Origin of the sequence: Wolbachia endosymbiont of Culex quinquefasciatus Pel, from assembly GCF_000073005.1 — a bacterium.
In the GTDB taxonomy this organism is placed as follows: domain Bacteria; phylum Pseudomonadota; class Alphaproteobacteria; order Rickettsiales; family Anaplasmataceae; genus Wolbachia.
Genome location: NC_010981.1, coordinates 230,686 through 288,356, shown reverse-complemented (window position 1 = coordinate 288,356; position 57,671 = coordinate 230,686). Strand labels below are relative to the sequence as shown.

56 protein-coding genes, 2 tRNA genes and 5 pseudogenes (2 of these 63 only partly in view) are annotated in these 57,671 nt (G+C 34.9%); 37 read left to right on the top strand and 26 right to left on the bottom strand.

Annotated elements, in window-relative coordinates; all coding sequences use genetic code 11:
• A protein-coding gene (locus WP_RS01410) for a hypothetical protein (RefSeq protein WP_012481787.1) crosses the window boundary here: on the bottom strand, positions 1–583 show its 5' end (the start). 893 nt of this gene lie to the left of the window's left edge; only the first 583 of its 1,476 coding nucleotides appear in the window; it begins with the start codon at positions 581–583; its stop codon lies beyond the left edge, outside the window.
• A gap of 107 nt (positions 584–690) precedes the next feature.
• Positions 691–1,596 (bottom strand): Rpn family recombination-promoting nuclease/putative transposase, encoded by a 906-nt coding sequence (locus WP_RS01405; RefSeq protein WP_044475431.1) that lies wholly within the window; start codon positions 1,594–1,596, stop codon positions 691–693.
• 456 nt (positions 1,597–2,052) lie between these two features.
• Between WP_RS01405 and ltrA the strand changes: the two genes are divergently transcribed.
• The 8 genes and pseudogenes from ltrA (at position 2,053) to wmk (WP_RS01365) (ending at position 11,372) form a co-directional block, all read left to right on the top strand.
• Positions 2,053–3,396, top strand: coding sequence for a group II intron reverse transcriptase/maturase (gene ltrA / locus WP_RS01400; protein WP_007302360.1), 1,344 nt, complete (start codon positions 2,053–2,055; stop codon positions 3,394–3,396).
• A 606-nt stretch (positions 3,397–4,002) separates the two neighbouring features.
• Positions 4,003–4,536, top strand: coding sequence for a ribonuclease HI (gene rnhA / locus WP_RS01395; RefSeq protein WP_012481786.1), 534 nt, complete (start codon positions 4,003–4,005; stop codon positions 4,534–4,536).
• Complete coding sequence (mutL, locus tag WP_RS01390; RefSeq protein WP_012481785.1) at positions 4,527–6,335, top strand: DNA mismatch repair endonuclease MutL; 1,809 nt, start codon at positions 4,527–4,529, stop codon at positions 6,333–6,335. Before rnhA ends, mutL begins: the two co-directional genes overlap by 10 nt.
• A gap of 67 nt (positions 6,336–6,402) precedes the next feature.
• Complete coding sequence (gene wmk / locus WP_RS01385; protein WP_007302964.1) at positions 6,403–7,323, top strand: WO male-killing family protein Wmk; 921 nt, start codon at positions 6,403–6,405, stop codon at positions 7,321–7,323.
• 170 nt (positions 7,324–7,493) lie between these two features.
• On the top strand, positions 7,494–8,150 hold the full coding sequence (locus WP_RS01380; RefSeq protein ID WP_007303032.1) for a JAB domain-containing protein: 657 nt from the start codon (positions 7,494–7,496) through the stop codon (positions 8,148–8,150).
• Positions 8,151–8,249: 99 nt separating this feature from the next.
• On the top strand, positions 8,250–9,443 hold the full coding sequence (locus WP_RS01375; protein WP_012481784.1) for a hypothetical protein: 1,194 nt from the start codon (positions 8,250–8,252) through the stop codon (positions 9,441–9,443).
• 78 nt (positions 9,444–9,521) lie between these two features.
• On the top strand, positions 9,522–10,436 hold the full coding sequence (gene wmk, locus WP_RS01370) for a WO male-killing family protein Wmk (RefSeq protein ID WP_012481783.1): 915 nt from the start codon (positions 9,522–9,524) through the stop codon (positions 10,434–10,436).
• A 25-nt stretch (positions 10,437–10,461) separates the two neighbouring features.
• Positions 10,462–11,372, top strand: a pseudogene (gene wmk / locus WP_RS01365) (WO male-killing family protein Wmk).
• An 80-nt stretch (positions 11,373–11,452) separates the two neighbouring features.
• Here the strand turns inward: wmk (WP_RS01365) and WP_RS01360 are convergent.
• Positions 11,453–12,376 carry a patatin-like phospholipase family protein gene (locus WP_RS01360; protein ID WP_012481781.1) on the bottom strand — a complete coding sequence of 308 codons (924 nt, stop codon included), beginning with the start codon at positions 12,374–12,376 and terminating at the stop codon, positions 11,453–11,455.
• On the opposite strand from WP_RS01360, the gene WP_RS01355 reads away from it, so the two are divergent.
• Positions 12,367–12,888 (top strand): phospholipase D family nuclease, encoded by a 522-nt coding sequence (locus WP_RS01355; protein WP_342742202.1) that lies wholly within the window; start codon positions 12,367–12,369, stop codon positions 12,886–12,888. The two genes, WP_RS01360 and WP_RS01355, sit on opposite strands and share 10 nt — an antisense overlap.
• Here WP_RS01355 and WP_RS07645 read toward each other — a convergent pair whose 3' ends face one another.
• The 6 genes from WP_RS07645 to WP_RS01320 form a co-directional block, all read right to left on the bottom strand.
• Positions 12,889–13,092 carry a hypothetical protein gene (locus tag WP_RS07645; RefSeq protein WP_012481779.1) on the bottom strand — a complete coding sequence of 68 codons (204 nt, stop codon included), beginning with the start codon at positions 13,090–13,092 and terminating at the stop codon, positions 12,889–12,891.
• Between the two features lie 15 nt (positions 13,093–13,107).
• Positions 13,108–13,967 (bottom strand): IS630-like element ISWpi11 family transposase gene (locus WP_RS07065; protein WP_076611713.1). Its coding sequence is split into 2 segments (ribosomal slippage): positions 13,108–13,643 and positions 13,643–13,967, totalling 861 coding nucleotides; the frame shifts between segments, so codons are not numbered across the junction.
• A 147-nt stretch (positions 13,968–14,114) separates the two neighbouring features.
• Positions 14,115–14,606 (bottom strand): hypothetical protein, encoded by a 492-nt coding sequence (locus WP_RS01335; RefSeq protein WP_012481778.1) that lies wholly within the window; start codon positions 14,604–14,606, stop codon positions 14,115–14,117.
• Between the two features lie 34 nt (positions 14,607–14,640).
• Positions 14,641–15,447 (bottom strand): AAA family ATPase, encoded by an 807-nt coding sequence (locus WP_RS01330; RefSeq protein WP_012481777.1) that lies wholly within the window; start codon positions 15,445–15,447, stop codon positions 14,641–14,643.
• Positions 15,448–15,481: 34 nt separating this feature from the next.
• Positions 15,482–16,291, bottom strand: coding sequence for an ATP-binding protein (locus tag WP_RS01325; RefSeq protein ID WP_007302861.1), 810 nt, complete (start codon positions 16,289–16,291; stop codon positions 15,482–15,484).
• 54 nt (positions 16,292–16,345) lie between these two features.
• Positions 16,346–16,840, bottom strand: coding sequence for an RNA polymerase sigma factor (locus WP_RS01320; protein WP_012481776.1), 495 nt, complete (start codon positions 16,838–16,840; stop codon positions 16,346–16,348).
• Between the two features lie 231 nt (positions 16,841–17,071).
• Between WP_RS01320 and WP_RS01315 the strand changes: the two are divergent.
• From WP_RS01315 to WP_RS01210, 23 genes and pseudogenes are all read left to right on the top strand, one after another.
• Positions 17,072–19,148 (top strand): annotated as a pseudogene (locus WP_RS01315) (AAA family ATPase).
• A 516-nt stretch (positions 19,149–19,664) separates the two neighbouring features.
• Positions 19,665–21,018, top strand: a pseudogene (gene tnpC, locus WP_RS01310) (IS66 family transposase).
• A 492-nt stretch (positions 21,019–21,510) separates the two neighbouring features.
• Complete coding sequence (locus tag WP_RS01305) at positions 21,511–22,929, top strand: AAA family ATPase (protein WP_012481774.1); 1,419 nt, start codon at positions 21,511–21,513, stop codon at positions 22,927–22,929.
• A gap of 69 nt (positions 22,930–22,998) precedes the next feature.
• Positions 22,999–23,850, top strand: coding sequence for a BRO-N domain-containing protein (locus WP_RS01300; protein WP_007302946.1), 852 nt, complete (start codon positions 22,999–23,001; stop codon positions 23,848–23,850).
• 655 nt (positions 23,851–24,505) lie between these two features.
• The gene (locus WP_RS01295) at positions 24,506–24,970 is read left to right on the top strand and encodes a crossover junction endodeoxyribonuclease RuvC (protein WP_012481773.1); all 465 of its coding nucleotides are present in this window, start codon (positions 24,506–24,508) and stop codon (positions 24,968–24,970) included.
• Positions 24,971–25,083: 113 nt separating this feature from the next.
• Complete coding sequence (locus WP_RS01290) at positions 25,084–26,316, top strand: DNA modification methylase (RefSeq protein WP_007302943.1); 1,233 nt, start codon at positions 25,084–25,086, stop codon at positions 26,314–26,316.
• Positions 26,313–26,789 (top strand): hypothetical protein, encoded by a 477-nt coding sequence (locus tag WP_RS01285; RefSeq protein WP_007302942.1) that lies wholly within the window; start codon positions 26,313–26,315, stop codon positions 26,787–26,789. Before WP_RS01290 ends, WP_RS01285 begins: the two co-directional genes overlap by 4 nt.
• Positions 26,790–26,796: 7 nt before the next feature.
• Positions 26,797–28,269: an ankyrin repeat domain-containing protein gene (locus WP_RS01280; RefSeq protein WP_012481772.1), complete on the top strand. Its 1,473-nt coding sequence runs from the start codon at positions 26,797–26,799 to the stop codon at positions 28,267–28,269.
• Positions 28,269–30,104, top strand: a complete 1,836-nt coding sequence (locus WP_RS01275; RefSeq protein ID WP_012481771.1) for a phage terminase large subunit family protein — start codon at positions 28,269–28,271, stop codon at positions 30,102–30,104. The genes WP_RS01280 and WP_RS01275 overlap by 1 nt, the downstream gene beginning before the upstream one ends.
• The gene (locus tag WP_RS01270) at positions 30,094–30,318 is read left to right on the top strand and encodes a gpW family head-tail joining protein (RefSeq protein ID WP_007302937.1); all 225 of its coding nucleotides are present in this window, start codon (positions 30,094–30,096) and stop codon (positions 30,316–30,318) included. The genes WP_RS01275 and WP_RS01270 overlap by 11 nt, the downstream gene beginning before the upstream one ends.
• The gene (locus WP_RS01265; RefSeq protein WP_007302936.1) at positions 30,319–31,737 is read left to right on the top strand and encodes a phage portal protein; all 1,419 of its coding nucleotides are present in this window, start codon (positions 30,319–30,321) and stop codon (positions 31,735–31,737) included. It abuts the gene before it with no gap.
• Positions 31,737–32,783, top strand: coding sequence for a S49 family peptidase (locus WP_RS01260; protein WP_012481770.1), 1,047 nt, complete (start codon positions 31,737–31,739; stop codon positions 32,781–32,783). The genes WP_RS01265 and WP_RS01260 overlap by 1 nt, the downstream gene beginning before the upstream one ends.
• Before the next feature lie 141 nt (positions 32,784–32,924).
• Positions 32,925–33,296 (top strand): head decoration protein, encoded by a 372-nt coding sequence (locus WP_RS01255; protein ID WP_007302934.1) that lies wholly within the window; start codon positions 32,925–32,927, stop codon positions 33,294–33,296.
• A 25-nt stretch (positions 33,297–33,321) separates the two neighbouring features.
• On the top strand, positions 33,322–34,326 hold the full coding sequence (locus WP_RS01250; protein WP_012481769.1) for a major capsid protein: 1,005 nt from the start codon (positions 33,322–33,324) through the stop codon (positions 34,324–34,326).
• Between the two features lie 97 nt (positions 34,327–34,423).
• A complete protein-coding gene (locus WP_RS01245; protein ID WP_012481768.1) occupies positions 34,424–34,729 on the top strand; it encodes a head-tail joining protein in 306 nt (101 codons plus the stop codon).
• A gap of 1 nt (position 34,730) precedes the next feature.
• Entirely contained in the window at positions 34,731–35,228 is a 498-nt protein-coding gene (locus WP_RS01240; protein ID WP_007302874.1) for a phage tail protein, read from the top strand.
• The gene (locus WP_RS01235) at positions 35,225–35,701 is read left to right on the top strand and encodes a hypothetical protein (RefSeq protein ID WP_007302875.1); all 477 of its coding nucleotides are present in this window, start codon (positions 35,225–35,227) and stop codon (positions 35,699–35,701) included. Before WP_RS01240 ends, WP_RS01235 begins: the two co-directional genes overlap by 4 nt.
• Positions 35,688–36,152, top strand: coding sequence for a phage baseplate assembly protein V (locus tag WP_RS01230; RefSeq protein ID WP_007302876.1), 465 nt, complete (start codon positions 35,688–35,690; stop codon positions 36,150–36,152). Before WP_RS01235 ends, WP_RS01230 begins: the two co-directional genes overlap by 14 nt.
• Positions 36,152–36,406, top strand: coding sequence for a PAAR domain-containing protein (locus WP_RS01225; protein WP_007302877.1), 255 nt, complete (start codon positions 36,152–36,154; stop codon positions 36,404–36,406). Before WP_RS01230 ends, WP_RS01225 begins: the two co-directional genes overlap by 1 nt.
• 2 nt (positions 36,407–36,408) lie before the next feature.
• Positions 36,409–36,744 (top strand): GPW/gp25 family protein, encoded by a 336-nt coding sequence (locus WP_RS01220; protein ID WP_007302878.1) that lies wholly within the window; start codon positions 36,409–36,411, stop codon positions 36,742–36,744.
• Between the two features lie 2 nt (positions 36,745–36,746).
• A complete protein-coding gene (locus WP_RS01215; RefSeq protein WP_012481767.1) occupies positions 36,747–37,538 on the top strand; it encodes a baseplate assembly protein in 792 nt (263 codons plus the stop codon).
• The gene (locus tag WP_RS07515; protein ID WP_007301819.1) at positions 37,538–37,705 is read left to right on the top strand and encodes a hypothetical protein; all 168 of its coding nucleotides are present in this window, start codon (positions 37,538–37,540) and stop codon (positions 37,703–37,705) included. The genes WP_RS01215 and WP_RS07515 overlap by 1 nt, the downstream gene beginning before the upstream one ends.
• Before the next feature lie 145 nt (positions 37,706–37,850).
• The gene (locus WP_RS01210; RefSeq protein ID WP_007301820.1) at positions 37,851–38,411 is read left to right on the top strand and encodes a hypothetical protein; all 561 of its coding nucleotides are present in this window, start codon (positions 37,851–37,853) and stop codon (positions 38,409–38,411) included.
• Positions 38,412–38,772: 361 nt separating this feature from the next.
• On the opposite strand, the gene WP_RS01205 is transcribed toward WP_RS01210, so the two are convergent.
• Positions 38,773–39,666, bottom strand: a complete 894-nt coding sequence (locus tag WP_RS01205; RefSeq protein ID WP_007301821.1) for an Rpn family recombination-promoting nuclease/putative transposase — start codon at positions 39,664–39,666, stop codon at positions 38,773–38,775.
• A 120-nt stretch (positions 39,667–39,786) separates the two neighbouring features.
• Here WP_RS01205 and wmk (WP_RS01200) point away from each other — a divergent pair, with 120 nt between their 5' ends.
• Together wmk (WP_RS01200) and WP_RS01195 are read left to right on the top strand one after the other, a co-directional pair.
• The gene (gene wmk, locus WP_RS01200) at positions 39,787–40,704 is read left to right on the top strand and encodes a WO male-killing family protein Wmk (protein WP_012481766.1); all 918 of its coding nucleotides are present in this window, start codon (positions 39,787–39,789) and stop codon (positions 40,702–40,704) included.
• Positions 40,705–40,868: 164 nt separating this feature from the next.
• A pseudogene (locus tag WP_RS01195) lies at positions 40,869–41,126 on the top strand (DNA repair protein RadC); the annotation flags it as partial.
• Between the two features lie 14 nt (positions 41,127–41,140).
• Here the strand turns inward: WP_RS01195 and WP_RS07060 are convergent.
• The 9 genes and pseudogenes from WP_RS07060 to rpsD all read right to left on the bottom strand — a co-directional run.
• A pseudogene (locus WP_RS07060) lies at positions 41,141–41,424 on the bottom strand (transposase); the annotation flags it as partial.
• Between the two features lie 15 nt (positions 41,425–41,439).
• Positions 41,440–42,312 (bottom strand): IS982-like element ISWpi16 family transposase, encoded by an 873-nt coding sequence (locus tag WP_RS01190; protein WP_007301954.1) that lies wholly within the window; start codon positions 42,310–42,312, stop codon positions 41,440–41,442.
• A gap of 294 nt (positions 42,313–42,606) precedes the next feature.
• Positions 42,607–43,479 carry a lipoyl synthase gene (gene lipA / locus WP_RS01185; RefSeq protein WP_007302639.1) on the bottom strand — a complete coding sequence of 291 codons (873 nt, stop codon included), beginning with the start codon at positions 43,477–43,479 and terminating at the stop codon, positions 42,607–42,609.
• Positions 43,472–43,786, bottom strand: coding sequence for a 50S ribosomal protein L28 (gene rpmB / locus WP_RS01180; RefSeq protein WP_007302640.1), 315 nt, complete (start codon positions 43,784–43,786; stop codon positions 43,472–43,474). The genes lipA and rpmB overlap by 8 nt, the downstream gene beginning before the upstream one ends.
• A 54-nt stretch (positions 43,787–43,840) precedes the next feature.
• Positions 43,841–44,164 (bottom strand): DUF721 domain-containing protein, encoded by a 324-nt coding sequence (locus WP_RS01175; RefSeq protein ID WP_007302641.1) that lies wholly within the window; start codon positions 44,162–44,164, stop codon positions 43,841–43,843.
• Between the two features lie 9 nt (positions 44,165–44,173).
• Positions 44,174–44,554 (bottom strand): hypothetical protein, encoded by a 381-nt coding sequence (locus tag WP_RS01170; RefSeq protein ID WP_019078566.1) that lies wholly within the window; start codon positions 44,552–44,554, stop codon positions 44,174–44,176.
• 340 nt (positions 44,555–44,894) lie between these two features.
• Positions 44,895–45,089, bottom strand: a complete 195-nt coding sequence (gene iscX / locus WP_RS01165) for a Fe-S cluster assembly protein IscX (RefSeq protein ID WP_007302643.1) — start codon at positions 45,087–45,089, stop codon at positions 44,895–44,897.
• A gap of 20 nt (positions 45,090–45,109) precedes the next feature.
• Positions 45,110–45,196 (bottom strand) — tRNA-Leu (locus tag WP_RS01160).
• Between the two features lie 10 nt (positions 45,197–45,206).
• Positions 45,207–45,821, bottom strand: a complete 615-nt coding sequence (rpsD, locus tag WP_RS01155; protein ID WP_006012690.1) for a 30S ribosomal protein S4 — start codon at positions 45,819–45,821, stop codon at positions 45,207–45,209.
• Between the two features lie 113 nt (positions 45,822–45,934).
• On the opposite strand from rpsD, the gene tkt reads away from it, so the two are divergent.
• Positions 45,935–47,899, top strand: a complete 1,965-nt coding sequence (gene tkt / locus WP_RS01150) for a transketolase (protein WP_007302644.1) — start codon at positions 45,935–45,937, stop codon at positions 47,897–47,899.
• 346 nt (positions 47,900–48,245) lie between these two features.
• Here the strand turns inward: tkt and WP_RS01145 are convergent, their stop codons facing one another.
• Positions 48,246–50,246: an AAA family ATPase gene (locus tag WP_RS01145; RefSeq protein ID WP_007302645.1), complete on the bottom strand. Its 2,001-nt coding sequence runs from the start codon at positions 50,244–50,246 to the stop codon at positions 48,246–48,248.
• 286 nt (positions 50,247–50,532) lie between these two features.
• Between WP_RS01145 and WP_RS01140 the strand changes: the two genes are divergently transcribed.
• Together WP_RS01140 and gatC are read left to right on the top strand one after the other, a co-directional pair.
• A complete protein-coding gene (locus WP_RS01140) occupies positions 50,533–51,453 on the top strand; it encodes a ribose-phosphate diphosphokinase (RefSeq protein WP_007302646.1) in 921 nt (306 codons plus the stop codon).
• Positions 51,443–51,796, top strand: coding sequence for an Asp-tRNA(Asn)/Glu-tRNA(Gln) amidotransferase subunit GatC (gene gatC / locus WP_RS01135; protein WP_007302647.1), 354 nt, complete (start codon positions 51,443–51,445; stop codon positions 51,794–51,796). Before WP_RS01140 ends, gatC begins: the two co-directional genes overlap by 11 nt.
• 38 nt (positions 51,797–51,834) lie before the next feature.
• On the opposite strand, the gene WP_RS01130 is transcribed toward gatC, so the two are convergent.
• From WP_RS01130 to WP_RS01100, 6 genes are all read right to left on the bottom strand, one after another.
• Positions 51,835–53,091 (bottom strand): Tol-Pal system protein TolB, encoded by a 1,257-nt coding sequence (locus WP_RS01130; RefSeq protein WP_012481764.1) that lies wholly within the window; start codon positions 53,089–53,091, stop codon positions 51,835–51,837.
• A gap of 446 nt (positions 53,092–53,537) precedes the next feature.
• Complete coding sequence (locus WP_RS01120; RefSeq protein WP_012481763.1) at positions 53,538–55,172, bottom strand: ribonuclease J; 1,635 nt, start codon at positions 55,170–55,172, stop codon at positions 53,538–53,540.
• 169 nt (positions 55,173–55,341) lie between these two features.
• Entirely contained in the window at positions 55,342–56,460 is a 1,119-nt protein-coding gene (gene dnaJ / locus WP_RS01115; RefSeq protein ID WP_012481762.1) for a molecular chaperone DnaJ, read from the bottom strand.
• Between the two features lie 82 nt (positions 56,461–56,542).
• Positions 56,543–56,620, bottom strand: a tRNA-Arg gene (locus WP_RS01110).
• A 262-nt stretch (positions 56,621–56,882) separates the two neighbouring features.
• Complete coding sequence (locus WP_RS07635) at positions 56,883–57,191, bottom strand: hypothetical protein (protein ID WP_230440371.1); 309 nt, start codon at positions 57,189–57,191, stop codon at positions 56,883–56,885.
• Between the two features lie 281 nt (positions 57,192–57,472).
• Positions 57,473–57,671: the final stretch of a phosphoribosylformylglycinamidine synthase subunit PurL gene (locus tag WP_RS01100; RefSeq protein ID WP_007302652.1), read on the bottom strand. It continues 2,861 nt past the right edge of the window; only the last 199 of its 3,060 coding nucleotides appear in the window; its start codon lies off the right edge, out of view; it ends in the stop codon at positions 57,473–57,475.

Sequence of the window (57,671 nt, the reverse complement as noted above, 5' to 3'; positions counted from 1 at the left end):
TATAAAAATACTCTACCCCTTCACTCCACTTAAATTTTACAGCACTGTCAAAACCTTCTACTGCATCATACTTCTTTAATTCCCCAGATTCTCTATCAATCCAGAAATCAAATACAGGACCTTTCCTCTTTATGCTATCTAGTAACGAGTTTCGTACGTATTTGCCAAATTCAGTTTCAGTTTTACCATCAAATGCACCAGGAGGAAACTTGTTCCTATAAGATTCAAATCTTTTTTGAAAGAGAGGATGAATTTTATCCACCACACAGTAACTACAAGCCATCTCATATTTGCGAAGTGGATTATCTATTCCACCTATTTTTTCTTCAGTAAACCTTTGACCTAAAGCAGCATTATCCAACCTTACACCTGACCAGCAACCTTCATCTTGAAATACATTGTGCAAAAACTTCAACTTATCACCCTTAAAGTATTTTATGTGCTCCATAAAGTTATCTTGAAGGACTCCCACCCATCTCTTGATAGCTGACTTCCTCCCGGCAACAACTGCTGGATCTGGATGTTTAATAGCTTCCTGTAATTTTTTGGACATCGTATCCCGAAGCTCTTTCTGTGTTGGCATTATCCCCCCTATTAAGTATTTATGTAAAAAAGGCATTATACAGAAATTAGAATGGATTGCAATATTAAAATTACTAGAGTAGAGAGTTTAATAAAAAAACGTTATGGCTAAAACTTCTTTTCTTGAATTTTCTCAATATAATCAACAGAAAGACCAGTAGTTTGAGTTATAATGTCAATAGAAACTCCTGCTTTAAGTAGATTCTTTGCAACCTCAATTTTCTCTGCTTTTCTGCCCTTTTCTTCGCCGATTAGGATACCTTCTTGTCTACCTTCATGTTTAGCATCATCGAGTTTTTGAGCAAGGACAGCCTGTTCATCACGAATACGCTTGATCTCCTGTTCATAGGCAATAAATTCTTTTTCTGACCAGTTGAATCTATTTAGTTCTTCATATGCTCTTTTAATTATTAGATCACTTCCTATTATTCTCTCTAGCTCTTCTTCACTAGTTTCATCTGCATATCTAAAGAAGTAGACCCATTTTTCAACTATACTTGAAAGCTGATCTTCTTTTGTTTTTGGAAATTTAGGCAACTCAATAAATATAAAGTAAAAATCTTTTAGATCATGTTCATTAGTATCTTCATCGCGAATGGTATGCTTTGACTTATACTCAGACTTATCAGGAAACAGTATACAATCTGCTATAGCAATAAAGATAATTTCCTTAAGGTCATGGTATTGATCACCTTTATCAGCCTGCCTTGAGTAAGCTTTAGCAGCATAGTATTGTGCACGTTTTTCAAAGCCTTTGGTTTTAGCGACCTGCATTTCGACTATCACTTGTAGCCCATTTTCATCTCTACAAAGAACATCGACAATGCTTTGTTTTTTGGAGGCAATCTCAGGGTCTTGAATAGTACTTAAAAACTCTATATCCTTTATTGCACTTTTACCAGTGAAGCCAAGAATATCATTAAGAAAGTGAATAAGAATATCTTTATTTTTTTCAGTACCAAGTGCGTCCAGAGAAGGCGAGTATTGTTCAGTAGGAAATAGACCTACCAGGATAAAAGTCGGAATCCTGTAGCTTGGGTAGCAGCATAAAGGGAAACCAAAATGTTGAAGCCTACCGACAACATTATCGTAGGATAATGGCGAATTACCAGGCCGTAGCGAAAGCGAATGCACAGATTGCCTCGAAAGGAATATTCTGAAGGTCGAGCCATCTTGGTACTGGCGAAGACAGAATAGACCAGACGAAAAACGAATGAAACGATTGGTCTACTTCAGCGGGGTGTTAGTAACAGCATGGCAATGAGGACATACAAAGCAACTGGAGAAGCCCTCCTCATCCCAAGGAGAAACACCTTGGAGAGGTAGGTTCTATAACTGGAAAACAGGAAGTGAACTGAAGATGAGAGGGTGACGGATGGGTGCGTAGTAGTGAAGAAGTGAGGTAACGCTCATGGAGCAAAGGCACCCTACTAGCAGGGATCTTTTAACAAAAGGAAGGTAAAGGTAAAAATGACAAAAATGCCGATAAAATTACAAGACCTGAGAAGAAAGATATACACCAAAGCGAAGGCAGAACCGGAATGGCGATTCTGGGGAATCCATGTTCATGTCTGTAAAATGGAGACACTGGAGGAAGCTTACAAACTAACGAAGAGGAGTAATGGGGCACCAGGGATTGATGGGGTGACATTCGAATCGATAGAGACAGAGGGCTCAAGAAAGTATCTTCAACGAATAAGACACGAATTAATAACCAAGACCTATAGCCCAAATAGGAACCGGAGAAAGGAAATACCAAAATCTGGAGAAAAATTCAGAACGTTGAACATACCCTGCATCCGGGATAGAATAGTGCAAACAGCACTGAAGCTAATACTTGAACCGATATTCGAATCAGACTTCCAAAAAGGATCATACGGGTATAGACCTAAGCGTAATGCGCATGAAGCAGTACAAAAAGTAACGGAAGCAGCAATCAAAGGCAATACAAAAGTAATTGACGTAGATCTAAAATCCTACTTTGACAGTGTGCGACATCATATTCTGATGGAAAAGATTGCCAAAAGAATAAATGACAAAGAAATCATGCGCATGATTAAGCTAATCCTCAAAATAGGAGGAAAACGAGGAATGGCACAAGGATCACCACTTTCACCACTACTAAGCAATATATACCTAAATGAGGTAGATAAAATGTTGGAGAAAGCAAAAGAGGTGACCAAAGAAGGAAAGTACCAACGTATGGAATATGCCAGATGGGCAGATGATTTGGTGATACTGATCAGAGAATACCCGAAACGGGAATGGCTAGAAAGAGCAGTATACAGAAGGTTGGAAGAAGAATTAGCAAAACTAGAAGTGAGAGTAAATGAAGAAAAGACAAAAGTCATTAACCTAAAGAAAGGAGAAACATTTAGCTTCCTAGGGTTTGATTTTCAAGAGAATATCACAAAACAAGGAAAGTGGAATGTCAGGAAAACACCGCAGATGAAAGCACGAACAAACCTGCTACGCAAGTTGAAGGAAATATTTCGGCGCCATAAATCGCAACCGATAAAAAGAGTGATAAATGACATCAATCCGATATTGAGAGGGTGGGTAAACTACTTTAGGATAGGAAACTCTAGTCGAAAGTTCAGTTACGTAAAACACTGGGTGGAAAAGAAGGTAAGACGCAATTTAATGCGAGCCAGGAAAGCAAAGAAAGGGTTTGGTTGGAAGAAATGGAGTAGCGAATGGATATACAAAACGCTGGGTCTATATTCAGACTACAGAATAAGGTATTACAGACCGAAAGCATCACCAACACAATATGTGATAAACTTTGGTAAAGAACTTGCTAGGAAAGCGTAGTGCGGGAAAACCGCATGCTGCGTTTGACGAGGCGGGAGCTGGAAACGTTAACATGGGAATTTGGATTGAGGCCCAGGATGAAAATAATGGATCAGCCACCAAACCCTAAAGAGGCGCGCCAGTTCTCGACCCTACAGATGCGCTTGAACGATATATCATTCTTAGGATCGAGAAACTTGGAAAGAGCCATGAGAAAGTAAGATAAAAAGCATTCATAATTATACACAATTGTGAAGAAATATTCAACGTTTTTGTGCTAAAGTCTATTAAAGTTAGCTAAATTTCAAGAGTTGGCAAAAAACTACCTTCATAGATGACCATAGAATGCTACTGCGCACCTTAGCTGTTTATTTTATCATCTTTTACAACTCCCTCCATAAACCCCAGCAAATGAATTCATGAGCTATAAAGAGCTTTAAAAACACTTATTTTGGGTGTGAGAGATTAACCTCCTAATAAAAATACAAGCCCAAAAGCTCAATTACAATTTACCTAATATCGTGAGGACAGGTTCATTAATCTCCCACACCTTTACAGGATAAAGATCTTGAAACTTAGTGTCAACATTTCAGTAGCAAATTTATGTTAAATCTATATCCTGTCAATATGGACAAAAAGAAGGTTATAATATATACAGATGGAGCTTGTTCTGGAAACCCTGGTCCCGGTGGATGGGCAGCCGTGGTAATGTATGAAAATAAAAGTGTCTTTATCAAAAAACGTATCTCTGGAGGTGAAGAAAACACAACAAATAACAAGATGGAGCTAAAGGCTGTAATTAATGGACTAAAGATGTTAAAAATTTCCTGCAAAGTTATTGTACACACTGATAGTCAGTATATTAAACAAGGTATAACAGAGTGGATCAACAAGTGGAAAACAAATGGTTGGAAGACAGCCGATAAAAAGCCAGTGAAGAACAGAGAATTATGGCAGGAACTAGATGAAGTTGCTTTGCAGCATGATATTAATTGGAAGTGGGTTAGAGCTCACAACGGTAATATGTACAATGAGGAGGCAGATAGACTTGCTAGAAAGGAATCTAAAAATCTAAAATATAGAGATTGTGAGGTCAAGAAATCACCAAAAAATAGAGGGAACTCTAAGTTTCATAGATTGGGTGGAGTATTATGGCAATAATTCTTTTAGATACAAAAACAATAAATCGTATAGCAGCAGGTGAAGTAATCGAAAGGCCAGCAAGTGTAGTAAAGGAATTAGTAGAAAATGCAATAGATGCTGGAAGTTCAGAAATAGAGATCAAAATAGAAAGTGGTGGGCGTAACCTTATCACTGTGACAGATAATGGAAATGGAATAGAAAAGGAAGATTTGGAACTTGCGTTTATGCGCCACGCTACTTCAAAATTAAGCGATGGTGAATTAATAGAGATCAGACATCTTGGCTTTAGAGGAGAGGCTCTGCCTTCAATTGCAGCAGTAAGCAGAATGAAATTATCATCCAAGGCAAGTGGAGCAAAGGAAGCATGGTCTATAAGATATGAGGGAGGAGAAAAAGTAAGAGAGATTACCCCTTGTTCTTTGTTGCAAGGTACATATATTGAAGTTCGTGACTTATTTTTTGCTACACCAAATAGACTAAAGTTTCTAAAAACCGAAAGGGCAGAAACACAAAGTATTGTTGATATTGTGAATAACTTAGCGATGATTAATTATAGTATTGGGTTTACTCTCACTTCTGGTAATAAAAAGCTCTTAAAATATGTTAAGCAAACTTCGCTGTTCAACAGATTATGTGAAATAGAAAAAGAATTTCAAAGCAATTCACTGGAAGTTAAAGAGGAAGAAGAAGGCATCAAACTTAAGGGACACATCTGTAAACCTAATGTCAATCGTGGCAACTCAACTCAGATTTATACGTTTGTTAATGGAAGGCCAATGAAAGACAATCTACTTGTTGGTGCAATTAGGTATGCGTATCACGATTTTATTCCAAACAATAGGTATCCTTTTGCAGTGTTGCATTTAGAAGTACCATATGACCAAGTAGATGTAAATGTGCATCCAAATAAATCGGAAGTAAGATTTCAGAATAAAAGGCTAATATATGAAATAGTGAGAAGAGGGATAATAAAAACACTATCAACGAGATTTGCAGCGGGTGATCAAGGTATTGAAGAGGAGCTAATTTTTAATGATAGTAAAAGCCAAGAGCAGATTGATAGTCAAGAGAAAAAAGATCAAAAAGAGTTTTATGAAAAGAGACCAAGTCTTTTAGAAAATCGTCTAATGAAAGAGTTCAATGCACCAGATGAAAGAAGGCAAAGCTTACCAGAAACTTTTAAGTATGGAGAATCCCCACCCCAAAAGGGAACGATGGTTTTAGAAAGGAAGCAAATTGATTTAATAGCGGATCATCCTCTAGGATATGCACGCTGTCAGGTCTACAATACTTACATTATTGCTGAGGCTAAAGGAAAATTAATTATAGTAGACCAGCACGCAGCTCATGAGAGATTGATATACGAGTGCTTAACAAGCATAAAAAGACAAAAATTTCTTCTTCCTGAAACAGTTGAGATTAAAAACCAAGCAGGAATGGAGATGGTTGGAATGTATAAAGATAGGCTCTTTGAAATGGGTTTTGGTATTGAAATAGAATCAGAAGATAAAGTAAGGGTGAAAGAAATACCTGCAATTTTAGGAACAATAAATGTGAAAGAGATGGTGATGAATATAGTTGATAGATTAATGGAGATAGGAGATACGCTACCTATAGAAGAAAAAGTGAACAAGATACTAGCTACCATTGCGTGCCATGGGTCAATTAGAGCTGGAAGGGCAATGAAGTTGGAGGAGATGAATGAGTTGATGAGACAAATGGAGGAAACACCTTATGCTGGGCAATGCAATCACGGAAGACCAACGTATATAGAAATGAAACTAAGTGATATAGAAAAATTGTTTGAAAGGAGATGAGTTCAGTTTGTCAAAAAGGTTCCCAATTAAGTATAAGTAACGGCTCTTCTGATTATGAGTATAAAATGTGAAAAAAGAGAATAAATGCTCTAATTTTTTAGATTACAAAGTAATAGGACAGGAAGTAAGAAATCGTAGGTTAGCAAAGGGATATACTCAAAAAGATTTAGCAAAAAAAATCGATACAACATATCAAGTAATACTGCAATATGAAAAAGGAACACGCAGAATTTCAATTAAGAAGTTATATGAATTAGCAGAAGCATTATCAACAACTGCTAGAGATCTAGCTTGCGTACAAGGAGTATCAAATGAGAAAAGGTATGAGGAAGAGGAGGTACTAAATCTAGTAAGAAGACATAAAGAGATTAAGGATCAAGAATTACGTGAAACGTTTTATTTATTAACTAAATTCATCCGTATTAGTGAGGAAGAAAGTGGAAAGGCGGTAAAAATAGAAGTAGCAAAGGGTTTAGTTAAGGAAGGAGTTTCTATCTCTCAAACGACCAGTTTATCTATTGATGAATATGATAATGATGAGAAAAAAATTTCCATTCCGTATAAAGTAGGTCAAAGAATAAAAGAATGGAGGTTGAGAAGAGGATACACTCAAGAAGATTTAGCAAGTAAAGTGGGCATAATAAATCAAAGAATATATGAATATGAACAAGGACGATCTGCTGTTTCACTTGAAATGTTAGATGAAATAGCAAAGGTACTATTAATTAATATTACAGATCTGCTTCCAGAAACAAGAGAAAATGAGAATAGTGAAGTGGAACTATCAAGGTTAATAAAAGAATACAAAAAGATTAAAAGCCAAGAACTACGTAATGTACTAATAAAATCTCTGTTTGAAAGCATACAAATTTGTAAAGAGAAAGTGAAGAAAGTAGAAAAGATGAAAATTGCAAAGAATTTAGTTAAGGAAGGAATTTCTATCAATATTATTTTAAAAACAGTAGGCATCTCTTTAGACGAAATTTAAAATAAAAAAATCAGTATCTATTAACATCTTTACTTTTTAATGAAAAAATAAGTAAAAAAGATTGAAAAATTGATTTGACTTCACTCGAAAGCTATGGCTTTATGCCAATGCTGATAAAAAACAGCAGTAAATATTTAAAAAAAGTTTGTTGTTAGTGAAGGGTAAATTATATGAATAAAAGTAAAGAAGAAATCGAATTCAGAATATTAGAAAGCAAAGGCAAAGCATTACTTGATCGTGAAATAATGGAAACGTTTCTAAGTGCAGTACATGAAAGGCCACAAGCTCAAGAAATTGCTAAAAATCTGGTGAATAGCTATACAGGAGTAGGAAGGATTTTAGGCCGAGAAATGGATGACCTGAAAGTTATAGAAGGAGTAACTGATTCTGCAGTAGCAATGATTATGTGTGTTAAGGAAACACTAGAAAGGGTGCTCAGAGAAAAGCTTAAGAGTGAGCCAATAATGGACTTACAAGGGCTAGTAGAGTATTTGAACGTAAGTATAGGACACTCAGAAAGGGAATGTGTAAAAATACTGTACTTGAATAAAAGGCGCCAATTAATCGGAGAAGAATCCTATATTGGTGAAATGGAAAAAGCACCAGTATACATAAAGGAAATTACAAGAAAAGCATTAATAAAAAATGCAACATTAGTAATAATGTCACATAACCATCCTGGAGGGAGTTTAGAGCCATCAGAAGAAGATCAAGAAGTAACGAAGAGCTTAGCAGCAGCATGTAGTACTGTAAGCGTTAGATTATTTGACCATATTATCATCACAAGTGGAGGCTATTTCAGCTTTCGAGAGAACGGATTATTATAGCAGAAAGTATTTGCAAATCTACTCACTATAATTTATAATGAGTAGTAGAGTGTATAACAACTATACACTTAGAAAGTATTTTTAATAGCGGAGGCTAATATGGTTAATAAAATAATTGTACCTTTTGATGATAAAAAAGGAGGTACTTACGAGTTAAACATTGATCTTGATAGATTATCAAAAGGTGAGGTGTTAAATGCTATTATAGGAATTAGTCGTGTTAACCAGCAGTCCACCTTTGTAAGCAAAATTAATAAGGCTAAAAAGTCTCAAGAAATAGCACCTTTCCCTGGTAGAGAAGTTCGCGAAAACAAAATCAACTATGGGAAAGGACTTGACTACATATATGGCACAAAACCTGCAAGTGATCAAGAAGATAAAAATCCATTTACCTCCGCCTTGCAAAAAATAAAGCCAAGTGCAAGCGAAAGCAAAGAATTGAGCTGGTTTAAAAGTGCTGTAGTAGAGGCAAAAAACGTAAATGAATTGCACAAAGTTATAGACAAAGTAATAACTTCTGGAGTAAGGCTAAATGCATGTAATGATGGGGAATGGAGTTTTGCAGAATATCTAGTATTAGGTACACATTTTCATAAATTTGATAAGGCTGATCGTAAAAAGCTAATACGTAAATTAATGTTAAGCGGTGCAGAGTTTCATGATACTCTACTACAGAATAAACTGATAGGTGAAATCTATAATGAGTTACAGCCAGAAGTTCAGCCACAGATAGATAAGCAACTAGAAGAGCTAGAGGAAGCTGGCGAAAGTGCTGTTCAAGAAGGATCCTTAATAGATTTCGAGATAGACAATACAACATCATATATAGAATTTTCTGATGATAGCAAGGTAGAAGTAGCCAAAATACTGAGAGAGTTAGGAAGTAATATTTTAAAAATTGGTAATGATGCAGTTGAGGTTAAAAGTGAGAAAGGAGGTGTAAGAAACTATACCGATATGTCAAATGGCAGCTCTGTCATGTTAGAGTTTCCTACGAGCATTGGTAAGCTAAATGTTATATTGTACCACGATGTAAAAAAATATGATCAAGTACAAGTCAGAGTAGAAAACAAGGAAATGTGGGCTGAGTTACAAAAAAGAGGCGAAGAAATTGGAAAAAATTGCCTCTTTGGGGGAGTAAAACTTAAAGAAGCAGTAGAGAGAGGTAGTTTCACTAGATGTGGCATATGGAGTGAAAAGTATGCTATAAAAGAGATTAGCAATGATGAAGTATTGTCTTCATGGGTAGAGAGGGTATGTGGAGGTAGTAAAGAAACCTTTAGGGAACTTTAATGCGTCTACAGCAAACTTTAAGGTTCCAGAGGTTTTTTCTACCGTTATATCTGAGCTATAGTAGAAAATATTATACGCATGGTTGTTTTCGTGGAAAAAAGTCTAGACTGTGAAGTAGGGGAAAAAGTGAAAAATTGGAGGTTAGAGAGAGGTTATACTCAGAAAGATTTAGCTGAGAAAATTGGTGTAAAATACTGGGTAATACTGCAATATGAGAAAGGGAACCGTAGAATTTCAATCGAAAGGTTGTATGCTATAACTGAGGCACTATCAATCAGTATTACCGATCTTATTCCTATATCAAAAAGCTGTCTTGAAGATGAGGGAGAAGAAATATTAAATCTAGTAAGAGAATATAAAAAGATTAATGATCAGGAGTTACGTAAGATGTTTTGTTTACTCACCAATTTTGTCCAAATTAGTGAAAAAAGTAGTAAAAAAGCAGAGAAAATAAAGATTGCAAAAGGTTTGGTTAAAGCAGGAGTTTCTGTTGATATTGTTTCACAAGCAATTGGTCTCTCTGCTGATGAATGTATTGAAGAAAAAGTTGGTTCTATATACTGCCAAATAGGAAAAAAGATAAAAGAATGGAGGCTAGTGAGAGAGTATACTCAAAAGGATTTAGCAGAGAAAATGAATACAACACGTGACGAAATAAGCAACTATGAACAAGGAAGGACTGCTGTTCCACTTGATAAATTATATGAAATGGCAGAAGCGTTATCGATTAATATTACAGATCTACTAATAGAGAAAGATGAAGGTAGTACAGTAGAAAATGAGCTACCTGATTTGATTAAAGAATACAAAGAAATTGAGAGCCAAGAACTACGTAATGCATTAATAAAATCTTTATTTGAAGGGATGCATATTTGCGAAGAAAAAGTGAGGAAAGCGGAAAGGATCAAAGTTGCAAAGGATTTAGTAAAAGGGGGAATTTCTATTGATATTATTTTGCAAATAGTTGGTTTATCCGCTGATCAAATTGCATGAAAATTTATTTCTAAGTAAGGTATATATGTTTGTTTCTGTAAGAGATATTAGTTCTATAAGTTATAAAATAGGGCAAAAAATAGAAGATTGTAGATTAATGCAAAGGTGTACTCAAGCAGAGTTAGCAAGTAAAATCGGATTAGCATATAAAGAAGTAACCAATTATGAAAATGGGTATATTCCTATTACGATTGAAGTACTATATGTAATAGCAAGAGTACTGTCAGTTAATGTTGTAGATCTATTACCTAAACCAATAACAGTAAGAGAGTATGAAGATGAAGACGAAGAAATACTCTATCTAACAAAAATATATGAGAATCAAAAGTTAGGCAAAATAGTACCTTCATTAATCAGGTTTGTTCATATTAGCGAGAAAATCAATCAAGAGGAGGCAAGATTAGAAGTAGCAAAAAATCTAGTTAAAGAAGGAGTTTCAGTTGACATAATTTCCCAAGCAACCGGCTTATCTATTTACGAGTATGATAATACAGAGAAAGAAGTCTGCACTGATTCTATATATTACAGAATAGGGCAAAGAATAAGAGAATGGAGGTTGATAAGAAGATATACTCAAAAAGATTTGGCGGATAAAGTTGGTTTAACACTTAAGGAAATACACGAATATGAAAGAGGGTACACTGCTATAACATTTGATAAATTATATGAAATGGCAGGAGCATTATCAGTGAATATTAAAGTTTTGCTACCTGAAACGAGAGAAAGTAAAGAAGAAAATAGGCTATTGAGTTTAATAGACGAGTACAGAGAACAAGAATCATTAGTCAAATCTCTATCTGAAGATATGAAAAGCGGCAAGGAAAAAGTTAAAAAGCAGAGAAAATCAAGATTGCAAAAGATCTAGTTAAGGCAGGTGTTGCTAGTGATATTATTGTGCGAGCAAGTGGCCTAACTGCTGATGAGTGTAAAAATTGAATTGTGTTTAAGATATAAGTAAAAATGGTTAATATATTATCTATTCTAAATCCTTATTTAGCTCTGCAGAATTTGACGTATCAAGATATAATATTACAGAATTTTTCTATCACTTTCTGATTGTCCTCTATCATTGCCTTTGCCTCTTGTTGAAGAGATTTGATATTTTTTGATGTAATGTTATCCATGTCAGCCGACGCTAGCTTCAATTGCGATTGTATGCGTATATATTTATCACCTATAACTTGATCAAGTTGGTAATTTACTGAATCTAAACTTGAGGCAAACATCACATGTAATAGTGGTTTTATCCAGCCTATTTTTCCTAATCTTCTTGAATTAGCTATGCTTCTATCTGTCCTGCCAGTTCCAATTGATAACAGTATAATCTCATCATTTGGAAATAACCTCTTAGCACTTGCATATGCACAAGCCGCTGGATTATTGGCAAACACCCCGCCATCCACTAGTACCATTTCCTTGTGGTTGATTTTAAGATATTTAGGTGCAAAGTAAGTAGGTGCTGCAGTTGTAGCTCGTAATGCATCTTTCAATTTGATAAAATTTCTATCTTCTCTCCAATTTTTAAAGAAGAAGGGATAATTGTTCTTAATATCATAGCTTGTAAGCATTAAATTATTTGTTGCATCTGCAAGAGTAGAATCACCAAAATATTTATCCAGTACAAATTCAATATTTTTATGTGGGTATTGTGCGCAATTAAGCCAAGAAAATATTGATCTTCTCAAAAATGAAGATTTAAAAATATATGCTCCGTACTTTTGGTAAAACTCAACTAGGTCGTTGGCTGAGTATTGGGGATTTCCTCGTTCATCTTTTCTACATAATCCCGCTACAACAATCCCACCGGTTGAGGTTCCTGCCACTAAATCAAAGATTTCAGCTATAGTTCTTCTTGTTCTTTTTTCTATTTCTGCTAATATTATGGCTGGTATGATGCCTCTTATGCCTCCGCCGTCAACTGAAAGGATGTATTTTGCCATATTTATTGATTTTATTAACTTGCTCACTTTTATCAGGGTGTGTTACCTGTCCAAAAACTACAGTCTGTTTTACACCTAGGGAAAATTGTGCCGAACAAATAACCAATGCTATAGATCAAGCTCAAAAATCCATATTAATTCAGGCATACACGTTTACTTCAAAGCCAATTGCACAATCTTTAATTAGAGCAAAAAAACGTGGTGTTGATATTAAGGTCATTCTAGATGAATCACAGATCAGCTCAAAATACAGTGTCATCAATGAATTGTTTTATCAAAAGATACCGGTATACATAGACTATAAACCTGCAATTTCACACAGCAAAATTATGATCATTGATAATCAAAAAATCATAACTGGATCTTTTAATTTTTCCGATGCGGCACAGAAAAAAAATGCTGAGAATCTACTGGTTATAACAGGAAGCCCTTCATTAGTTGAACAATACGTTGAAAATTGGAAAGATCGTCAATTGCAATCTAGGCCTTATACGCCATTAATAGAAAATTGATTACTCACATTTTAAGTTGCTAGCTTTAAAATCATCCAACTCTTCAGAAAGATTTTTTACCCTTTCCTCAAGTACTAACACTTTTTCCATTAAACCATATTCAATAAGTTTATCGTGAAATTGTACCCTTGAGTCTAACTTGGATAACCACCATATGAATCCTACGGTTTGGATTAATAACGTGATAATTATAGCTCTTTTCATAATAGTCCGAAAAGCTTATAGAAAAGCAGAATCAACAGCATGACGAAAAGATGTGAATAGAGGGATGTTTTTCCTAGCTCTGTTTTTTATAGCAAACCAATGATGCTCAATTTTGTTAAAATCGGGAGAATAAGGCGGTAGATATAAAATTTCTGCACCAACTCCTTTAGCAAGTTCAGTAATCTTATTAGACTTATGAAAAGTAGCATTATCAAGGATAACAGTTTGTCCAGGTTCCAAAATCGGTGTCAGGAACTGCTCAAACCATTTATTAAAGATATCCATATTACAGTGGCCTTCAAATGTTAACGGAACAGCTATTTTTCTGCCGTTTAAGGCTGCAATCATACTGATTCGTTGAATTTTTTTACCAGATTTTAGAGCATAAAAGCGCTGTCCCTTCTGGCAATATCCATAAGGGTAGTCCTCAGTGTTATCAATGCCAGACTCATCTATATATACTAAGTTTTGAGGTTCTTTTGTTGCTATAATTTTCAAAAATTCAGCGCGTTTTTCTTCGTTCCTTTCTTTGTATCCATATGTCTTTTTTTGCGTGTGAGTCCAATTTTTTTAAGAGCTCGATGGATCGTTGTGATACTAACATTGCCCCAAAGCTTAGCCATTTCCGATAGAGTTTTTCCACCATGTTTTTTGGCAAATTCAGTAAATTTATTCCTGTCGGTAATTTTGTGATTATAACCTACATTTCCAAGTTTTTTTGACTGAAAATCTCCTGTTTCTTTTTTTCTTTGCTGCCACTCCCATAATGTAGTTTTTCCAATTTTAAATCTTGCTGCCACTGTTTCTCTCCTTTCCCCTTCTTCTAGTACTTCCATTGCTTTTTTTCTTAAATCATAACTATATGCTGCTGGCATACTTACCTTCACTACTATAAAAACTTATTTTACCTCGTTTGGACTATTATGAAAAGAGCTATACTAACGCTTTTATTTCTTCTAGAGATCTATTCATAAAAGGTGCCCTTCAATAATTTATGATAAAAAAATGATTCTTTTATTCGCTTAGAAAGGTATCCAATCAAGCTCAGTATTTTCTGGAGTAATAACCGTAGCAATCTTGTTTTTTTCTCCATATCGATCAGCTTCAATACCAACTTTTGCAGTAAATTCTAACCCGTTAAAGTCAGCTATAGAATTGATCTTTCTAGCAATAACTGCTTTTTCTGAAGTGTCATGTGCATGAATATTCCGTGCTGACTCTAAAATACTTCTAAGCATAGAACGTCCAGATTCTCCCCAAGTATCTTCTCCTTCAACGCTTGCTTTGCCACTTTTAATACCAATTACTTGAAAAATCTTACGTTTTGCATATGGACCTTCAGTGACAGTAAATTCAGCGTTTAAATAGATGCTACCAGTAGTGTAGCTTTTAGTGAACCAATTTTCATAACCTCCAGGCTTTATTGCCATTTTTACCTTGACTATTGTACCTTTTGGTATTAAATTGCTCTGCAGTTTTGCGTTATTAAAATCAGTTAAAAAATCTGATAACATATTGTCCTCCTATAAATTAAGTGAAAAAAAGGAATCAACTCCATTGGTCTGCAAGCTTCCAACGACTATCTATCTTATCAACAAGCTTACTTGCTACACGTTCACCATTACGAAGCTCAAATACTATTTGACGGACAGTGCTTTCCTCATCATGAGCAAACATCACCATGCCAGTGCTATAAAATCCACGTAAAGATCCAGCACCGCTTAGGCCTTGAAATGGATCTTCTTCCAGCATCTTTTTGGACAGTTTTTTTGTGTGGTGAGTGAGTATTATGCCCGAATCTGGATTGATAACATTTCTCAGTCTTTCAAGCGTTTTTTGCAAAAAGAATAGCATAGCGCTATTGTCATTTTCATTGCCATATTCACTTGAGTTGAAGATGTTGCGAAGAGGATCGATTGCAATAATATCAGGTTTAAAACGCTCTTTAATAACATTTTTAATTTCATCTATTTCTTCACTGCTGAAAGATAATTGTACTCTTGGTGTAATGATTAAGTTATTGGCAGCTATATTCAAAAGTTCGTTATCCAGTTGAAGTTGTTGCAAACGTTCTTTCATATATTCATATTCAATTTCAGTTTGCAGATAGAAAATTTTCATAGGTTTGCTTGGAGTCATACCCAAAAATGAAACTCCAGCAGCCATGTAAACAAGCCAAGAGATCAAAAAGTCGCTTTTGCCAATCTTAGGTGGGCCACCCAGTACTAATAGACCTCTTTTAGTTAGAATCCTTGGTGCGATTATATCTTCTGGTATTGGCGATTGATCATCCAAGTATTCTTTTACACTGAAAAAGGGAATTTTTTGAGTAATGGTGAAAAAGTCTTGTAACATATATAACCTCTAAAAGTTAACTTTGAGTAGAAATTTAAGCAGCAGTAGCAAAAGCCTTAGCTTTAATTTTCGTAAGTAATTTTCCCAGATGCGGTTCTTCAACCATATTCAGGCAGCCACTGCGATCTTTAGCTGGATATCCCCAAGTATTAATAGTCTGACAGACAAATGAACGTTTCTCCGTTCCATCATCTTTCTTGATTCCAACCATACTGATTACTTCATCAACTATCCCAGGAATTTCACTAGCAGTTTTAGCTCCTTCACATTGAGGCAGCCATGTTGAACGATTGCAGTCATCAAGATATTGACCTAATGTGCCAACTATGATGATGTCTTTGTCTCTGATATGTTGAAACTGATTGAGCCAGGCCATCATTTCTTGAGCAAGTAACCCATAAGCAGCTCTTTTATCTTCTCTTCCTGATCTATCTGAAAAAGCTTCCGGTTGCATTCTTGCCCATGAAAAGCATAAACGTGATGCTACAGTTATGCTATCAATAAAGATAGAGCGGTATTTAGAAACTTCAGAAAGAAGATCTTTGTGCTTGCTACAGACATGCTCATAGTGTTTTTGACTATACGCTTGATCAGACCTTAATGCAGGATTAGGACCACCAATAAGACAAGCAATGTCTCTGGCCTCATTCCAAGTGCGAATCTCAGTTGAATCTCCTTTCCAGTCTTGTACAGCAAGAAGTCCTGCTTCAAAATCAAGGCAAAGCGTTGTTGATTCATCAAGAGTTTTAAGTAGGCTAGTCTTGCCGATTCCATAAGGTCCGAAGATTACCATTTTCACACCTGTGACCATTTTTGCTCTTTCTTTGCTGTTTATTATTTTCATGCTTTTACCTTAATTTGCCACTATATATAAATTCACTAAATTTCAAAAAACTGTTCAATTTTTCTTATGCTTTTTTCCGTAAACAGGTGCAAATTTAGATCGCATTTTCTTGAGAATGTTGTACAAAGTAGTCCGTGACATATTGTTCATGTCTGCAACTTCAGCAATGCTGTGATGTTTAAGTTGTTCACATAAAACTTGCCACTTCTTTGGTAATTTTGAAATAATTTGCTCAACATCAATACGTAGTATCGTTTCATCTTCAAAGCAGTAACTTTCTTGTTGCACATTATTTTCAAGCTTAGGAGTAGTACGTGAGTGTTTACGGACTAGATTATTAATACGATTTTTAACAACTTGCTTAGCAAAGGTTGAAAGACTGCCCTTAGTTTTATCATACTGATCTATGCATGAAAGAAACTCACAGAAGAGGTCTTGTTCTATGTCTTCAATATCTTGATCAGTAAGCGATTTATAATATTTTGCGTAAAATTTTATTAAATTAACAACTTTAGGATCAATACCTGAATAAGAGTTTCGAGATTTCATAAGATGTGTCCTTAAATGAAAGACTTAAGGATGAAACTTTCTTAGTAAATATTGTAGGACATGAAAAAAATACCTCAGACAATCGTGAGTTTTTTACCCTCTGAAAACCTGGAATCTTTTTTCAAACCTCAGACACTCAAAACTTTGATCAGACAATACACCTACGAACTGAACAGTTTTTGTAAATCCGGTGAATATATAGAACAAGACTTTCAACTTACAGGTAATTTCATGAGTGATTCATACAATGTTCAAGAACTTAAAGCACAACTTCTATTAAACTTAAGATCTTGTCTTTTGTACTTGCTACCTAACGGAACTTTTCACAAAAATGAGTTTCAAGTAGGTGATATATGGGGTAATAAAGGAAAAAGTTTAAGAGTAGAACTAAGTGGCAGTAGAGCCGGGTTATGGAATGATTTTGCAACTGGAGAAGGTGGTGACATTATCGACCTTTGGGCAGCTGTGCATAGAAAGAATGCAAGGACAGAGTTTCCTGAGGTAATAGCTTCAATAAGTGAATGGCTCGGAAATAATAAAAAAATACAGAGAGAAACAATATGTTGATGAAGACTTTGAGAAATTCATTACCCAAAGTTGGAATTATTATGATGAAAATGGTCAGGTGATTGTAAAAGTTTATCGTTCTGATCCTCCTGGAAAGAAAAAAGTATACAAGCCTTTTGATATCAAACAATCTAAGTTTGCATCACCAGAAATAAGGCCTCTATATAATATTCCAGAAATCTTAAAGTCTGATAAAATTGTTCTGGTGGAAGGGGAAAAATGTGCAGAAGCGCTGATAGAGAAAGGAATAACTGCAACAACAATAATGTCTGGAGCAAACGCAGATGTCAAAAAGACTGATTGGTCACAACTGAAGGGCAAGCATATTATTATTTGGCCAGATAATGATGAAGCAGGTGCAAAATATGCTAAAAATGCTGAAAAAAAGCTTTTAGAAATCGGAGTTGAATCACTTGTTGTTCTTAATATTCCACAAAATAAAACAAAAGGCTGGGATGCTGCTGATTGTGTAGAGGAAGGAATAAATGTTAAAGAATTTTTAGCTTCAACTGCACTTACTACTAATACTCTAAGTACAAAAAGTTTGATTTCATTTTCTGCAAGGCAATACTTTAACGATAAATCACCGATGCCAGAAGATATAATTGCACCTAGGATTTTAACTCCAAGTGGACTTTTAGTGTTTGCTGGAGCACCTAAAGTAGGAAAAAGTGACTTTTTAATTTCTTGGCTAATTTACATGGCAGCAGGAGTTCAATTTCTTGATATGGTACCTAAAAGGCCTTTGAGGATCTTTTATCTTCAAACTGAAATTGGCTATCACTATATGCGTGAACGTCTACAGCAACTAAAAATCAATGAAGAACTGCTTGAGATTGCTTTGGATAACTTAGTCATTACACCTCAAACAAAGCTACTCTTAAATGATGATAGTATAGATGAAGTTCTTGGTGAAATAAAGAAATCATTTGGTTCAAATATCGTTGATGTTATAGCTATTGATCCACTACGTAACGTTTTTGATGCTGGCGAGAACAGTAGTGAAAATGATAACAATGCTATGCTATTTTTCCTGCAAGAAAGAGTTGAAAAATTGAGAGCGTTAGTTAATCCGAATGCAGGAGTCATTTTAGTACATCACACGAAGAAGATGCAAAAGAAATCATTAGAAGAAGATCCTTTTCAGAGTTTCAGTGGTGCTGGTTCGTTAAGAAGCTTTTATACTACAGGAATGATAATGTTTAAGCCAGATGAACGGCAAAGTAGTCGTCAACTGATGTTTGAATTACGTAATGGTCATGCTATTCCATCAAAATGTGTTGATAAAATCGATAACTGCTGGCAAATACTTGATTATGAGTCACAGAGACTGATACATAAAGATTATGGACAAAAATTAGATGCAGAGCGTTCTCGTAGATATGATATTATACTGCAATTAATTTACGACGAGGCGAGAAATAGAGGGAAAGTATATACAATCAATACATTCTGTGAGGTATTTGAAAATAAAGCAGGTCTTGGTAGTAAAAACTCCATTCGTGAACGCATTGATGTTCTTGCTGCAAAAGGTTACATTAAGTTTAACAGGAATGATAAAAATGCTGAAAGAAGTAAGTATGGGATACTTTGTGTTGAAGATATGGAAAAGAAAGTTACAAACCAACTAAATAAGGATATTATAGTATATGAGAAGATTTTACCAACCGATTATAAATCGCCAGAATATGGCAGTATTATGCCAGTTGAAGATTCAAACATTTGGCTTTACTATAATTAGATCTCTTCTATATCATTTACAGTAATAAGGTTACTTACGAAGTATATTGATTATTTCAGACTCCAGAACTCTTCAGTCTTGGCAGAATCTGGTGCAGTTTATGAGATCTGGTACTTTCTGGTAGTAAAAAAATGCTAGATTTTCAATGGTTTAATGGTTGACAGATTTCTGAGCTGTAATCTGGTTTAGGTGGCAAAAAGCTTAGGAGTATTGAGGAGTTTTGACCAGTCTCCAGTTTCCAAAATTTCCTATTATTATATAATAATAATATAGTAGTATGACTTTAAAACATACTACTCTGTTCGGTTACTAACCAGTCTACAATAATAAGCTATGGATACGTATAAAGCTCTCTTTCAAAATTATCTGATAAAAGAAATGAAAGACAATGCTCAGAAAAAACAAATGAACCGTAATTGTATCCGTTCAGAGGTATGGTAAGGATAAAAAAGAATTGACATAACATATCAAAGTAATAATAACAGAAAATGTTGATAGTAAGGTAAGGCTAAATTGTTGATCAGTATTGTAGAGTTATGTAAAAACTTAGAGCAAAAAGTAGCAAAGCTTGAAGAAAAAAATAAAATCTTAGAAATAGAGAATGCTGAACTAAGAGAGAGACTTGGCTTGAACTCAAGGAATTCATCTTTACCAAGTTCAAAAGAGCTGTACAAAATAAAAAAAGACACACCAGAAGATAAGTCAGAGGGTGGCAGGAAGATAGGGGGTCAAGTTGGTCATAAAGGAAATTATCGGATAAAAATGGAAGCAGATGAAGTAATTAGAGTAAGATTACATGATACTTGTGAATGTGGTGGAGAAATTGCAGTATGCAACAAACCCTATATTCACCAGAATGTTGATCTCCCAAAAATTAAGCCTTACGTAGTGGAATACCAACTAGAACATGGGCGCTGTCGTAAATGCGGAAAAAGAAGGAGTAGCAAATTACCAGAAGGAGTTACACCTGATACCTTTGGTCCTAGAGCTAAGTCAGTAGTTGCATCACTAAGTGGGTTTTATAAGAATTCAAAGCGAGAAATAGCGAATATTATGAAAGACATCTTTAACATGAGTATAAGTGTTGGTAGTGTGTCCAACAGCGAAGCAAGGGTCTCATCAAAATGTAAAGAAGTCTATGAACAAATAGAGGAAGAAATGAAAGCAAGCGAAATTTTGCATATTGATGAAATCAGTCACTACAACAAAGGCAAGTTGGGATGGTGCTGGATGTTTGCCAACAATAACGCAAGTCTTATGAAGTTAGCAGATACAAGAGGAATGAGGTTTTTAAAGAATAGTGCATTTTGTGATTACAAAAATCGTGTAATTACCGACAGATATGCAGTTTACAACTACTTCAGTGATGAAAAACGACAAATTTGTTGGGCTCACTTGTTGAGAAATTTCGAGAGGTTATCTCATAGCTGGAATAGTGAAGTAATGAGACTTGGCAATTGTTTAAAAGATGCAGCTAATGGATTATTTGCATTAAAAAATGCTTTGTCAGAAAATGAAATTAGTATTTCAAAGTTCACTAAGCAATCTAAAGAGTTGCGAAGATTTATGCAGTACTGCATGATAAAAATATCTTATATACTTGAAGCAAAAGGAGCTTCACGAACGGTAAAGGGTATTATAAAATCCGAGCCAATGATGTGGACATTTTTGGATGACCCAAAGAATATTCCATTAACGAATAATCATGTTGAACGACAAATACGGCGTTATGTTGTCTATCGTAAGAATTCATATTTTGCACAGTCAGAGCGAGGGAATAGATTCCTTGAGCGGATAATTTCTCTGTATCTCACTTGGAGACAAAAAAAAGTTAAATCCATTTCAAAACCTTTTATCTATTGTCTCTTAAGCCGCACCTCTGAACGGATACCCGTAATTGGGTTTTAAAGCGATTCTACAACCTCAGGGTACAACATACCACCAAGACCCAAGTTACTCATATAGGGTAGCTTAAAACTCGATTATGAGGTACTTCTAAAGTATCTTTTACCTTAAACTTTCACTTACTAGAAAGAGCCCTGTTCAATTTTATTATGTTTTTTATTCCTTGTAAAATATTTTTTCAAAAAAGTGAACAGTTTTTGTAATTTCGGTGAAACAAGAGCTGGTTTTGGAGGTCTTATTGAAATATAACGACTTTTATCTAAAATTCTTAAGTTGAGTTTTTAGGTAATCTGTATAAATAATTTGTAGATGAAGCTAAAGGAAAAAAGTTTTGCCATAAACATAAGCTACAAAACCCTCTCAATAATTCAAGATGGAGACAAAGATCTAAATTTATTTATTTACGTCTCTAATTTTATCTCGTATAATGGAGACAAAGATTTATATTTTGTGTTTTATGTCTCCATTATTTATTGGTAGAAAAACTGAGTTAAAACAACTACTGGAGCTTACAGAAAAAAATACTGCATCTTTTGTAGTAGTCAAAGGAAGGCGTCGTATAGGAAAAAGTCGTTTAATTCAAGAGTTTGGTAAATACTTCGAGCAATATTACTCCTTTATAGGTTTGCCACCAGAAAAGCATACTACAATGTCCTACCAACTTAATGAATTTTCTAGACAAGTTGCTAGACAATTTAATACATCTTTTGCTAGGTATGATGACTGGAGCGATTTACTATGGGCAGTTGGTGAACGTCTACTATCAGGAAAAACATTATTGCTGTTTGATGAAATTTCTTGGATGGGCTCAAAAGATCCAACCTTTTTAGGCAAAATAAAAAATTTTTGGGATACGCAGCTAAAAAATAATAACAAGTTAATTTTCGTTGTTTGTGGATCAGCTTCATCCTGGATCGAGAAAAATATACTTAGCAGCACTGGTTTCGTAGGGAGAATATCGTTAACTTTAACACTCGGAGAATTATCACTTTCTGATTGCAATGAATTTTGGCCGAAAAATATTTCAGCATATGAAAAATTTAAGGTGCTTGCAGTAACTGGCGGAATTCCAAAGTATTTAGAGGAGGTAAATTTTAAACATAGCGCTGAAGAAAATATTAAAAGGCTTTGTTTTACAAAAGGTGGGTTTTTAGTTGAAGAATTTAATCAAATATTCTCAGATTTATTCATGCGAAAAACGGCTTTTTATAAGCAAATAGTCAGAGCTCTTTCTACTGGAGCTAAAGAACAAGAAGAAATTTGTGCTACTTTAAATATCGTAAGACATGGACGCATTTCTGAGTATCTATATGAACTTGAGCTTGCTGGTTTTATTGCAAAGGATCATACTTGGAGTATAAAAACTGGTACTGATTCACGACTCAGGAGGTACAGACTTCAAGATAATTATTTAAGGTTTTATCTAAAATATATCGAAAAAGATCTAGGAAAAATTAGTCGTGACACCTATTCTATAGGGTTCTTACCAGAGTGGTATACAATTATTGGGCTTCAATTTGAAAATTTGGTGCTGAACAATAGAAAGAGTATACATAATATCTTAGGAATTGATAGAATAATAAGCGAGAATCCATTTTTTCAGAAAAGAACACGTAATAGTGCAGGTTGTCAAATTGATTATATGATTCAAACGAAGTTTAACACTCTCTACATTTGCGAAATCAAATTTTCAAAAGATAAAATTGGTCATTCAATAATACAAGAGTTACAAAAGAAAATAGATGCACTAAATCGTCCAAAAGGCTTTTCATGTCGTCCAGTCCTTATCCACGTTAATGATGTAAGTGATGATGTTATAGATAGTGGTTACTTTTCACACATAATTGATTTTGGAAAATTATTAAATTGTAAGTAATGGTTTTTCTGACTTTAAAATAGTGTCTTTTTAGTTTTTATGTTTATTCTTAACTTATAGAGGTTGCTTATGACTGATACTTTAACTTTAAAAGAGGGAGATATTGAAACTACTGCTTTTGATAATAGCAATTTTACTAGAGTATTACACGATGGAGAATGGTGGTACGTAATAACAGAAGTAATAGCTTTTCTGACAGGTAGTAAGAACCCATCTGACTATCTAAAAAAGATAAAAAGCAGAGATATAGGGCTTTCTGAAGGATGGGGACAATTTGTCACCCCCCTTGAAATTAAAACAAAAGGTGGTAAACAGAATGTTAATTGTACAAATGTTGAGGGGTTGTTTCGTATTTTGCAGTCTATTCCTTCCAAAAGAGTTGAACAATTTAAACGTTGGCTTGCAAAAGTCGGGTATGAAAGGCTACAAGAATATGAAAATCCTGAGCTTGCACTCAAACGAATCTATGCCGATTATGCTGCAAAAGGGTACCCTCAGGAATGGATACAAAAGAGAATAGAATCGATAGCTGTCAGAAATCAACTAACAAAAGAATGGGGTAACAGAAATATATCTGACCACAATAATAAGTATATTGAAGGTAGGGAATACGCAATATTGACAGACGTAATTTCTGAGGGAACGTTTGGAGTAAAAACAAAGCATCATAAGGAAATAAAAGGCTTGAGGAAACAACCACTAAGAGACCATATGACACCAATTGAATTAATTTTTAACATGCTAGGAGAACAGGCTACCATTGATGAAATAAAAGATAAAGATGCACAGGGCTATAATAAAAATTTAGAAGCGGCAAAGGAAGGAGGTAAGAACGCAGGCACAGCAAGAGAGGCATTTGAAAAAGCTAGAGGTGTGAAAGTCGTTTCTTCAGATAACTTTTTAAAGAGGATTAAAGATTAAAGTTCTCACTATAAGAAATCTCTGAATTTTATGTTTTAAAATGTTTTAGAAGGTTATTATAGCGTTATCTCTGATTTAGATAGTTTGTTTTGTATGCTTTTACCAAAAACTCATGTAATTTCTGAGCTGCATTAAAATTATTTTAACTTTTTTTGAGAAAATTCCGGAAAAAGTAGTAAGAAATCCGGTATATATATATTATAGAAGGGCATTGATGCAGTTTGTGGATGCGCTTCAAATACAAAAACTTTAAGTGTCAATCCGAAACTCGGCAAACAAACATTGAGTAGATTTGTATTTTTTTAGATAAGGTAAAAACTTCGTTTTAAAGCTAGATGTGATTTTATAGATAACAATAGCAATTCACCAAAGAACACACGTAGTACCCTCTAAAACTTAATTAAACGGCATTCTCGGTAATCTTACCATTATAGAACAAACCTCCCTTTAAGTCTAACACGATTTTTATCCTTTGCAAAAAAAAAGTGAACAGTTTTCGTAATTTTGGTGAATATATATAACAAGAAAACAACTTTCTGCAGTAGCACATGATTCTCGTTGTTGGACTACAAAAACCTATGAATTGCTAGTGTATTTTGCAGGAACCAAACGATATTTTGGAATCAGTGCTACTTATAGTTTTAAATTATAGCAAATGTCAACCCTAACACTAGATCTCGGCAAGCAAACGGGCTGGGCAATTCTTACAGATGGAGTAATTGAAAGTGGCAGTGAGAGTTTTCATACTAGTCGTTTTAGTGGAGGTGGCATGTGCTTCTTAAATTTTCGTAATTGGCTTAATTCTTTGAAAGAGATTTCTGTAGTGTATTTTGAGGAAGTAAGAAGACACTTAGGAACTGATGCTGCTCATTGCTACGGTGGTTTTCTTGCCGTTCTATCTGCTTGGTGTGAAGAACATCATGTGCCGTACAAAGGTGTTAATGTTAAAACTATCAAACGCTTTATAGCTGGTAATGGTAACGCAAGTAAGAGTGAAGTTATTGAAGCTGTAAAGGAAAAAGGGTTTTTACCTAGAGATGATAATGAATCTGATGCTTTGGCACTAATATTCTACGTTATGAATTTTAGTAAAGATTTTAACACATTAAAAATACCATAAAAGTGGGTCCTTTCGGCTATAATGGCGGGTTTGGTGGTGCTGACCTCAGGCCTTTTCTAGTGTTAGACATATTTTGAATATTAACTTTTTAATTATTAAGAATTTAAACATATATGAATTTAGCAATCCACTACTATCCTACTCGAGATCTAGTCGAATATGAGCGTAACCCACGTAAAAATGATGACGTAGTAAATAGAATGTGTGCTTCTATTCGGGAGTTTGGTTTTCGTATACCAATAGTTGCAAAAAGCGATGGGACTGTGGTTGATGGCCATTTAAGACTTAAAGCAGCAAGAAAACTTGGTATGGAGAGTATTCCAGTGGTCCTCAGTGATAATCTAAATGAACCACAAACCAAAGCTTTTCGATTGCTGGCAAATCAATCAGCTAATTGGGCAAAGTGGGATGATGAGCTTTTGAAAGTAGAAATTCAAGAGTTAGAAGATTTACAGTTTGATCTTAAAATGACTGGATTTGAATTAGAAAAAGTTCAACATTTCCTTGATGATTTAGATAGTGAAAAAGAAGATCTTTCTGACTTAGTTGTTGATGACAAAAAGGTAGAAATAACAAAACCAGGTGATCTATGGATTTTAGGTGATCATCGAATCTATTGTGGTGATAGCTCTGTAGTTGAATCATATAAAGCGCTGTTAGATGATAAAATGGCAGACATTACTGTTTGTGATCCTCCATATAACGTTGATTATGGTAGCAGTCAAGAAAGAGAGGATAAAAAGATACTAAACGATAATCAAGGTGAAAAGTATGAGCTTTTTCTCTACGACATCTGTTCCCATATTTTAGCATATACGAAAGGAGCAATTTACATCTGCATATCATCATCAGAGTTTTCAACGTTGCAAAAAGCATTTGAGGAAGCGGGAGGAAAATGGTCAACTTTTATCATTTGGGCGAAGAATCACTTTACGCTAGGAAGATCAGATTATCAAAGACAATACGAAGCAATGCTTTATGGATGGAAAAGCGGCAATAAACGTGAGTGGCATGGAGGAAGAAATCAAAGTGATCTGTGGTTTTATGATAAGCCAACACACAATACACTACACCCAACGATGAAGCCAGTAGAGCTAATGGAGAGAGCAATAGTAAACAGCAGCAGACCAGGAGACATAGTACTTGATCCATTTAGCGGCTCTGGCAGCACACTGATTGCATGTGAGAGAACAGGAAGAATTTGTAGAACAATAGAGCTAGATTCAAAATTTGTAGATGTAACGATAAAACGTTGGCAAGTGTATACAGGCAGGGAGGCAATTCTTTCTGGTACTGGTAAAACTTTTCCAGAGATTCAAGAAGAAAAAAAGGAGCAAAAAAAGTGAAATTAATAACACAAACAGAATGGGCAAGAGAACAAGGATTTTCAAAGCAATATGTCTGTTATTTAGTAAAGAAAGGAATAGTTGAGTTGGAGAATGGTTTGATCAATAGAGAACAAGCAAATGAAGCAGTAGCAGCAATAAGAGATCCAAGTCAACCATTGAGAAGAAAAAACTATTCAGAAAACGGAGAAAAACTTTCCACAATGTTGCTAAAAACGCGAATAAAAAATGAAATGGAACGAGGTAAACTGCTTGAGGCAAAAGCTAAGGCTGAAATAGGAGAGCTTGTAGCAGTAGAGGAAGTGAAAAACGAAGCATTTAATGTAGCAAGAGTTGTACGTAATAATCTGCTTAATATTCCAAATAGAGTTTCAGCGCTGCTTGCATCACTGAGTGACACTGAAAAGATTCATATGGAGCTAACTGAAGAAATTACAAACTCGCTTGAAGAATTATCTAACACTAAATTTTAAATATAAAATGTCTGCTCACTTAAGTTTAGAATTAATAAAGTGCCTCATTAATCAACCTGGATTAGATGTTAATGTTAGAGGATTAAATGGCAAGACACCACTACATTGCGCTATAGAATTTGACGAATTAAGCATGGTGGATCTGCTACTTACGAAGAAGAACATTAATCCTTTTGTAGAAGATAATGACGGCAAAACATCTCTTGATTACGCTAAAGAAGGAAAAAAAGCAGAAATATTAAAAGCGCTAATTAATAATAAATACGGGTCAGAACAAGATAGCTTACTTCATTTAGCTGCAATGGTGGGTGAGGTAAATGCTGTAAGGTACCTAATAAATAGAGGCATCGATGTTAATTCGCGTAATGCAATATTTCATACACCATTACATTTGGCAGCTGGTATTGGACATGTAGAAGTTGTAAAGATTTTAGTCAGAGAAGGAAATGCTGAAATCGAGGTTTTTGATGCACGAAATCAGACACCGATGCACTATGCAGTTAACAACAAAAAATTAGAGATAGTAAAGTTATTACTGGAGCTAGGAGCAGATGTAAATAGCGCACGTGTAGGACAAAATTCAATGAAATTATCACCTATTCATATAGCTGTAAGTAATACTAATTACGATGAAAGAGATTTGTGTTTGGATATCCTCAAATGCTTAATAAGGGAGCCTAATGCTCAAGTCAATTTGCAAGACTACGAAAATAAAACACCACTACATTATGCTGAAAGACTGAAAACAATAGAAGTTTTACTAACGCGAGAAGATATAGACCCTCTGGTAAAAGACGATAGTGGCAAGACACCATTTGATTACGCTAAACCTGAGATAAAGAAGGCTTTGATAAGTAATAAATACGGTTCTGAAAAGAATAGTCTACTCCATTTAGCTGCACAAAGAGGAGAAATTGAGCTTGTAGAGTCTATCTTAAAAGAAGAAATTGATATTGATATTTCAAATAATAAGAGTCTATCACCGATCTATCTTGCTGCAGAAAAAGGGCATTTACATGTAGTGAAGTTATTGCTGAAAAAAGGAGCAAACTATACACCTGTTCTGCACTTAGCAATCAAGTCAAATAATTTAGAATTACTAAAAGTTTTATTTAATGAAAAAAATGGAGCGTTACTCTGCAGAGATACCGTTGTTAATTTTCCAACCCTTCATAATAAATATATAGCACAGAGAGAAATAGCAGATAAAAGGATGAAAAAACATAATAATATTATCTGCATCTGTATTACAGTTAGCGCAGTAGCAATGGCAGCATATATAGGTTTAACAGCAGCAACAATAAGCAGTGCAATCATTTTTGCAACAATAACAGGGATATTTGCGCTTGTTGTAGCAATAATGGTAAGTGAGATGAACAAAAGATATATAGAAAAGGAATTTCAGAAAAAGATGTTTATGGAACTGGAGGAGTGTAGTTCTACTGTTAATGATGTTGCAATTGTGAGTAGATGCAGATAATGATATACGCTAGAGCTTTTTCTGAAGGTTTAAGACCAGATCCAGAGCTTAAAGTATCAGAGTGGGCGAATGAGTATCGAGTTTTAGCGCCAACTGCAGCATCAGAGCCAGGTAAATGGAGAACAGAGAGAACGCCATACCTTAAAGAAATCATGGATTCACTTTCTCCGTCCTCACCAGCAGAAAAAGTAGTATTCATGAAAGGAGCGCAGATTGGAGGAACAGAAGCAGGTAACAATTGGATTGGCTATATTATAGATCAGACTCCTGGTCCAATGTTAGTTGTGCAGCCAACAGTTGAAATGGGAAAACGTTGGTCAAAAGGAAGATTTGCGCCGTTAATAGAGAGTACACCATGTTTAAAAAGTAAAGTAAAAGACCCAAGGTCAAGAGATTCAGGCAATACTGTGCAAAGTAAGGAATTTCCAGGTGGAATAGTAGTAATAACCGGAGCAAATAGCAGTGTAGGACTAAGATCCATGCCAGTAAAATATCTCTTTCTTGATGAAATAGATGCCTACCCAGGAGATTCAGGAGGAGAAGGAGATCCAGTACTGCTCAGTATTGCTCGAACTAATACATTTGCACGTCGAAAGATTTTTTTAGTATCAACGCCAACGATTCATGGAATAAGCAGAATTGAGAAAGAATTTGAAGCAACAGATAAGAGATATTTTTTTGTACCATGTCCGCATTGTAATTACTATCAAGTTCTAAAATGGTCACAAATAAAATGGGAAAATAACGACTCAAGAACAGCACATTATGTCTGCACTGAATGTAGCGGCAAAATAGAAAATCATCAAAAGACAGAGATGCTAGAACGTGGAGAATGGAGAGCTACAGAGGCAAAAGAAGGGGAGAAAAAAGGATTTCATCTTTCAAGTCTTTATAGTCCAGTTGGGTGGTATAGTTGGCAACAAGCAGTAGAGGATTTTCTGCATGCAAAAGAAAGTGAACAATTACTGAAAGTTTGGATAAATACTACGCTTGGAGAAACTTGGGTAGATAAAGGAGAAGTACCTGATTGGAAGCAATTATTTAACAGGAGAGAATTTTTTCCCGTAGGCACAGTACCAAAAGGTGAAGTGGTTCTCACAGCAGGAGTAGATGTCCAAAAAGATCGGTTAGAAGTAGAAGTTGTAGCATGGGGAAAAAGCCGTGAAAGTTGGTCAATAGACTACCGAGTATTTGAAGGAGATACAGGAGGTAGGGAAGTATGGGGAAAACTCTCTGAGCTTTTAAATCATCATTTTATTGGTGAAAATGGGCTTGAATATATGATAAGCATGATGGCGGTTGATGCAGGGTATGCAACGCAGGAAGTATACAACTGGGTAAGAGGTCATCAGGGCTCTGGAAGAGTAATGGCAGTCAAAGGTGTAAATAAAGCTCTAGTGCCACTTAGCAGCCCAAGTAGAGTTGATATAACAGTTGGTGGTCAAAAGCTGAAAAGAGGAATAAAGCTCTGGCCAGTAGGAGTATCGATATTAAAGTCAGAACTTTTTCAATTACTTAATGTTTTAAAGGACGGTGAAGAAGCTCCAGCAGGATACTGTCATTTTCCCGAGTATGCACCTGAATATTTTAAGCAGCTAACGGCAGAGCAATTAGTCAGCAAAGTGGTAAAAGGATACACCAAACAAGAGTGGCAAAAGGTAAGAGAAAGAAATGAAGTGCTAGATTGCCGAATTTATGCGAGAGCAGCATCTATTGCACTTGGAATTGATCGTTGGCCAGAGAGTAAATGGAATAGTTTGAGTGGAAAAATGGAAAGCAAAAAGCCTAAAAAAGTAATACAGAGTAAGTGGCTTGGTAATCAAAATGTACAGTGAAGAATATTTAACTCAAGTTGAGAAAGCAATTCAAAAACTGCAAAGCGGAGAAAGAGTTGTCTCAATTGCATATGGTGACCATGTTGTGAGGTACGGGGAAGTTCAAATAAATGATTTATTGAATTTAAGACAACGAATTAAGGCTGAGTTAAAAGTTGCAGGCATGAGGCCAAAGAGGAAAATTGTTTTTTCAACGAGTAAAGGAATTTTATAAATGCTGCTAAAAACCTTCAAGCAATTATTTAACAAACCAAAGATAAAAAGCTCAGCGTGGGATACAGCAGGTTCAGGAAGAAGATTTTTTCACTTTCAACCAGAGTTAGGAAGTATAAACAATTTGCTGTCTCAAAGCCTTGAAACTTTACGTAGTAGATCACGTGATATGGTGAGAAAAAATCCATATGCAGCAAATATTATTGATACAATAGTAAGTAACTCTATTGGAACAGGAATAAAGCCGCAATCAAAAGCAAAGAATGCAGAATTTCGAAAGAAAGTACAAGAATTATGGCTGAAATGGACAGATGAAGCAGACAGTAGTGGAGTAAGTGATTTTTATGGATTACAAGCTCTAGTGTGCAGAAGTATGATAGAAGGTGGAGAGTGTTTTGTACGCCTCCGAAATCGTAAACTCGAAGATGGATTTTCTGTACCATTGCAACTTCAAGTATTGGAATCAGAGCATTTAGATAACAAAAGCAATCAAACACTTGCAAATGGCAATATTATTCGTAGTGGCATTGAATTTAACCGACTTGGGCAAAGAGAAGCTTATTACTTATTTAGAGAGCACCCAGGTGAAGGTTCGTTTGGAGAATCAGTTAGAGTACCGGCAAATGATGTTTTACATATCTATAAACCTTTAAGGCCTGGACAAATTAGAGGAGAACCTTGGCTTTCTAATATACTGCTAAAGCTTTATGAGCTTGATCAGTACGATGATGCGGAGCTGGTAAGAAAGAAAACTGCAGCAATGTTTGCTGGATTTATTACGAGACTCGATCCTGAGGCAAATATTTTAGGAGAAGGTGAAAGTAATGAGCAAGGAGTAGCACTATCTGGCCTAGAACCTGGAACAATGCAGCTTTTAGACCCAGGAGAAGACATAAAATTTTCAGAGCCGTCTGATGTTGGAGGAAGTTATGAAGCATTCATGAGACAGCAACTGAGGGCAATAGCAATAGGCACAGGGATAACATACGAACAACTAACAGGAGATTTAACCGGTGTTAATTATTCATCAATCAGAGCAGGACTGATAGAGTTTCGTCGTCGATGCGCTATGCTGCAACATAACATTATGGTATTCCAATTTTGTAGACCAGTATGGAGTAGATGGCTAGAGTTAGCAGTACTTTGTGGAGAACTCCGTATAGATGAAAAAGTGGCAAAAGCAGCGAAAGAAGAAGTAAAATGGATACCACAGGGATTTGATTGGGTGGATCCACTGAAAGATCAACAAGCACAACAGATGGCAGTAAGAAATGGCTTCAAGAGTCGCTCAGAAGTTGTTTCAGAATTGGGTTACGATGTTGAAGAAATTGATCAAGAGATTGCCGAAGATCAAAAGCGAGCTGATTCTTTTGGACTTTGTTTCGATTCTGACATTAATCATAAAAGGGAAGGAAGGTGATGTGGATAAATAAACCAGTAATGGTAGAGAGAAGAAGCTTTGAACTATTATCATTATATAATAGCAAACAACCTATCTTTAAGAACTTAAAGCATTTTCATATAAACCCAAAAGGAATAGCAATAATACGTATTTATGGAGTTTTGACAAAAAAAACAGAAGCTTTTGATCATATTTTAGATATGACTTCGTATGAAAATATTCATGAAGAGATAGAGAGTGCTTTAGAAGATAAAAGCATAGAGACGATTCTACTTGACATAGATAGTCCAGGTGGAGAAGTAAATGGAGTGTTTGATCTAGCTGATTTTATCTACGGTGTAAGAGGAAAAAAGAGGATAATAGCGATAGCAAATGATGATGCGTACTCTGCTGCATATGCTATAGCTTCAAGCGCTGAAAAGGTTTTTGTGTGTAGAACCTCTGGTGTTGGAAGTATAGGTGTTATTGCAAGTCACATTGACCAAAGCGGTTTTGATGAAAAGCAAGGAATAAAATACACAACTATTTTTGCAGGCAAGAGAAAGAATGATTTAAATCCACATGAGCCAATGACGTCTGAAAGTCTGGAAAGCTTACAAAAAGAAGTAGACCGACTATATGAAATGTTTGTGCAGCTAATAGCAAGAAACAGAGGTCTTTCAATTGAAAAGATTCGATCAACAGAAGCAGGTCTATATTTTGGCGAGAAAGCAGTAGAAATAGGTCTTGCAGATGGAGTTACAACATTTTTTGAATTTATTAACAAAGGAGAAAATACTATGAATAAACAAACTACAACTGACCTAGAAATTGATGACCTAGAAACTGATAATTTAACTAAGTATCGTACTGAAATTGTTGAATTAATACGTTTATGTAACTTATCACGAATGCCAGAGAAAATAGGAGAATTTATTGAGCAGGGTGTAAGTATTGAGCAAGCGAGGGAAGTTTTAATGGAATTACTTGCAGAGAGAACGAAAAAGACAGAGATACTGAGTGCAATACCACAGAATTCGCAGGAAGATTTGATGACACAGGTAGCGAAAAGTCGGTGCATTTAAATTTTATAACCGCCATATATAGTGCTCTGCGGTAAATAAGTGTCCAAAATGTGCCATAATGGCTAATTATAAGGTAATAACTGCGGTGTATAGCATTTATAAACACGGCGGTAAAAAAATAAAAAAAGGAGAGAAAAAGACATGATAAGTATAACTGAAGGAAATAATTTAGGCGATCTTCTGAAATATGAAGTGTCCAACCTATATTCAAGAGATCAAATAACAGTAGCTAAAGGTCAAAATCTTAAGCTTGGTGAAGTAGTTGCCAAAAAGACGGAAGATGGTTTTATTAGAGTACTTAATCCTGTTGGAACAGATGGCACACAAACAGCAATAGGTGCAATAGTAAGTGATGTAAATGCGACAGAAAATTCCAAAGCAGTAATTATTACTCGTGGTGCAATACTAGCAGATCATGCAGTTGTGTGGCCAGCAGGTATCACTGAAGAGCAAAAAGCTGCAGCAATAAAGCAACTTGAAGGACGAGGGATCATTGTCCGCAAGGGAGTGTAACTTAAATTAATAAGGGGGAAAAAGAATGCAAAATCCATTTACAAATACAGCATTTAGCATGACGGCACTAACAAATGCGATGAATATATTGCCGATAAATTATGGACGGGTTGAAAATTTAAATTTATTTCCAAATAGGTCAGTAAGATTTAGACATATTACAATAGAAGAACATAACGGAGTTTTAAGTTTACTACCAACGCAAGTTCCAGGGGCGCCAGCAACAGTAGGAAAAAGAGGAAAAAGAAAGGTAAGAACGTTTACGATTCCACATATTCCACATGATGATGTAGTACTGCCAGAGGAAGTACAAGGAATAAGGGCATTTGGATCAGAGAGTGAACTTAAAGCGCTTGCAGACGTAATAACTGACCATTTACAGCTAATGAGAAACAAGCACGCAATAACATTAGAGCATTTGCGAATGGGAGCGCTGAAAGGAATAATTCTGGACGCAGATGGCAGTGAATTATTAAATCTGTACAACGAATTTGAAATCACGCCAAAAGTAGTAAATTTTGCCCTTGGAACAGCAACAACTGATGTAAAGCGTAAGTGTCTGGAAGTATTGCGACATATTGAAGACAACTTAAGTGGTGAATATATGACGGGAATTCATGCACTCATAAGCCCTGAGTTTTTTGATGCACTTACTTCTCATACTAAAGTGAAAGAAGCATATGAGAGATGGCAAGAAGGAGCAGCGCTTCGGAATGATATGAGGTCAGGGTTTACGTTCTGTGGAATAACGTTTGAGGAATATAGAGGGCAAGCAACTGACCCTGAAGGAACGGTGAGAAGATTTATTGAGAAAGATACAGGGCACTGTTTTCCACTAGGAACAGCGAGCACATTTACAACATATTTTGCACCAGCAGATTTTAATGAAACAGTAAATACACTAGGACAGCCACTATATGCAAAACAAGAGCCAAGAAGATTTGATAGAGGAACAGATTTACATACGCAGTCAAATCCTCTGCCAATGTGCCATAGACCTGGCGTATTAGTAAAAGTCGCTATAGCTTAACATACTGGTAGAGTAACTACAAGGTAGGTGAGGCACAGAACGACTCTACCGGTATGCGCTTTCTTAGCATGTAAAGGTTAGTATATCAAAAAGAGATATGCAAGAGAATATTAAGCGATTATTAGAAGATTGTTTTGCCCATTTAGGAGAAGTAGCTTTGTATGAGTCGAAAAATAAGGCGTACATGGTACAAGTATTAAAGCAACAGCCAGATAAATTATACGAGATTGGTGAAGGACAATTTGTGGGGGAGATGTTGATTTTGGAGGTGAGTGTCTTTGATATATTAAAGCCAATGGTAGGAGATATCTTCGTTATTGGTAACTGTAAGTATAAGGTGCACTCACTACCACTTAGAGATAAATCTGGAATGATCTGGCGAATCGAAGCGTCTGGGGTGTAAAATGTCTGTGCATATAGAAGTTGAGGTAATAGAAAGTGCAAATGCTAAAAGAAAAAAAATAGAATTAGCAATAGTGAGAGCGTTAAACAGAACAGCACTATGGCTAAAATCAAAAGCAGCTAAGAAAATCAGTGAGGAAAAGAAAAGTTTGATAAGAAAGAGATTAAGAATTTTTAAGGCAAAAACTAGCAGATTAGAAGTGTTAATTAGAGCAAATCTCTATGACATTAGAGCATCGACAATTGGCAAAATACAAAAAACAAGAAGAGGATCGAAAGTAGGAAAGCATGAGTTTATAGGAGGATTTGCAGCAGTTATGCCAAAAGGAAATAGCGGTATGTTTAAACGTGAAGGAAGAGCAGCATTGCCAATAAAGGAAGTTAAGTTGCCACTCGAACCTGAGGCTTCAAGGATAATAGAAAATTTTGTTAATTATGAAGTTGAAAAGGTATTTGAAAAATTCTTCCACCGCGAATTAAGTTACATTACACCTATATGAATTGGCAAGATTTACATAAAGCAATTTGCACTAAGTTAAAAGAAGAAATATCAGCAATACAGACGTGCGAAATTTATCCAGCAATAAGGAAAGAATTATTAGCGCCAGCGGTGTTTGTGGAACTTAGCGGATTTGAAAAAGGACATGATCCTGGAACAGAAGAATTAGCGCTGAAAGCAAGATTTGAAGCAAGAATTGTGATTGATAGCACAATAGAAAATGCCCCTGTTATTGTTAGAACATTAGCTGCTGAGGTTGCGAGAGTAGTAAATAAAAATACTTGGAATGTGGAAAATGTTTCACCAGGAGAATTTATCTCTGCGGAAATTGACGGATTTAGGCCAGAATTAGATGCGTATCTTGTTTGGGTAGTTGATTGGGTTCATGAGATACATATTGGTAAATCAGTGTGGTCAGAAACTGGAATTAAGCCGCATATTATAGAGATAGGTAACGTACATGTTGGATCATAGTTTTGCGATTTCAGAGCTGAATAGGAAGCTAGCAAACGTTATTCGTATAGGAGTGGTAAAAGAAATAGATTATGAAAAAGCAAAAGTAAGAGTTAAAATAGGAGAATTTTTAACAGATTGGTTGCCATGGATAACAAGTAAAGCAGGAAAAGATAGAGATTGGTCTCCGCCAGATATTGATGAGCAAGTAGTTATACTTTCCCCGCTGGGAGAATTATCTTTAGGAGTAGTACTTCCTGGAATATATCAACAAAAGTACTCTGCACCAGAGAATAAAAAAGAAATAAATAGTGTGAAGTTTCAGGATGGAACAAGACTGTTATATGATAAAGAGAAGCATCATTTGGAGATTGAAGTAATGGACAAAGTAACACTGAAAGCTGGGGAATCAAGTATAGAAATGACAAAAAGTGGAATAAAATTGAAGGCAGATAAAATAAACCTTAATTGATGAATAAATCGGTTGTGCGAGTAGGAGATCATTGTGCAGAAGCAACACCACATTTTTGCGTTAGTGGCAGTAACAATGTTTTTGTAAATGGTAAGCCAGTTTGCCGTAAAGGAGATAATTTTACAGAAGGAAGAGCATTAACTGAAGGGTCAAAAACAGTGTTTGCGAATGGCTATAGTATAGGAAGAGTAGGAGATATAGTTTCATGTGGGTTTAAAGTAATAAAAGGCAGTGAAAGCGTTTTTGCAAAATAGAAATGAAGGGTATGGATGCTAAAACAGGAAAAGCGTTAGAAGGAATAGAGCATTTAAAGCAATCTGTCGTAGATATTTTAACTACCCCTATTAATAGCAGAGTAATGAGGAGAGATTATGGGTCAAGACTATTTGAATTAGTAGATAAGCCAATAAATAGAGATTTAACTTTGGAAATCTATGCAGCAACAGCAGAAGCACTGGGGAAATTTGAGAAGAGATTTAAGTTAGAAAAAGTAAAGATAACAGAAGTAAAAGAAGGGAGAGTAACATTGAATTTAGAAGGTGTCTATCTTTCAGAAGGTAAGTTCATAAATATTAATGGAGTAGTTGTTTAAAAATGCAGCAGCCAAATATTATCGAACCACTGAACTTTGAGGAAATATTTTTCAGAATGAAAGAAGAGTTAGTGAGTCGGGATGCAAGCTTTACAGGATTGGTGGAAAGTGATCCAGCGATAAAGATTCTGGAGGTAGCAGCATGGCGAGAACTTTTGCTCAGACAAAGGATGAACGAAGCAGTAAAGAGTAATTTACTGAAATTTGCAAAGGGAGAAGATCTTGATAATTTGGCTGAATTTTATGGAGTAGAGAGAGAAAAAGAAGAAGAGGATGAAAGATTTAGAAAGAGGGTAAAAGCAAAAATAGCAGGTTGGTCAACAGGAGGAAGTAAGGAATATTATAAATATCATGCACTGTCAGCAGATAGTAGAGTAAAAGATGCACTAGTAGAATCACCTATACCAGGAAAAGTACAAATTTCAATCTTATCAACACAAACTGGCATATTGTCAGAAGAGCTACTAGAAATTGTAAAAAAGCAGGTTACTAGAGATGATATAAGGGTTTTAACAGATACAGTAACAGTAGTTGGTTGCAATATTACGGAAATAGATATTCACAGCAGAATGAGCATAAGTCCTGTAATATCGAAGGAGGAAATCAAGAAGCAGTTTATTGAGAAGTTTGAATTAGCAAAAAGATTAGGGTGGAGTGTAACAAGATCGTGGATAATAGCGAATCTATTTGTAGATGGTGTAGAAAACGTAGAATTAATCGAGCCAAAAGAGGATGTTGTTGTGCTAGGTAATGAGTGTGCAAATTTGCGAAATTTAAAGATTGAGTTGAATTAATGCTATTACCCCCAAATGCAACAAAACAAGAAAAAGCGCTAGTAGATGCAACAGATTATAGGGTTGATCCAAGCAGGATAAGAGGGTTTAAATTTAGATTAGAAGAAAGAATATTACCTTGGTTAATCGAAGAATATTGTAAATTATTTAGAGGAAGCGCTCAATAAAGAGAGAGAGGAACCTTTACAACGCAAACGCCGTCATCATCATGGAGATCATAATTCTCATCACTTATCACACCAGCCTCGTACTATAGATTCAAGTAATAAATCTGAAATAGCGGCAAGTAGTGGCATAAGACCATCTTCATGGATGAGTAGTTATATTTCTTGGGCAAAAAACTTAGCAGCTAGCACTTTTTCTATAATTCCTGGATTACCTGCTCAATATAACATTGCAGACAAGAATAATGTAAAAAGTGATAATAAAAACATACCACAAAGTACATCATCTGTTGGTTGGAATAAATTCCTAAATAATGAAAATATTGCCCTTGCGAGTTGTGTTGCCGATGCATTAGATAATACTCCAAGTAGGCGCTATCAAGATTTAATGAGTAAAGGAGTAGAAGTTGTGCCAAGCAGAAGAGTTGCAGTTGAATTTGCTCTGAAAAAATTTAATTCATTTGTAGAAGATAAAATAAGAAACCTAGATTCAAAAGAACAAGCGAGAATACGTGTTGAACTTAAAGATGCATATCCAGAAATAACAGCAAGTCTTGAAAGAGGAGTTGAATTTAGTGGTAATGTTGGGTTAGATAATGTTTTAGAAAAGTGCAAGAAGTGCTTTTGTACAAATGTTCTACCAAAGGAAGTATCAACTTGTCTTTCTGATATAGGAGTAACCAAACTTGAAGGTAATCTCAATAGGTAGGTTATAATATAAGAAGTGGAGCTATAATATGCCAAGTTGTGGAAAATTTAAAGTGAAGGTGGCAAAATTAGCCACAAAATAATTAGGTATACCAGTAGCAAGTTTGATGGTTCTAATACTAACATGAATGAAGTGGGAATACAAGACTAGAGTTGGGGAATAAATGGTTAATATACTATCCATATTAAACTTACAGTACGTAGCTTTGATATAGAAGTTTGGGTAACGTTATGATAGTAATTTATATAATTCTGTGTGCTATCTTTATAGCTGTTTTAGACAGTTCATTAGACTCTTAATTATGTGGTACGTTTAACTTAGGAAAGGTTTTCATAAATATTGAAGTGAATAAGTAAGAATATTATGTTTTTTCTTTGAGTTGTGAAATTTCAGAATGAGAGAGACCGGTAATTTGAGCGATAACATCAATAGAGACACCGGCCTTGAGTGAGTTTTTTGCAACTTCGATTTTTTCTTCTTGCCTACCTTCTTGTCTACCTTTTTCTTGACCAACTCTAAGACCCTCATCAAATTTTTGAGCAAAAGCAGCAATCTCATCCATTATGCGTTTTTTCATTTGTTCATATGCTAGTAACTCTTCTTCTGACCAATTAAACTTATTCATCTCTTCATAAGCTCGTTTTATTATTACGTCACTACCAACTATCTTATCTAGATCCTCTTCCCTTGTTTCTGCTGCATATCGGAAAAAATAACACCATTTTTCTACTATATTTTCTAGTTGGTCTTCTTTTGTCTTTGTAAATTTAGGTAGTTCTATGAATACGAAGTAAAAATCCTTCAAGTCATGTTCAAAGCTATTTTGATCTAAAATGACATGATTAGATTTGTAATCAGCCTTATCTGGAAAAATAATACAATCAGCAACAGCAATAAAGATAATTTCCTTGAGATTATGATAATTATCACCTTGATCAGCTTGACTTGAGTAGGCTTTGGCAGCATAATATTGAGCGCGTTTTTCGAAGCCTTTGGTCTTAGTAAACTGCATTTCTATTATGTATCTTGAACCTTGAGAGTCTTTACAAAGAACATCGACAATACTCTGCTTTTTAGCGGCAATTTCAGGGTCCAAAATGGTAGCTAAGAATTCAACATCGTGAATAGCAGCTAAACCAGTAAAGCCTAAAATATCGTTCAAGAAATGAATGAGGATATCTTTATTCTTTTCAGTGCCAAATATTCTTTTAAAGGCATAATCATTGCGTGCATCAAGAAATTTAGAAAGAGCCATGAGAAAGTAAGATAAAAAGCATTAATAATTATACACAATTGTGAAGAAATATTCAACTAAAATTCAAACATAGAAGTTTTTGTATATCTTTATTTGGTAGTATTAACCTCTATAATATTTATGGCAAACATCTCAATAAGGTATCAGATAGCACAAAAAGTAAGGAGCTGGAGGCTAAAGCGAGGATATACTCAAAAAGATTTAGCGGGAAAAATCGGTGTAACATATCAAATAGTACTACAATATGAAAAAGGAATACGTAAAATTTCGATTGAAAAGTTATATGCTATAGCAAAGGTGTTATCGGTTGATATTATAGACCTAATTCCTGTATCAAATGAAAAAATCTGTCTTGAAGATGAGGAAGAAGAAATATTAGATCTAGTAAGAGAATATAAAAAGATCAATGATCAGGAGTTACGTAAGATGTTTTGTTTACTAACCAAATTTGTCAAAGTTAGTGAGAAAAGTAGTAAAAAATCGGAAAAAATAAAAATTGCAAAGGGTATGGTTAAAGCAGGAATTTCTGTTGATATTGTTGCAAAAACAATTGGTCTCTCTGTTGATGAATGTGTTGAAGAAAAAGTTGGTTCTATTTACTGCCAAATAGGCAAAAAGATAAAAGAATGGAGGCTAGTGAGAGGGTATACTCAAAAAGATTTAGCAGAGAAAATGAGTACAACACGTGACGAAATAAGCAACTATGAACAAGGACGTGTGGCTATTCCACTGGAAAAATTGTATGCAATAGCGGAAACATTATCGATTAATATCATGGACCTACTTGAACTAACAGAGGATGCAGATGATAAAGTGGAAAATGAATTACCGAATTTAATTGAAGAATACAAAGAAATTGAGAGTCAAGAATTACGCTATGCGCTAATAAAATTTCTGTTTGAAAGCATACAAATTTGCGAAGAAAAAGTAAAAAGAGTAGAAAAGATGAAAATTGCAAAGGATTTAGTGAAAGGAGAAATTTCTACCGATATTATTTTGCAAATAACAGGCCTCTCTTTAGGCGAAATTCAACAATAAAAAATCATCATATATTAATATCTTCACTTTTTGATGAAAAAATAAGTAAAAAAGATTTAAAAATTGATTTGACTTCACTCGAAAGCTATGGCTCTATGCCAATGCTGATAAAAAACAGCAGTAAATATCTAAAAAAAGTTTGTTGTTAGTGAAAGGTAAATTATATGAATAAAAGTAAAGAAGAAATCGAATTCAGAATATTAGAAAGCAAAGGCAAAGCACTACTTGATCGTGAAATAATGGAAACATTTTTAAGTGCAGTACATGAAAGGCCACAAGCTCAAGAAATTGCTAAAAATCTGGTGAACACTTATACGGGAGTAGGAAGGATTTTAGGTAGAGAAATGGATGACCTGAAAGTTATAGAAGGAGTGACTGATTCTGCAGTAGCAATGATTATGTGTGTTAAGGAAACGCTAGAAACCTCAGTTATGGATTAGCCGATAAAGAAAGGCATAGAAATAGAAGGCTTTTTGGACTGCATGGAGTAGGAAATCAGAACAGAAAAAACATGAATTAGGAAATTTGTTGGCGATCTATGTCTTGTATGCTCAATCTCAAATTTGTTTTTCAAGGAATCAAAAACAGTCTCAATAATCGACCTTTTCCTTAATAAAATCTTCTCTTTAAGTGAAATTAGTGCGTTTTTCATACCTTTTTTACTTTAGTGACTAACTTTAGGCCTCTATCGAAGAGTTTCTCAAAAAGCTCTTTCTTTATAACCTCAGTTATGGATTAGCCGATAAAGAAAGGCATAGAAATAGAAGGCTTTTTGGACTGCATGGAGTAGGAAATCAGAACAGAAAAAACATGAATTAGGAAATTTGTTGGCGATCTATGTCTTGTATGCTCAATCTCAAATTTGTTTTTCAAGGAATCAAAAACAGTCTCAATAATCGACCTTTTCCTTAATAAAATCTTCTCTTTAAGTGAAATTAGTGCGTTTTTCATACCTTTTTTTACTTTAGTGACTAACTTTAGGCCTCTATCGAAGAGTTTCTCAAAAAGCTCTTTCTTTATATAGCCCTTATCTCCAAACAAAAGTCCGGTCAGTCTTTTAGTGAGAGTTGGTAAAGGTTTTCTGTCATCAACGTTACCTTTGGTTAGGGTAAGTGCTTGAATTTCACCAATTTCGTTAATCACTAAGTGCAACTTGAAGCCAAAAAACCAACCATACGTACTCTTACTAATTTCTGCTAGATGATTAAAAACTTTATTCCTAGAGATCCTTTTTTTGTGGCAAACGGCAATCGTAGAGGTGTCGATGTAGGAAGTGCCGGTCATTTTCGCTTGTTCACAGAACCATTGCAAAAGTAATGCTAAATACCACAAAACTCGCGGCTTTAAGGCAATAAATCTGTGATATGAAGGCAGCTTTGAAAACTCTGATCTATAGAATAACTGAAGATAACAAAGATAAAAAGCCTTGAAGTTTTTACATGGTGATTTATGGTATAACAGGATTATGGTTAGAATTTCTGAGTGCGCTATTTCTGGTACTCTGGTTGGTTTTTTGCCGTTTGATAAGAACCTATTTGCAAAATTATCATCTACCGCACGACAAAAATCCTCGACGCAACAGTACAGTTCTGTAATATCTTTCTTCATGGGTAACCTCTTATTATTACTAAAATACTCGAGTTTACCCTGTTTCCCTCTTCTTAGTTATACTTTTATCTATTTTCTAATCCATAACTGAGGTTATGAAGGCCTAGCAATTTATGACGGTGTCATTCCAGCGCGTGACCAGTTCTGATTGCCTGGTCAGTCCTCTTGGTTTCAGTGTTAGGCTACTCGAATAACAGGTGTTACTGAAATAACACCGATGGGCTACTGGAAGGATAAGAGGCTACTTGAATGAAAAGAAAGGGAGTGCACATTTCTTTGAACAGATAGGTTAAATTAGGTTGAAGTTTTAGCAGCAGCAAGTCTGTTAAAATCTTCTTCAGCGTGGTACGATGACCGCGTTAATGGGCTTGATGCAACTACCAAGAAGCCTTTAGAATAAGCAATATATTTATAATGCTCAAACTCTTCTGGAGTAACATATCTATCAATTTTTGCATGCTTTGGAGTTGGTTGCAGATATTGACCAATTGTAATGAAATCAACTTCGGCGCTACGTAAATCATCCATAACCTGAAAGATTTCTTCTTTTGTTTCTCCAAGACCAACCATAAGCCCTGACTTCGTGAAAAGTTTAGGATTAATCTGTTTCACCATCTTTAGCAAATATAGTGAATGAAAATAACGAGCTCTTGGTCTTATTTTTGCATACAGCCTTGGTACTGTTTCGATGTTGTGGTTATAAACATCAGGTGATGCAATAGCTATTGCTTCAAATGCTCCTTTCTTATTTAAAAAATCAGGAGTGAGAATCTCTATTGTTGTTTCCGAAGTTATCTTTCTAATTTCTTCTATACACCTTATAAACTGATTTGCACCACCATCTGATAAATCGTCACGGTCAACAGAGGTAATGACAACGTGCTTTAAATTTAACTTTTTTATTGCTTTTGCTAAATTTTCTGGTTCATGAGGATCGAGCTTATCAGGAATGCCAGTTGCAACGTTGCAAAACGCACAAGCACGAGTACAAACAGAACCGAGAATCATCACAGTAGCATGACGTTTATTCCAACATTCACCAATATTTGGACACGCAGCTTCTTCGCATACTGTATGTAAGTTATGTAGCTTAACAGTGTTTAAGGTTTCATTGAATACTTTACCAGCTGGAGCTTTTGCTCTGAGCCATGTAGGCTTACTATGCATCTGAAACAGCTAGCTCTACCTCTTGTTTTGCTAAAACTTTCTTTAGTCTTCTTTTTATCTTTTGCGCTTCTTTACTTAGTTTGATTGTTTTTGTGTTGAGCAAGAAAGCATCAAGATCACCTTTGTAATCTATAGTTCTTAAAGTTCTTGTCGCTATACGAAAGCTAAACTTTTTTTCTAATATATTACTCGTTAATGTAACCTTATGTAAATTTAAGAGAAAGGTACGCTTTGTTTTACGATTTGAGTGCGATACCTTATTACCAAAAGACTTTTTTCTATTTGTTAATTCACAAATTCTACTCACTTCAATATACCAATTTATCCTATGTAACTAGGTTAACCTTATATAGTTAAATAGTCAACTCCCTTGCTTGATTTTTATACCGTATACTGCTTTATAGCCAAAAAACACTGTAATTTTTTCTATTACAAGAGAAACCATATGCTGCATTTCTAATGCTTTACTGCCATTTGTTACTAACAGATGCAGAACACCAGAATTTACGTTTTGTGCGTATGAGATCTTTTGTGGTTTTGTACATTCTGCTAATTCCTCTCCAACTATACTTTTCCAGTTTAAAATAAGACGTATTTCATTTTTGCTGATCTTATTTTTCATGCATTTTAATGCATAGTTTTCTATTATAGATTTTAATTTCTTTGGCCCGCTATATTTAAGCATAGTTTTCTATTAATCAGATTTTGTCATATTCACAACATAGTGTGATGGATATTGTTTATAAGCTCCAGTAATTGCATCGACAGCAAAACCAGGTAACCATAGTAGATTCAATAAGGTAACGCTATTAAAACTTTCACCTACCATCACATTTAATTGTTTATAATCTTCTTTTTTACAATCAACAAACAATGATCCCGAACCTCGATGAATAACCACTATTCCAGGGTTAGATGTGAGAGAATGATTCGTTCCAGATGGGTCACGTATGACACATTTGACTTTTTCTACTAAGTTATCGTTATCATCTACTACTTTCATTTTAATCTCTTGTGTAGAACCCGAAAGAATTGTTGCAAAACAACCGGTTAATAACACAATTGTAGACAACATTAAACAAATGTTTAGTAACCTAGAAGATATACAATATTGGTATATTTTAAACATAACAACCTCACAAATCAAATTTTATCATCCGTTAGGCTTAACATATCCTGGAGTTATTTGTCAGTTCCAGTAGTGCTAGCTTGGATTGTAGCTGATTTACAATAACTACACCTCCAGCTTCACACATAAAAAGCAGTATTTGTATATTTTTGCCTAACTTGTAATCATTTTTAATTGTAATTTATTAAATTATTATGAAGCTAATTAAAATTCGAGTAAAGTATAGTATTTCCAAGAAGATTATCTTTTTACTGTATGCAGTAATTTTCTTATAGCTATCTGTTTTTTAAGATCTTTCTGCAATCCAAGCTGCTTGAATGGCCTCTAATATTTTTTCATTACAATACTTTTCATCATCATCAAACTCTTCTAAATCCAAGACTTTTCTTTTAAGTTCAGTGAATCTAATACTAATTATATCTTCATTTGGAAATTTCTCTTCTAGAGCTTCTGCAATATCTTCTATATCAAGCCATTTCATACTTTTTTAATAAATTAAACTGGTGCCCATGGGGAGACTTGAACTCCCAAGGTCGCAAAACCCACGGATTTTAAGTCCGCTGCGTCTACCGATTCCGCCACACGGGCCTTATGTTGTTTATCTAGAGTAAAATTCTACTACTAAATTGACTTCCATGTCTGCTGAATAGGGGACTTCGGAATATTGAGGCGCTCTCAAATACTTCACTGAAAGTGCTTTGCTGTCTGCCTCTAAATAATCTGGAGCCTTACGTTCTTGTTTTTGTTCAGCCTCTATTAATATAGGAATTTTTGCTGCTCTTTCCCTTATTTTTACTATATCACCAGGCTTCACTCTATAACTTGATATGTTAACCACCTTATCATTAACTGTAACATGTTTATGAGATATAAGCTGTTTTGCCGAGTAAATTGTTGGCACAAAACCAGAGTGATATAAAACAGAACTTAACCTTGATTCTAAGGCACCAATAAAATTATCAGCCGTATAACCCTTTCTTTTGTAGGCATCTAAAAATGTACGTCTAAGCTGCTTACTTGAAATTGCATAGTAGAACTTAAATTTTTTATGTGCAGCAAACTGCTTACCAAAATCAGATAACTTCTTAAATCCAAGAATACCATGCTGACCTGGAGGGTATTTTCTTTTATTGACCGAATCTTTTGCTCTACCCCATAAGTTTACACCAAGCCTGCGACTGATTCTATACTTTCTATTGATAACAGTTGTCATACAAAAATTCTCACAATCTAACTATAAATTATTAATGATTTTAACATTAAGTGTCAACTTGTTTTTGCCACTATGATATAGTATACTTCACTTTTAAGTTTTCCTATTAATACATGAATCATCTACTACTAAAATCCATGGCAAATGCTGTCCGCTTTTTATCAATTGATGCAGTACAAAAAGCAAATTCTGGACATCCAGGTATGCCACTTGGCATGGCAGATGTTGCCACTGTATTATTTGCTAAATATCTAAACCATAACCCTGATGATTCTCAATGGATCAGTAGAGATCGTTTCGTCCTATCAAATGGTCACGGTTCAATGTTGCAATACTCTATATTATATCTGACAGGCTACATTAGTATAGATGAACTAAAAAACTTCAGGCAACTTACATCAAAAACTCCAGGTCACCCAGAATTTGGCTTAACTTCTGGTATAGAAGCAACAACAGGCCCGCTTGGTCAGGGATTTGCCACTGCTGTTGGCATGGCACTTGCTGAATCGATTCTTGAAAAGCAGTTTGAAATCAGTCACTACACTTATGTAATGCTAGGAGATGGTTGTCTTATGGAAGGTATAAGCCATGAAGCAGCGTCCCTTGCTGGGCATCTTAAATTAAATAAGCTGATAGCACTTTTTGACGACAATGACATCTCTATAGACGGTTCTACTAGCCTCTCTTGCTCTGATGATGTAGAAAAGCGTTTTTCAGCGTATGGATGGAATGTTGACAAAATCGATGGGCATGACTTTGATGCTATATCCCTTGCAATAGAGCAGGCGCAAAAGTCTGATAAACCTACACTAATCTGTTGCAAAACTATTATCGGAAAATTTTCGAGCCGTGCTGGCACATCTTCTGCTCATAGTGGTGCCTTTACAGAGGAAGATGTAAAACAGATGAGAGAAAAATTAAATTGGGACTATGAACCATTTCATGTACCAGAAGATGTGAGAAACGCTTGGATAGAAACAGTTAAGAGGGCAAAGCAAAACTATACATCCTTGATCAATAAAGAACTACAAAGAAGACTTGAGAAACGTTTGCCGAATAATATCGAGAGTGATTTGGCTGATCTGAAGAAACAAATATGTAAGCTAATGCCAAACGAAGCTACTCGATCTTCTTTCGGCAGAGTAATGGAACTATTAACTAAGTCTATGCCAGAACTAATTGGTGGCTCTGCTGATCTTACCGGTTCAAATTGTACTAAATATAAGCATATGCAGGCAATAGATAGTAATAATTATAGTGGCTCTTATGTACACTATGGAGTGAGAGAGCACGCTATGGCAGTTTGTATGAATGGTATGGCTCTTCATGGTGGGATTATTCCTTATGGTGGAACTTTTTTAGTATTTTCCGACTACTGCCGCCCTGCTATACGTCTTTCAGCCTTGATGAAACAGCAGGTTATATATGTAATGACTCATGACTCAATTGGAGTAGGAGAAGATGGTCCAACTCACCAGCCAATAGAGCATTTAGCTTCTCTGAGAGCTATACCAAATCTGTATGTTTTTAGGCCAGCAGATGCAATTGAAACTTTGGAGTGCATTAGCATTGCACTTGAAAAAAAAGAGTCACCTGCACTATTTGCGCTTTCAAGGCAAAATATTAATTACATGCACTCTTATACTGACCAATTGGCCAACCTATCAAAATTTGGTGCATATATACTATGCGAATATTCAGGGAAGCTAGAAGTGACGATATTTGCTACCGGATCTGAAGTTGAAATTGCAGTTGAGGCAAGAGAAAAATTACAGGAAAAAGGTGTAGGTACAAGGGTCATTTCTATGCCGTGTTGGAGGCTTTTTGACGAGCAAAGTGATGAATATAAAGGGGTAATATTAAATAATGATAGTATTAAAGTTGCAATTGAAGCTGGAAGTGAAGTGGGTTGGCATAAATATATAGGTTCAAACGGTATATTTATTGGCATGAAAAATTTTGGAGAATCAGCACCTTATGAAGCTCTTTATAAGCATTTTAATATTAGCGCTGATTATGTAGTAAAATGTGTTTGTGAAAACGCTTTTTATCATTCCACTGCCCATAAAATTACTTAATGAACTCAGCCAGTGCCGTTATTATGATATATATAACAATTTTACAAAAATAATATCATAGAATTCAAGAATTGCTACGTGCTAAAAAAAGCAAAATGCTGTTTATAAGAATAAATGGCAAACACTCAACCAATTTCTATTTGTAAATCAGGTGAAGTCAAACCTATAAAAAATTTGGGAGTGTTCATACGCGTCAAGAAAGGTGGTTTTTTTAAAAATATCTTAAATTTTTGATCAAAAACTACCTCACTCTACACTTCCGCCATTTTCTTCAATTTAAGCTACAGCACCAGCAAGGACTTTTTAACTTGCCAAACAGGTACAGATTTAAAAGCCTAAAAACTATCTAAACAACTACAAGATTAGTAGTTTGATCAATTTCAACATTACTAAGTGTTGTATTTGCCTTATACAAACAGTAACATCCTGCTGCAAGAAAAATTAATGCAGCTACAGCGAATGAAAGACACATTGCTAAATGAAACATTGTCAAACTTGCACCAACAGCAGATGCTCCAGATAATACAAAAGAAATAGAGGCGTAACTACCTTGCCTTTTACTATTGTTGCTTGCTCCTAAGAATTTTTCATATTTACTATTTAGCTTTTTATTTTTACCTTCAAATTGTTCTTGTAGATCTTCAAAACGCTTCTCTAGTGTGCTTTCATGTTTCTTGAGTTCGGTTGTTACCATATTCTCGAATTCACTCTGTAGTTGAGTATATTTTTCAGTGATAGTCTTTAGATCATCCTTTAATTGAGTGTATTCTTTAGTACATTGAGTTACTTTAATTAAGTCTTTCCTTACAGAATCTAGGTCCTGTTTTAAGTAGCTGTTCTCAGAGTCAAGTTCTTCAAATCTTTCCTCACGTTCTTTCTGTAGCGCATTAATTTTAGTTTGTATACCATTAAGTAATTTAGTCACTTTAGCCAACTGTTGAGTATCTACAACATTTGGACCACTATTTGCAGAGCTATGACTTTCTACATTATTTTCATTATCAACAGGACTATTGAGTGACTCTAGATCATTATTAACTTGCTCACCTTCAGGCTCTTTAGATTTCTTCTCCTCAATTGCCTGAATGAAGTTATTAGTATCAATAGTGATTTTTCCTTCACCTTCAAAAAAAGATATAATATCCCTTGTTGTTTCATCTATTAAATATTCTAACTCAGCTCCCGAGAAACCATCAGTTTTATTTGCAAGTTTTTTAGTATCTACTTTAACTTCCAACCCTTCAATAACTTTGAATTTTTTTATATATAAGTTCAATATATCCTTACGCTGGGCACGACCTGGCAAAGGAATTTCAATATGATTAGAGAGACGGCCTGGCCTAATAAACGCTTTGTCTAAAACATCTCTACGATTAGTTGCAGCAATCACTGTTACACCTTCTAGTGAGTTGAAACCATCGAGCTCGGTTAAAAACTGATTCACAAGGCTGTCGCATAATTGAGCATGACTAGAACTACCACCGCTACCACGTTTTGTAGCAATACAATCAATTTCATCTATAAAAATTATACAAGGAGCATTTGCTCTTGCCTTTTTAAAAATTTCTCTTACGTGCTTTTCACCTTCACCAATATACGATTTCAGAAATTCAGATGCAGAAACACTAATAAACTTTGCATTAGCTTGACATGCAATTGCACGAGCAATTTTGGTTTTACCATTTCCGGGTGGACCATAAAAAAGATAGCCTTTTTCTGGTTTGTAACCTATCTTTTTAAGTAATTCTTTATTTCTTTCTGGAATAGTACCAAGAATCTTGTTTAGCTCCTTTTTAACGCTTTCTGGAATTATAATATCATCAAGTGTTGTTTTATTTTCCGATTTAGCTGGATCAAAAATTTCTATTGAAGAGTTACTTTGTGTGAGTTTATTTATCAAACTATCTATTGTTCCAAAATTTTTTATACCTTTAACATTAAATTTTTTAAGATCAGCTAAAGCTTTTTCTCCTTTATCACCAATGTTGTTCAAAGCTACATCAAGTGAAGTAAGGTTTGTAAGATTACCATTAGCTAAAGCTTTTGCTCCTTCATCACCAATACTGTTCGAACTTAAATCAAGTTGAGTAAGGTTTGCAAGATTACCATTAGCTAAAGCTTTTGCTCCTTCATCACCAATACTGTTCCAACTTAAATCAAGTTGAGTAAGGTTTGCAAGATTACCATTAGCTAAAGCTTTTGCTCCTTCATCACCAATATAACAGCTTTTTAAACTAAGCTTTGTAATATGAGAATTAATCTCTAAAAAGCTTACTAATTCACTTACGGTTATTATTTTAAAGTCCAATTTTAGACAGCCGTTTTTAACAAGTTCATTAAAATTCATTTCGTTTCTCCATTAAATATATAAATATTTTAGTCTATATTTTAATAATTGTCAAATTTTTAATAAATCAAATGAAAAATTATAGAAGATGCTCAGTATCATAAAAAATTTACTTTATTTTTAAGTAGAAAAACAGTACGTACCTTTGTGAGAACAAGTTGCATGATAAGGAAACTGGTGAAATGTTTCGAGTAACTTTTCCGTTTCTATGAGCTACTTGGCAGCAAGAATAAAGTTTTAATCATTCCATGGTTTCTGTATAATTTTCAAAACTTAATTGGTATATATGAAGGTAATAATAGGTAGCGCTAGTAAACAATTAGGAGATTCAATAGCAAGTGGGCTAAATGCTCAGCTATTCCCCAATCAGGTGTCAAGATTTGCCGATGGTGAGGTAAATGTAGAAGTAGCAAATGATCTACGTAATCAAGAAGTATATATAGTACAATCTCTTTCTTCCCCTGTAAATGATAACCTTATGGAGCTTCTGCTTACAATTGATGCAGCAAAGAGATCTGGAGCCAAGAGAATAACAGCTATTATTCCTTATTACGGATACAGTAGGCAGGATAGGGTTATTAAAAACAATAATATGCAATCTGCTTTAAGTGCTAAATTAACTGCAAATCTTATTCAAATAGCTGGTGCAAACAGTGTTGCTGCTATTGATTTGCATTCAAGTCAAATTGAAGGTTTTTTTGATATACCAGTTACTAATCTAAGCTGTTTTGAAGTATTTGTTAACTCTATATACAAGGAAAACTTGGCAATAGTTGCGCCTGATGTTGGAGCAATTGGCAGAGCTCGTGCTTTTGCAAAGATTTTAGAGGAAAAACACAAGTTGGATAATGATATTGTTGTAGTAGATAAATATAGAGAAAAAGCAGGTACATCTGAGGTAATGAATGTAATCGGAGAAGTTGCAAACAAAAATTGCGTCATTGTTGATGATATAGTTGACTCTGGCGGAACATTATGTAATGCAGCTCTTGCTTTAAAAAATCGAGGAGCAAAGTCTGTAGTTTCGTGCATTACACATGGAATACTTTCAGGAAATGCAGTTGAGAAAATCTCTTCCTCTTCTCTGGATAAATTAGTAATTACGGACACCGTATTTCACAAATTTGAAAAAAATGATAAGATAGAGGTTGTTTCAATTGCAAATATTTTAATTTGCTTTATGCAAGGAGGTAAAAGTGCCAGCTAGATCAACAGAAGATGTTATCACTTCGTTAATAGAATTTGCAAATAAGAGAAAAATAACAATTACTAAGGAAGAAATGCTTAAAACTGCACAGCTTGTGAGGATTAAGTTATCCGATGATGAGATTCAATACTACTCAAAAGAACTGACAATGCTGGATTGGATACATGATACTTTGTTGAAAGTTAATACTGAAGGTGTTTCTCCTATGCGTTATGGAACTATAGATAAGGATATTCATGTACGCGATGATATTATAAATTCTCAAAACATTAAAGAAGAAATATTATCCAATACAAAATCAGAGCATGGGTATTTCGTAGTACCGAAGGTTATAAACGATTAAGATAAAGCAAGATTTATACCGATTTTATAGATCTACTTTCAAAAATAAGACCAATCTGGTAAAGAAGCATTCGTTGGAGTAAAAACCATTTTTTGATTTTTCTTTACTAAATCTACTAAATATAATTTAGAGTTGCTTGGTGATTCTGCGTTAGTAAAGATAATTTCTCTGCCATTTGGTAGCCATGCCGGAGATTCAATTTTATGTCCCTCTGAAAGCAAGCGCTCTTCTTTGCCATCTGGCTTCATAACTCCTATGTAAAATTTTCCTGACTGAATTTTTGTAAAAGCTATCAGATCTCCTTTTGGCGACCAAACAGGTGTAGCATATCTTCCATTTCCAAAACTAATTCTCTTGGGTTTTTTGCTTTTTTTAGTGAAATCTATGATATATAGTTGCTGACTTCCACTTATATCAGAACTAAAAACCATGTACTTTTGATCTGGAGACAAAGAGGGAGAAGTACTTATAGCTGAACCTTTAGTAATTTTTTTTGTTCGTTTACTGCTTAAGTCTAGAGATAATATATTTGTTTCACCACTCAATGAGTGGGAAATAAAAAGAGATTTACCATCAGGAGAAAATCTTGGTGCAGAAATAACTCCTTCAAATGCGCTGATTATTGATTCAGTGTTATCTTTTAAATTTTTTAATATTATATAACTTTTACCATTTGTGTATGATATATAAACAATACCCTTTCCATTTGGTGAAAATCTTGGTGTTGACACAAATTTCTCACCATTTGTTAAGTACTTTATATTACTTCCATCTTGATTCATCACAGCAATTTTACGGACGGATTTGTAATTGCTATCTTTTTCTTCAGCGATATATGTAATTTTTGTATTGAAATGCCCTTTCTCACCAATCAATCTATCATGTATCAGATCTGAAACAAGATGACTAATTTTCCTCCAGTCTTTTGCTAGAAAAACAACCGACTGAGTAAGCAATTCTCTGTTTGTAAAGCTGTCAGATAAACGAAAAGATAGCTCTAAATTTCTGTTTGATACTTCACTTAAACTTATTGTGACTACAGTATCGCTTTTCCAAGACTCAACTTTCGCGTCACGTTTCACATTAAATAAGCCACAATTAGATAGATTTGTTTCAATTACTTTTGTGATGCTTTCACTTAGCTCATTTTCCACTTCTGTCTTGCATGCACATTTAGATACAACAAGATCAATATTACCAATATTGCTTTTTTTTATATCAACATATAAAACAGCTTTTGTGGAATAAGGAATAAATAACGAAATAAATAACACCAGTTGAACGAATAGCTTCATTAGATTTCTTGCATTACCTCCTTTCATCTCAGCAAATAGCTTACTTTTGAAGTTAAACTGCATGACAGTAGAGTAAATCAATTTCTGCAGTACTTGACACTGGAATCCAGAAATTTGACTGCAAGTAAGTGCACTGAGGTGGCAAGCATAAAAGTAGCTGTTTTATTCTAAAATAAACGTCTTTGACAAGGTTGCATGAAAAACTGGATTCCAGTGTCAGAGCACTGGGATGACACTCTACTGGTGGAGATTGCTCTAAAACTACAATGTTTGCCTGGGCGTTGAGATGGCACCCTTCTGGTAGATTCAAATCACAATGTTTGTATAGTTGTGTGATCTGACACTGATTTTTTTTTACGGATTCCAGTATTGCATGCTGAAATAACATCAAAGAATACATTGTTAACTTCTTACTCAAATAATGGTTAATAAAAAGAGGTATACTTCTATACCTGTTCTATTTGGACTTCAATTATAGGTCTTTTTAGTAAATATTCCTTTAAGATACTAAATATTGAACTTTCAATCTTATTTCTTATTTTTTTTATCGGCTGTGAGTCAAATGCTGACTCAACCTTCTTTATGATCTTTTGCATAATGGCTGCATCTTTTTGCGCTTCGAAAACACCAGGTGCAAATACTTTTGGCTTAGCAAGCAGTTTATTTTTCTTGTTTACAACTGCTGTCACTACGATAGCTCCGGCATCTCTCATTCTCTCACGCATTTTTATAACGCTGCATTCTGGATGACGGAGTAACATACCATCAATACCAAAGTAGTCGACATCAATGGAGCTAACTTTTTCCCCATTTTCCAAATTAACAATATCACCTGGTGCAATCATTATTGCTTTTTTCACACCGCACTCTTTAGCAAACTTTACATGTGCATCCGTATGAATATACTCACCATGAACCGGAATAGACATCTTAGGTTTTATCAAAGAATACATTTCCCTTAGCTCTGCTTTTACTGGATGCCCGGAAGCATGAACATTCTCTGTTTTTTCAGTAATAACTTCCACTCCCATCTCAATAAAGGCATTGAGCGTGTTATGTGCACGAGTTTCATTGCCAGGAATGATTTTTGATGAAAAGATCATGGTATCACCTTGCTGCATTTTAAATGCTTGATGACTCTTAGAGGCAAGTCTTGCGGTAGCTGCCAGTGGCTCACCTTGACAACCTGTGCAAAGTAGCACCAGCTTTTCCCTTGGAAAATTTACTGCCTCCTTTGCTTCTAGAAACTCAGGAGAATCAGTTAAATAACCACTATCCTGAGCAACTTTCACTATTCTCCATAAAGATCTGCCAAGTAAAACCACTTTTCTATTTAGTGCTTTTGCAGCTTGGCTTATTGTTTCAATTCGCGCCACATTCGAGGCAAATAGCGAGACAGCAACCAATTTTTTAGACCGCTTTATTATATTGTAAATATTATCATAAATTTCACTTTCTGATTCAGGGTCGTGTTTGCTCAGTATGTTTGTTGAATCACAAATTGCTGCAAGTAGATCACCTTTATCGCCAATTTCTTTTAAACGCTCTATATTAGAAATTAATCCAACAACAGGTTTTGGATCAAATTTCCAGTCCCCAGTATGAAGTGCACTACCTGCTTCAGTGCTAATTAATATTGAATTTGCCTCAGGAATTGAGTGAGTTACATTTATAAACTCAACGGTAAAAGGACCCAAATTTATGCTGCCATTTATGTCTACCTCTTTCACAGGTACCACACCTTCCAATCGAAACTCCTTTAGTTTCTCCTTGAGAAAATTAACTGTAAACTTTGTTGTATATATGGGACATTGCAAATCTTCCCACAGATGAGGCACTGCACCACAGTGATCTTCATGTGCATGTGTAATTATTATTCCAAGCAAATCTTTTTTTCTTTGAGCAATAAAATCTACATCAGCAATGAGTAGCTCAACACCTGGCATAGTTTCATCTGCAAAACCGATACCAAGGTCGATCATAATCCACTTGCCTTGATAATGATATAGGCTAACGTTCATCCCAATTCTTCCTACTCCTCCAAGAGGAAGAAATAAAAACTCATTTTTGTTTATGTTCATTAATTTTAAATTATTAAAATGCGAGGATAGCAAAACTTCGACCTTAAATAAAGGAATTTATCACTTTTGCATAACTTAAAAAAATCTTTTCACTAAAAGAGAAGGCTTTCAAATTGGTAAAAAGAATTAAGTGTAGACAGCTACCTCTTTATATCATTTAGCAAATTTCTCATTTTTTTTTTACTTTTCCAAAGAATCCTTCAGATTTCTGCTCTACACTTTCATGTTCCTCTTCCTCAAGCGCTTTTAATAGCTCAATCTGCTTTTGGGTTAAATTCTTTGGATTTAAAGTCTCAACTATTACCTGTACGTATAAATCACCACGAGCATGTGAGTTCATATATGGCATACCCTTTTCCCTACAACGTAGTTTGGTACCAGTTTGAGTGCCTTCAGGGACCTTTACTTTTATTTTAGCTCCATCAATTGATTGAATATCGATTTCACCACCAAGTACTGCTAGTGTCATTCTTATAGGCACTTTACAGTGTAAATCTGCTCTATTGCGAGTGAAGATCTGATGAGTAGCTATTTTCACACATACGTATAAATCTCCGCTTTTTCCACCTCTTGCTCCAGCTTCTCCTTTACCACTGACCCTTACCTTAGCTCCTTCTTCTATGCCTTTTGGAATTGAAACGGAGATATTTACTTCATCTCTTTTACGCCCACTTCCACCGCATTTCTTACATTTATTTTGTATTATTTCTCCTTCCCCATAGCATGTAGTACACGTTCTTTCAATGGTAAAAAAGCCCTGTTGAGTTCTAATTCTACCGCTTCCCTGGCATGTGTTGCACTGAACTGGTTTGATTGCTCCTTCGCTACCTGTGCCTTGGCATGTATTACATTTTATATTTGTCACATAATGTATAGGTGCTTGTATTCCTTTAAATGCATCTTCCAAGGTAATTTTAAGGTCGTAGCGCAGATCTGCTCCAGATACTCCTGTTGTACTTCTTTTTGTTCTTGACCTACTTGTACTGCCGCCGAATCCTCCACCAAAAAAATCGTTAAATATATCACTAAAATCCCCTCCAGCTTGGCTGAAATCAAATCCACCGGAAGCACCATCGTGACCATAACGATCATAACCTGCTCTTTTTTCAGAGTCAGATAGAACTTCATATGCAGCTGTTACTTCTTTAAATTTTTCCTCTGCTTCCTTATTACCAGGATTTCTGTCAGGATGATATTTTAATGCTAGTTTTTTATATGCTTTTTTTATCTCGTCAGTACTAGCATTTCTGCTCACTTCTAGCAGGTCATAGTAGTCTTTTTTGTTCATATATAATAGCTCAGTATTTTACCTTTAAAGATAGGTATTACATATATGAATTTCAAGTATGACCTCTATTTCCTATAAAATATGGTGCACCCTGAGCGACTTGAACGCCCGACCTTTTGATCCGTAGTCAAATGCTCTAATCCAACTGAGCTAAGGGTGCTTGCACAAAGCTGACTTTAACAGATTTTATAGCTTATTTCAATTGGTTTAGCTAAAAATAAAACTCTTATCATGTATGAAACCTGTAAGAAATTGTACTAGCTCTCTTAAAGGATAACTTAAGTTAACAGTTTCCAATTACTTTGATTTTAGAACCGCTATCCGAATAAGAGCTTTTCACATTATACTGCCAAGCTGCTAACAAATAGCGGAATGACGGTTATAGTTAAATCTAAACTATTTTGGCTATATCAGAAGACGGGTTATGCAGAAACCTTAAAATACTTCTTGCTTGCCAAGGAGAATAAATACATTCCTACAAACAAGCAGATACTCAATATCGATGCATAGGAAAACTTGAAAATTAAATCTTTAATATATATTGATAAGCATTTACCTGCAGAAATTTTGTATAGTAGTCCAACACAAATAATCGTACTATCAATGACCGATGCTATAATTAAAGTGATGAAATTTGCCATATGAAAATTCAATTTCGACTTTAATTCTTCAAAAACAACTATGCTTGAGAGAAGAGAGATTAAAATTGGAGTATATAGAACCAGTATCATAAAACCAAAATTTTGCAATTTAAAAAGACAGCATATCACTGTACACACTATTAAGCTGTAAGTAGCTTTGCTTCTACCATAAAACTCAACCATTGAGTTTACAACTAAAGTAGCTCCCACAAATAAGGCAGCACATATCATTAATTTATTTGAAGTGTTAAGTAAAGAAAGACTGATAAGCAAGAGTATTGATAAAATGGACATAATCACCTACCCAAATTTAATAATATGCATTTATTTTAATCAGACATTACACATAATGAAAAATTTGTCTAGCGTAATCAAAAGTTATTTAAACTAGTACCTAAGTCTTTCAAATCTATTCTTATAATATCCTTTATATTGAGAGCTTTCTCCTCTGTCACTTTTCCAATACATGAAAAAACTATACCTTTAAACAATTCTTCAAACTTCCGCTGATTTTGCGGGGCAATGGTTACTAATATTCTACTTTGCGATTCAGAAAACATTATTATCTTG

Bases quoted from the DNA above. Each gene is read 5' to 3' on its own strand.
- WP_RS01245 (WP_012481768.1), top strand. From the start codon at position 34,424: ATGCAAGAGAATATTAAGCGATTATTAGAAGATTGTTTTGCCCATTTA.
- WP_RS01270 (WP_007302937.1), top strand. From the start codon at position 30,094: ATGTACAGTGAAGAATATTTAACTCAAGTTGAGAAAGCAATTCAAAAA.
- tkt (WP_007302644.1), top strand. From the start codon at position 45,935: ATGAATCATCTACTACTAAAATCCATGGCAAATGCTGTCCGCTTTTTA.
- WP_RS01215 (WP_012481767.1), top strand. From the start codon at position 36,747: ATGCAGCAGCCAAATATTATCGAACCACTGAACTTTGAGGAAATATTT.
- iscX (WP_007302643.1), bottom strand. From the start codon at position 45,089: ATGAAATGGCTTGATATAGAAGATATTGCAGAAGCTCTAGAAGAGAAA.
- WP_RS01130 (WP_012481764.1), bottom strand. From the start codon at position 53,091: ATGAAGCTATTCGTTCAACTGGTGTTATTTATTTCGTTATTTATTCCT.
- WP_RS01225 (WP_007302877.1), top strand. From the start codon at position 36,152: ATGAATAAATCGGTTGTGCGAGTAGGAGATCATTGTGCAGAAGCAACA.
- WP_RS01380 (WP_007303032.1), top strand. From the start codon at position 7,494: ATGAATAAAAGTAAAGAAGAAATCGAATTCAGAATATTAGAAAGCAAA.
- wmk (WP_012481783.1), top strand. From the start codon at position 9,522: ATGGTTGTTTTCGTGGAAAAAAGTCTAGACTGTGAAGTAGGGGAAAAA.
- ltrA (WP_007302360.1), top strand. From the start codon at position 2,053: ATGACAAAAATGCCGATAAAATTACAAGACCTGAGAAGAAAGATATAC.
- WP_RS01120 (WP_012481763.1), bottom strand. From the start codon at position 55,172: ATGAACATAAACAAAAATGAGTTTTTATTTCTTCCTCTTGGAGGAGTA.
- wmk (WP_012481766.1), top strand. From the start codon at position 39,787: ATGGCAAACATCTCAATAAGGTATCAGATAGCACAAAAAGTAAGGAGC.
- rnhA (WP_012481786.1), top strand. From the start codon at position 4,003: ATGGACAAAAAGAAGGTTATAATATATACAGATGGAGCTTGTTCTGGA.
- WP_RS01175 (WP_007302641.1), bottom strand. From the start codon at position 44,164: ATGCTTAAATATAGCGGGCCAAAGAAATTAAAATCTATAATAGAAAAC.
- WP_RS01290 (WP_007302943.1), top strand. From the start codon at position 25,084: ATGAATTTAGCAATCCACTACTATCCTACTCGAGATCTAGTCGAATAT.
- WP_RS01335 (WP_012481778.1), bottom strand. From the start codon at position 14,606: ATGTTATCAGATTTTTTAACTGATTTTAATAACGCAAAACTGCAGAGC.
- WP_RS01190 (WP_007301954.1), bottom strand. From the start codon at position 42,312: ATGAAGAAAGATATTACAGAACTGTACTGTTGCGTCGAGGATTTTTGT.
- WP_RS01300 (WP_007302946.1), top strand. From the start codon at position 22,999: ATGACTGATACTTTAACTTTAAAAGAGGGAGATATTGAAACTACTGCT.
- WP_RS01375 (WP_012481784.1), top strand. From the start codon at position 8,250: ATGGTTAATAAAATAATTGTACCTTTTGATGATAAAAAAGGAGGTACT.
- WP_RS01230 (WP_007302876.1), top strand. From the start codon at position 35,688: ATGTTGGATCATAGTTTTGCGATTTCAGAGCTGAATAGGAAGCTAGCA.
- WP_RS01320 (WP_012481776.1), bottom strand. From the start codon at position 16,840: ATGAAATCTCGAAACTCTTATTCAGGTATTGATCCTAAAGTTGTTAAT.
- WP_RS01260 (WP_012481770.1), top strand. From the start codon at position 31,737: ATGTGGATAAATAAACCAGTAATGGTAGAGAGAAGAAGCTTTGAACTA.
- WP_RS01140 (WP_007302646.1), top strand. From the start codon at position 50,533: ATGAAGGTAATAATAGGTAGCGCTAGTAAACAATTAGGAGATTCAATA.
- rpsD (WP_006012690.1), bottom strand. From the start codon at position 45,821: ATGACAACTGTTATCAATAGAAAGTATAGAATCAGTCGCAGGCTTGGT.
- WP_RS01145 (WP_007302645.1), bottom strand. From the start codon at position 50,246: ATGAATTTTAATGAACTTGTTAAAAACGGCTGTCTAAAATTGGACTTT.
- WP_RS07645 (WP_012481779.1), bottom strand. From the start codon at position 13,092: ATGAAAAGAGCTATAATTATCACGTTATTAATCCAAACCGTAGGATTC.
- mutL (WP_012481785.1), top strand. From the start codon at position 4,527: ATGGCAATAATTCTTTTAGATACAAAAACAATAAATCGTATAGCAGCA.
- WP_RS01235 (WP_007302875.1), top strand. From the start codon at position 35,225: ATGAATTGGCAAGATTTACATAAAGCAATTTGCACTAAGTTAAAAGAA.
- WP_RS07515 (WP_007301819.1), top strand. From the start codon at position 37,538: ATGCTATTACCCCCAAATGCAACAAAACAAGAAAAAGCGCTAGTAGAT.
- WP_RS01170 (WP_019078566.1), bottom strand. From the start codon at position 44,554: ATGTTGTCTACAATTGTGTTATTAACCGGTTGTTTTGCAACAATTCTT.
- dnaJ (WP_012481762.1), bottom strand. From the start codon at position 56,460: ATGAACAAAAAAGACTACTATGACCTGCTAGAAGTGAGCAGAAATGCT.
- WP_RS01325 (WP_007302861.1), bottom strand. From the start codon at position 16,291: ATGAAAATAATAAACAGCAAAGAAAGAGCAAAAATGGTCACAGGTGTG.
- WP_RS01240 (WP_007302874.1), top strand. From the start codon at position 34,731: ATGTCTGTGCATATAGAAGTTGAGGTAATAGAAAGTGCAAATGCTAAA.
- WP_RS01205 (WP_007301821.1), bottom strand. From the start codon at position 39,666: ATGGCTCTTTCTAAATTTCTTGATGCACGCAATGATTATGCCTTTAAA.
- WP_RS01360 (WP_012481781.1), bottom strand. From the start codon at position 12,376: ATGGCAAAATACATCCTTTCAGTTGACGGCGGAGGCATAAGAGGCATC.
- WP_RS01275 (WP_012481771.1), top strand. From the start codon at position 28,269: ATGATATACGCTAGAGCTTTTTCTGAAGGTTTAAGACCAGATCCAGAG.
- WP_RS01330 (WP_012481777.1), bottom strand. From the start codon at position 15,447: ATGTTACAAGACTTTTTCACCATTACTCAAAAAATTCCCTTTTTCAGT.
- WP_RS01265 (WP_007302936.1), top strand. From the start codon at position 30,319: ATGCTGCTAAAAACCTTCAAGCAATTATTTAACAAACCAAAGATAAAA.
- WP_RS01250 (WP_012481769.1), top strand. From the start codon at position 33,322: ATGCAAAATCCATTTACAAATACAGCATTTAGCATGACGGCACTAACA.
- WP_RS01295 (WP_012481773.1), top strand. From the start codon at position 24,506: ATGTCAACCCTAACACTAGATCTCGGCAAGCAAACGGGCTGGGCAATT.
- WP_RS01280 (WP_012481772.1), top strand. From the start codon at position 26,797: ATGTCTGCTCACTTAAGTTTAGAATTAATAAAGTGCCTCATTAATCAA.
- WP_RS01255 (WP_007302934.1), top strand. From the start codon at position 32,925: ATGATAAGTATAACTGAAGGAAATAATTTAGGCGATCTTCTGAAATAT.
- WP_RS01220 (WP_007302878.1), top strand. From the start codon at position 36,409: ATGAAGGGTATGGATGCTAAAACAGGAAAAGCGTTAGAAGGAATAGAG.
- WP_RS01305 (WP_012481774.1), top strand. From the start codon at position 21,511: ATGTCTCCATTATTTATTGGTAGAAAAACTGAGTTAAAACAACTACTG.
- lipA (WP_007302639.1), bottom strand. From the start codon at position 43,479: ATGCATAGTAAGCCTACATGGCTCAGAGCAAAAGCTCCAGCTGGTAAA.
- WP_RS07635 (WP_230440371.1), bottom strand. From the start codon at position 57,191: ATGATACTGGTTCTATATACTCCAATTTTAATCTCTCTTCTCTCAAGC.
- WP_RS01210 (WP_007301820.1), top strand. From the start codon at position 37,851: ATGAGTAGTTATATTTCTTGGGCAAAAAACTTAGCAGCTAGCACTTTT.